Annotated in this window: 49 protein-coding genes, 1 rRNA gene, 2 pseudogenes and 1 riboswitch (1 of these 53 running past the window's edge); of the genes and pseudogenes, 20 read left to right on the top strand and 32 right to left on the bottom strand. The window is 71.3% G+C overall.

Going from position 1 to position 57,671, the window contains the following annotated elements:
- Both H343_RS31810 and H343_RS31805 read left to right on the top strand, forming a co-directional pair.
- Positions 1-366 (top strand): annotated as a pseudogene (locus H343_RS31810) (transposase); it begins 401 nt to the left of the window's first position.
- A 479-nt stretch (positions 367-845) separates the two neighbouring features.
- Complete coding sequence (locus H343_RS31805) at positions 846-1,241, top strand: RNHCP domain-containing protein (protein WP_199778967.1); 396 nt, start codon at positions 846-848, stop codon at positions 1,239-1,241.
- Between the two features lie 290 nt (positions 1,242-1,531).
- Here H343_RS31805 and H343_RS31800 read toward each other — a convergent pair.
- A pseudogene (locus H343_RS31800) lies at positions 1,532-2,135 on the bottom strand (DedA family protein); the annotation flags it as partial.
- Positions 2,136-2,307: 172 nt separating this feature from the next.
- Positions 2,308-2,763 (bottom strand): DUF4442 domain-containing protein, encoded by a 456-nt coding sequence (locus H343_RS0120545; RefSeq protein WP_028432686.1) that lies wholly within the window; start codon positions 2,761-2,763, stop codon positions 2,308-2,310.
- 115 nt (positions 2,764-2,878) lie between these two features.
- Between H343_RS0120545 and H343_RS0120540 the strand changes: the two genes are divergently transcribed.
- Positions 2,879-3,949, top strand: coding sequence for a DUF8017 domain-containing protein (locus H343_RS0120540; protein ID WP_028432685.1), 1,071 nt, complete (start codon positions 2,879-2,881; stop codon positions 3,947-3,949).
- 36 nt (positions 3,950-3,985) lie between these two features.
- Here H343_RS0120540 and H343_RS0120535 read toward each other — a convergent pair whose 3' ends face one another.
- Positions 3,986-4,834, bottom strand: a complete 849-nt coding sequence (locus H343_RS0120535; RefSeq protein WP_028432684.1) for a fused MFS/spermidine synthase — start codon at positions 4,832-4,834, stop codon at positions 3,986-3,988.
- A gap of 368 nt (positions 4,835-5,202) precedes the next feature.
- On the opposite strand from H343_RS0120535, the gene H343_RS0120530 reads away from it, so the two are divergent.
- From H343_RS0120530 to H343_RS31795, 3 genes are all read left to right on the top strand, one after another.
- Positions 5,203-5,913: a TVP38/TMEM64 family protein gene (locus H343_RS0120530; RefSeq protein WP_028432683.1), complete on the top strand. Its 711-nt coding sequence runs from the start codon at positions 5,203-5,205 to the stop codon at positions 5,911-5,913.
- A 214-nt stretch (positions 5,914-6,127) separates the two neighbouring features.
- Complete coding sequence (locus H343_RS0120525; protein ID WP_028432682.1) at positions 6,128-7,030, top strand: undecaprenyl-diphosphate phosphatase; 903 nt, start codon at positions 6,128-6,130, stop codon at positions 7,028-7,030.
- Positions 7,031-7,155: 125 nt separating this feature from the next.
- Positions 7,156-8,190: a DMT family transporter gene (locus H343_RS31795; RefSeq protein ID WP_158679587.1), complete on the top strand. Its 1,035-nt coding sequence runs from the start codon at positions 7,156-7,158 to the stop codon at positions 8,188-8,190.
- A 59-nt stretch (positions 8,191-8,249) separates the two neighbouring features.
- Here the strand turns inward: H343_RS31795 and H343_RS0120515 are convergent, their stop codons facing one another.
- Positions 8,250-8,864: a flavin reductase family protein gene (locus H343_RS0120515; protein WP_028432681.1), complete on the bottom strand. Its 615-nt coding sequence runs from the start codon at positions 8,862-8,864 to the stop codon at positions 8,250-8,252.
- A 1,086-nt stretch (positions 8,865-9,950) separates the two neighbouring features.
- On the opposite strand from H343_RS0120515, the gene H343_RS0120510 reads away from it, so the two are divergent.
- The 4 genes from H343_RS0120510 (at position 9,951) to H343_RS31785 (ending at position 15,204) form a co-directional block, all read left to right on the top strand.
- Positions 9,951-10,151: a hypothetical protein gene (locus H343_RS0120510; RefSeq protein WP_158679586.1), complete on the top strand. Its 201-nt coding sequence runs from the start codon at positions 9,951-9,953 to the stop codon at positions 10,149-10,151.
- Positions 10,148-12,238 carry a bifunctional polysaccharide deacetylase/glycosyltransferase family 2 protein gene (locus H343_RS0120505; RefSeq protein WP_028432679.1) on the top strand — a complete coding sequence of 697 codons (2,091 nt, stop codon included), beginning with the start codon at positions 10,148-10,150 and terminating at the stop codon, positions 12,236-12,238. The genes H343_RS0120510 and H343_RS0120505 overlap by 4 nt, the downstream gene beginning before the upstream one ends.
- Positions 12,239-12,311: 73 nt before the next feature.
- Entirely contained in the window at positions 12,312-13,724 is a 1,413-nt protein-coding gene (locus H343_RS31790; RefSeq protein WP_486586983.1) for an LCP family protein, read from the top strand.
- A gap of 130 nt (positions 13,725-13,854) precedes the next feature.
- The gene (locus H343_RS31785; RefSeq protein WP_051265623.1) at positions 13,855-15,204 is read left to right on the top strand and encodes a hypothetical protein; all 1,350 of its coding nucleotides are present in this window, start codon (positions 13,855-13,857) and stop codon (positions 15,202-15,204) included.
- A gap of 24 nt (positions 15,205-15,228) precedes the next feature.
- Here the strand turns inward: H343_RS31785 and H343_RS0120490 are convergent, their stop codons facing one another.
- Together H343_RS0120490 and H343_RS0120485 are read right to left on the bottom strand one after the other, a co-directional pair.
- Complete coding sequence (locus tag H343_RS0120490; protein WP_028432678.1) at positions 15,229-16,962, bottom strand: IlvD/Edd family dehydratase; 1,734 nt, start codon at positions 16,960-16,962, stop codon at positions 15,229-15,231.
- A gap of 137 nt (positions 16,963-17,099) precedes the next feature.
- A complete protein-coding gene (locus H343_RS0120485; RefSeq protein WP_051265621.1) occupies positions 17,100-19,508 on the bottom strand; it encodes a GH92 family glycosyl hydrolase in 2,409 nt (802 codons plus the stop codon).
- A gap of 200 nt (positions 19,509-19,708) precedes the next feature.
- Here H343_RS0120485 and lnt point away from each other — a divergent pair, with 200 nt between their 5' ends.
- A complete protein-coding gene (gene lnt, locus H343_RS31780) occupies positions 19,709-21,304 on the top strand; it encodes an apolipoprotein N-acyltransferase (RefSeq protein WP_051265619.1) in 1,596 nt (531 codons plus the stop codon).
- Here lnt and H343_RS0120475 read toward each other — a convergent pair.
- Positions 21,276-22,181 carry a Gfo/Idh/MocA family protein gene (locus H343_RS0120475; RefSeq protein ID WP_028432676.1) on the bottom strand — a complete coding sequence of 302 codons (906 nt, stop codon included), beginning with the start codon at positions 22,179-22,181 and terminating at the stop codon, positions 21,276-21,278. The genes lnt and H343_RS0120475 overlap by 29 nt on opposite strands.
- Before the next feature lie 9 nt (positions 22,182-22,190).
- On the bottom strand, positions 22,191-23,411 hold the full coding sequence (locus tag H343_RS0120470) for an FAD-dependent monooxygenase (protein WP_028432675.1): 1,221 nt from the start codon (positions 23,409-23,411) through the stop codon (positions 22,191-22,193).
- A 94-nt stretch (positions 23,412-23,505) separates the two neighbouring features.
- Between H343_RS0120470 and H343_RS0120465 the strand changes: the two genes are divergently transcribed.
- Positions 23,506-24,123: a TetR family transcriptional regulator gene (locus H343_RS0120465; protein WP_028432674.1), complete on the top strand. Its 618-nt coding sequence runs from the start codon at positions 23,506-23,508 to the stop codon at positions 24,121-24,123.
- Positions 24,124-24,185: 62 nt separating this feature from the next.
- Here H343_RS0120465 and H343_RS31775 read toward each other — a convergent pair whose 3' ends face one another.
- The 7 genes from H343_RS31775 to H343_RS0120430 all read right to left on the bottom strand — a co-directional run bounded on the left by H343_RS31775 (position 24,186) and on the right by H343_RS0120430 (position 30,424).
- Positions 24,186-24,662 (bottom strand): hypothetical protein, encoded by a 477-nt coding sequence (locus H343_RS31775; protein ID WP_051265617.1) that lies wholly within the window; start codon positions 24,660-24,662, stop codon positions 24,186-24,188.
- A 177-nt stretch (positions 24,663-24,839) separates the two neighbouring features.
- Positions 24,840-25,526, bottom strand: a complete 687-nt coding sequence (gene ung / locus H343_RS0120455) for a uracil-DNA glycosylase (protein ID WP_028432673.1) — start codon at positions 25,524-25,526, stop codon at positions 24,840-24,842.
- A 105-nt stretch (positions 25,527-25,631) separates the two neighbouring features.
- Positions 25,632-27,224, bottom strand: coding sequence for an ABC transporter substrate-binding protein (locus tag H343_RS0120450; protein WP_028432672.1), 1,593 nt, complete (start codon positions 27,222-27,224; stop codon positions 25,632-25,634).
- Between the two features lie 308 nt (positions 27,225-27,532).
- Entirely contained in the window at positions 27,533-28,306 is a 774-nt protein-coding gene (locus H343_RS0120445; protein WP_028432671.1) for an SDR family oxidoreductase, read from the bottom strand.
- A gap of 17 nt (positions 28,307-28,323) precedes the next feature.
- Positions 28,324-29,085, bottom strand: coding sequence for a 3-oxoacyl-ACP reductase FabG (fabG, locus tag H343_RS0120440; RefSeq protein WP_028432670.1), 762 nt, complete (start codon positions 29,083-29,085; stop codon positions 28,324-28,326).
- 113 nt (positions 29,086-29,198) lie between these two features.
- A complete protein-coding gene (locus H343_RS0120435) occupies positions 29,199-29,597 on the bottom strand; it encodes a DUF3037 domain-containing protein (RefSeq protein ID WP_028432669.1) in 399 nt (132 codons plus the stop codon).
- The gene (locus H343_RS0120430; RefSeq protein ID WP_028432668.1) at positions 29,594-30,424 is read right to left on the bottom strand and encodes a HipA family kinase; all 831 of its coding nucleotides are present in this window, start codon (positions 30,422-30,424) and stop codon (positions 29,594-29,596) included. Before H343_RS0120430 ends, H343_RS0120435 begins: the two co-directional genes overlap by 4 nt.
- Positions 30,425-30,509: 85 nt before the next feature.
- On the opposite strand from H343_RS0120430, the gene H343_RS0120425 reads away from it, so the two are divergent.
- The gene (locus H343_RS0120425) at positions 30,510-32,612 is read left to right on the top strand and encodes a prolyl oligopeptidase family serine peptidase (protein ID WP_028432667.1); all 2,103 of its coding nucleotides are present in this window, start codon (positions 30,510-30,512) and stop codon (positions 32,610-32,612) included.
- A 70-nt stretch (positions 32,613-32,682) separates the two neighbouring features.
- Positions 32,683-33,138, top strand: coding sequence for a Rieske (2Fe-2S) protein (locus H343_RS0120420; RefSeq protein ID WP_028432666.1), 456 nt, complete (start codon positions 32,683-32,685; stop codon positions 33,136-33,138).
- 177 nt (positions 33,139-33,315) lie between these two features.
- On the opposite strand, the gene H343_RS0120415 is transcribed toward H343_RS0120420, so the two are convergent.
- Positions 33,316-34,650 carry an aminotransferase class I/II-fold pyridoxal phosphate-dependent enzyme gene (locus H343_RS0120415; protein ID WP_078505948.1) on the bottom strand — a complete coding sequence of 445 codons (1,335 nt, stop codon included), beginning with the start codon at positions 34,648-34,650 and terminating at the stop codon, positions 33,316-33,318.
- A gap of 48 nt (positions 34,651-34,698) precedes the next feature.
- Between H343_RS0120415 and H343_RS0120410 the strand changes: the two genes are divergently transcribed.
- Positions 34,699-35,382 carry a pyridoxamine 5'-phosphate oxidase family protein gene (locus H343_RS0120410; protein ID WP_028432664.1) on the top strand — a complete coding sequence of 228 codons (684 nt, stop codon included), beginning with the start codon at positions 34,699-34,701 and terminating at the stop codon, positions 35,380-35,382.
- A 70-nt stretch (positions 35,383-35,452) separates the two neighbouring features.
- Here the strand turns inward: H343_RS0120410 and H343_RS31770 are convergent, their stop codons facing one another.
- Positions 35,453-36,472, bottom strand: coding sequence for an EamA family transporter (locus H343_RS31770; protein WP_051265613.1), 1,020 nt, complete (start codon positions 36,470-36,472; stop codon positions 35,453-35,455).
- A 40-nt stretch (positions 36,473-36,512) separates the two neighbouring features.
- Positions 36,513-37,058 (bottom strand): Clp protease N-terminal domain-containing protein, encoded by a 546-nt coding sequence (locus H343_RS34965; protein ID WP_051265611.1) that lies wholly within the window; start codon positions 37,056-37,058, stop codon positions 36,513-36,515.
- A 207-nt stretch (positions 37,059-37,265) separates the two neighbouring features.
- Between H343_RS34965 and H343_RS31760 the strand changes: the two genes are divergently transcribed.
- On the top strand, positions 37,266-37,955 hold the full coding sequence (locus H343_RS31760) for a DUF4232 domain-containing protein (protein ID WP_037904488.1): 690 nt from the start codon (positions 37,266-37,268) through the stop codon (positions 37,953-37,955).
- Between the two features lie 57 nt (positions 37,956-38,012).
- On the opposite strand, the gene H343_RS0120390 is transcribed toward H343_RS31760, so the two are convergent.
- Positions 38,013-38,636 carry a PadR family transcriptional regulator gene (locus tag H343_RS0120390; protein ID WP_486586982.1) on the bottom strand — a complete coding sequence of 208 codons (624 nt, stop codon included), beginning with the start codon at positions 38,634-38,636 and terminating at the stop codon, positions 38,013-38,015.
- Between the two features lie 153 nt (positions 38,637-38,789).
- Between H343_RS0120390 and H343_RS0120385 the strand changes: the two genes are divergently transcribed.
- Positions 38,790-39,623 (top strand): PhzF family phenazine biosynthesis protein, encoded by an 834-nt coding sequence (locus tag H343_RS0120385; protein ID WP_028432662.1) that lies wholly within the window; start codon positions 38,790-38,792, stop codon positions 39,621-39,623.
- Between the two features lie 20 nt (positions 39,624-39,643).
- Here H343_RS0120385 and H343_RS0120380 read toward each other — a convergent pair whose 3' ends face one another.
- Both H343_RS0120380 and H343_RS0120375 read right to left on the bottom strand, forming a co-directional pair.
- Positions 39,644-40,450 carry a CPBP family intramembrane glutamic endopeptidase gene (locus H343_RS0120380; protein WP_051265609.1) on the bottom strand — a complete coding sequence of 269 codons (807 nt, stop codon included), beginning with the start codon at positions 40,448-40,450 and terminating at the stop codon, positions 39,644-39,646.
- 160 nt (positions 40,451-40,610) lie between these two features.
- Positions 40,611-42,107: a glutamate-cysteine ligase family protein gene (locus H343_RS0120375; protein ID WP_028432660.1), complete on the bottom strand. Its 1,497-nt coding sequence runs from the start codon at positions 42,105-42,107 to the stop codon at positions 40,611-40,613.
- Between the two features lie 497 nt (positions 42,108-42,604).
- Between H343_RS0120375 and H343_RS0120370 the strand changes: the two genes are divergently transcribed.
- Both H343_RS0120370 and H343_RS0120365 read left to right on the top strand, forming a co-directional pair.
- Complete coding sequence (locus tag H343_RS0120370) at positions 42,605-43,210, top strand: hypothetical protein (protein WP_028432659.1); 606 nt, start codon at positions 42,605-42,607, stop codon at positions 43,208-43,210.
- A 283-nt stretch (positions 43,211-43,493) separates the two neighbouring features.
- On the top strand, positions 43,494-43,700 hold the full coding sequence (locus H343_RS0120365; RefSeq protein ID WP_028432658.1) for a DUF5999 family protein: 207 nt from the start codon (positions 43,494-43,496) through the stop codon (positions 43,698-43,700).
- A gap of 80 nt (positions 43,701-43,780) precedes the next feature.
- Here the strand turns inward: H343_RS0120365 and gcvP are convergent, their stop codons facing one another.
- Entirely contained in the window at positions 43,781-46,666 is a 2,886-nt protein-coding gene (gene gcvP / locus H343_RS0120360; RefSeq protein WP_028432657.1) for an aminomethyl-transferring glycine dehydrogenase, read from the bottom strand.
- 188 nt (positions 46,667-46,854) lie between these two features.
- Positions 46,855-46,952, bottom strand: a riboswitch (glycine riboswitch).
- Between the two features lie 258 nt (positions 46,953-47,210).
- Between gcvP and H343_RS0120355 the strand changes: the two genes are divergently transcribed.
- Positions 47,211-47,591, top strand: coding sequence for a PRC-barrel domain-containing protein (locus H343_RS0120355; protein WP_028432656.1), 381 nt, complete (start codon positions 47,211-47,213; stop codon positions 47,589-47,591).
- A gap of 10 nt (positions 47,592-47,601) precedes the next feature.
- Here H343_RS0120355 and H343_RS31755 read toward each other — a convergent pair whose 3' ends face one another.
- From H343_RS31755 to rrf, 10 genes are all read right to left on the bottom strand, one after another.
- Positions 47,602-49,029, bottom strand: a complete 1,428-nt coding sequence (locus tag H343_RS31755) for a DNA polymerase IV (protein WP_051265607.1) — start codon at positions 49,027-49,029, stop codon at positions 47,602-47,604.
- Between the two features lie 33 nt (positions 49,030-49,062).
- Positions 49,063-49,638, bottom strand: a complete 576-nt coding sequence (locus H343_RS0120345) for a MerR family transcriptional regulator (RefSeq protein ID WP_486586981.1) — start codon at positions 49,636-49,638, stop codon at positions 49,063-49,065.
- Positions 49,639-49,863: 225 nt separating this feature from the next.
- Positions 49,864-50,337: a bifunctional nuclease family protein gene (locus tag H343_RS0120340; RefSeq protein WP_028432654.1), complete on the bottom strand. Its 474-nt coding sequence runs from the start codon at positions 50,335-50,337 to the stop codon at positions 49,864-49,866.
- A gap of 426 nt (positions 50,338-50,763) precedes the next feature.
- Positions 50,764-51,207 (bottom strand): FHA domain-containing protein, encoded by a 444-nt coding sequence (locus tag H343_RS36060; protein ID WP_486586987.1) that lies wholly within the window; start codon positions 51,205-51,207, stop codon positions 50,764-50,766.
- Positions 51,208-51,722: 515 nt separating this feature from the next.
- Positions 51,723-52,688: a DUF881 domain-containing protein gene (locus H343_RS31750; RefSeq protein ID WP_078505945.1), complete on the bottom strand. Its 966-nt coding sequence runs from the start codon at positions 52,686-52,688 to the stop codon at positions 51,723-51,725.
- Positions 52,689-52,693: 5 nt separating this feature from the next.
- A complete protein-coding gene (locus H343_RS0120325) occupies positions 52,694-53,026 on the bottom strand; it encodes a small basic family protein (protein WP_028432652.1) in 333 nt (110 codons plus the stop codon).
- Complete coding sequence (locus tag H343_RS0120320; protein WP_078505944.1) at positions 53,023-53,922, bottom strand: DUF881 domain-containing protein; 900 nt, start codon at positions 53,920-53,922, stop codon at positions 53,023-53,025. The genes H343_RS0120325 and H343_RS0120320 overlap by 4 nt, the downstream gene beginning before the upstream one ends.
- A gap of 60 nt (positions 53,923-53,982) precedes the next feature.
- Entirely contained in the window at positions 53,983-56,478 is a 2,496-nt protein-coding gene (locus tag H343_RS0120315; RefSeq protein ID WP_028432650.1) for a mannose-1-phosphate guanyltransferase, read from the bottom strand.
- Between the two features lie 110 nt (positions 56,479-56,588).
- Positions 56,589-57,197, bottom strand: a complete 609-nt coding sequence (gene clsA / locus H343_RS0120310; protein ID WP_028432649.1) for a cardiolipin synthase ClsA — start codon at positions 57,195-57,197, stop codon at positions 56,589-56,591.
- Between the two features lie 160 nt (positions 57,198-57,357).
- Positions 57,358-57,474, bottom strand: a 5S ribosomal RNA gene (rrf, locus tag H343_RS0120305).
- Positions 57,475-57,671: the final 197 nt, after the last annotated feature.

Here is a 57,671-nt window from a genome sequence, read left to right as displayed (position 1 = left end):
ATTATCGACGCCGACAGCCGCCTGGTCGTTGTAGTCGGCCGGCCCCTGCCGAGCAACCGCCACGACTCCAAAGGCTGGGAAGAATCCGGAGCCAAGGCCGCCATCGGTGACACCACCACCATCGCCGATGGCGGCTATCAGGGGACCGGCCTGGTCCCGCATCGCCGACAGGCTGGCCAGGGTGAACTCCCGGCCTGGAAAGAGCAACACAACCGCTCGCACAAACGCGTTCGTGCACGCGTGGAGCACGCCTTCGCACGCATGAAGACCTGGAAGATCCTCCGCGACTGCCGCCTCAAAGGCGACGGCGTCCACCACGCCATGCGCGGCATCGCCCGCCTGCACAACCTCGCCCTCACGGAGTGAGCGAACAGTTGCCCTCAAGGGGAACCGCCCGTGGCCGAGAAGGCGAAGCCGCAGGCCAGCAGGCATGCCGCTGCGACAGTGGCCCCGAATTTTGCGTCGAACCTTGGTCAGGCTCCGAATACGATGGAGAAAGTATCTGTGGCCTATACCGACGGGCGACGGAGAACCAGATGATCAAGGAGGTGGCGTGATCACTATGAAGCATGCCGCTGCTGGTGCTGCCTGACGGGGGACGACGCCGACGGCAGTGAGACTGGACGACACCTACCGGCGGCACGTGGAACCCCCGCGTGACAGTGGCCGGGACAAATACACAAACCTGGTCGTGGTCCGGATCCAGGGCTGCACGCGCACTCTGGTGAAGCTGGAGCCGGAAGTAATCGCCCGCTCAGAGCGGCGGTGAACTGCGTCACTCCCCAGTCAAGCCTGCGACCCCTGCTCCGGCAGCGGGAGAGCGAACGGAACCCTGCGCCTCCGAGTTGAAGATCCCCTTCGACTCGCTGAGGAGCAGCACCATCAGCAGAACAACCGAAAACACCGGCTTCACCTGCGGAAGCTGCGGCAAGACGGTCGCAGCACTGGTCAACGGAAGCTACCGCAACCACTGCCCCCACTGCCTGCACTCGCTGCACGTAGACATCTCGCCCGGAGACCGCGCCAACGACTGCCGCGCGCTCATGCGCCCGGTAGCCGTCGAGCACCACTCCGCCAAGGGCTACATGATCGTCCACCGATGCACCGGCTGCGGCACCCGCCGTCGCAACCGCATGGCCAACGACCCGCACCAAGGCGACGACCTTGGCACCGTCCTCGCCCTCATGCGCGTCAGCCATCAAGAAGCCGGACACACCAACCGGCGCCGGACACACGCCTGATGCCCCTGCGGCTCCCGCCCACAACGGCGGGAGCCGCTTGCGCCCACTGCAGTTCAGCCCGTTCTCCCAGCGATTGCGGGACAACCCTTAGTCGGCCCGCTCGGCTGCCGGGGCGGTCTCCCGTCCGTCCCCGGCGGTCGCCGTGCCCCCGCTGCTTCCGTTGCCGCCGCTGCCCTCCCCGTGACCGCCCGCCGCAACCGGTGACTGCCCGGAGGCCGCTCCCGCCGGGGGCCGGGCGCCGTCCGTGCTTCCGGTTCCGGACTCGGCCACGGGGGCCTCGGTCCAGGCAGCCTCCGCCTTCCTCGCGCGGCGCCGGATGATGACCATGGAGCAGAGTCCGCAGAGCACGGCGATCACCAGGCCCAGCCAGGAGAAGCGCTTGAGCCATGCCTCGGCGACGATGCCCACGTAGTAGATGACTGCCGTGGTGCCGCCGGCCCACAGGATGCCGCCCAGCACGTTGGCCGTCAGGAACTTCCAGTACGGCATCCTCAGCACGCCCGACAGCGGCCCGGCGAAGATGCGCAGCAGCGCCACGAAGCGGCCGAAGAAGACCGCCCACATCCCCCAGCGTTCGAAGGACCGCTCGGCGGCGGCGACCTGGCGCGGCCCGAAGTGCCGCGGGAATCTGCGCCCGAGCCAGGCCAGCAGCGGCTGGCCGCCTCTGCGTCCGATCGCGTAGCCGATGGAGTCCCCGACGATGGCGCCCGTGGTGGCGCAGGCACCCAGAACCACGGGGTCGATCTCGCCGTGCTGGGAGGCGAGCAGGGAGGCGCTGACGAGGACGATCTCACCGGGAAGCGGGATGCCCAGGCTCTCCAGCCCGATGATCACCCCCACCAGGACGTAGACACTCACGGCCGGCACGTTCTCGAGCCACTCCTGGACGTGCAACTGCGCTTCCTGCGGCCGGTGGTGGACGCGGGAGCGGTCGGCCGGCCGTCCACCCGCGCGTGCGCCCCGGACTGCGCGGGCGCACGTCCGCGCAGCCTACTCGATACGTGCACAAGGCAGGCTTCGCCGCAGCGTGCCGACCGTCGGCGGCTGTTCGCGTTCGCGGCGCCGGTCAGCCGTTCGGGCGGAGGGTCCACACGATCGTCATCTCGCCCGTGACGCCGCCGTCCTCACGGGTGATGGCCACCTGTACGGGGAACTCGGGCCGTTCACCGGCGTCCAGTTCGGCCACGACCTCCGCGGCGGGCCGTCCGAGTTCGGCGGTCGCGGTCACACGCCCCATGGCCAGCTTCCGGTAGCCGATCTCCGCGCGTACGGCCAGTGGCACAGCGCGCTGCAGGTGGTCCCCGAAGGCGGCCAGGACGACGGCGCCGCTGGCGGACTCGGCGAGGGTGAACATCGCCCCGGCGTGCGGGCCTCCCACATGGTTGTGGAAGGGGCCCTGGTCGGGCAGCGCGACGACCGCGCGCTCGGCGCTGGTCTCGGTGAACTCCAGGTTGAGCGTGCGGACCATCGGGACGGTGGCCGCCATCATCTCGCCTATGTGCGGGAGGGGTTGTGAGGTCATACAGCGAGGTTACCATCGAGTAACCAAGCGTCCGGAACCCCTCCCTTGTACCGGCTCGGTACCGAAGCGAGGGCGGCCGTGGCCGGGCGGGAAGGGTCCGCATACAGTTCTCGCCATGTGGCCAGGACAGCAGCCGCCCGGGGGCGAGCAGAACCCGCAGCAGCCGAATCCGTACCAGCAGCCGGATTCCCAGCAGCCGAACCCGTACCAGCAGCCGGGTTCTCAGCAGCCGAACCCGTACCAGCAGCCCGGGTACGGACAACAGCAGCACGGGCAGGGGCACAACCCCTACCAGCAGCCGGGATACGGGACCCAGCCCGGGTACGGGCAGCAGCAGGGCCAGCAGTGGGGACAGCCCAGCATGCCGGGAGGACCGGCCGGGCCTCCCGGCGGCGGGAAGAAGCCCAGGACAGCTCTGGTCGCCGTCATCTCGGCACTCGCCGTCATCGCCGCCGCCGTGATCACCACTGTGCTGGTCGTCAACGACGACGAGGGGAAGAAGACGGCGGGCCCGGACACCGAGCAGTCCCCCGGCGGCACACCCTCCCCCAGCGGGAGCGAGGAGAAGAAGCCGGGCGGCGGCACCGCCTCCAAGGACCCCTCCGAACCCCTGGTGCCCGGCTGGCAGACCGTCATCAACCCCAAGCACCACTCCGCCTTCGACGTGCCCGAGAAGGACTGGAACCTGGCCAGCCAGGGCACCATCACCGGCTTCGAGGACAAGAAGGGCAAACCACTGGTGGCCATGTCCGCACCCGCCTTCTACAAGGAGAAGTGGTGCCAGGACAGCAACCGTGCCGCCGTGGGCACCAAGGGCGCGCAGGGCTCCAGGAACACCGAGGAGGCGGCGGAGATCGCCGCCTCCAACTTCGTGCTCGCCGGCTACGACCAGGAGCAGAAGGGCACCCTGAAGGAGTCCGGCGCCAAGCCCTTCAAGAACGAGCAGGGCATCAAGGGCCACATCGCGACCGCGAGCGTCACCGGCGCCCCCAAGGAGGACAAGTGCTCCGCCGACGGCAAAGTGGTCGCCGTCTCCTGGCTGAACGTCGATGACGATCTGTCGATCTGGGTCTTCCTGACCGACGCGGGAGTCAAGGACGAGGTACCGGCCGCCACCATCAAGAAGATGGCCGCCAGCCTGCGTTCGTACGGTGAGCCGGGCAACGACGACAATCCGCGGGGCTGAAGGGGCCACTTCGCCGCGTCACCGCCCCGGCATGACTCAGCCGATGGTGAAGGCGCCCTCGGGCGGCTCGGGCGAGGGCGCGGCCTCCCCGTCCCGCACGGGGGACTTCCCCCTGGTGAATCGCTCCAGCGCCGAGCCGTGCTCGACCCGCGCGGGGAAGGCGTCCGCGGCGGCACGGCGGGCGAGTTCGGCCACCGGCAGCGGCTCGCGGGAGGCCACCACCACGGTGTTGCCGAAGCGCCGTCCGCGCAGCACGGAGGGTTCGGCGATCAGGCACAGGTGCGCGAAGACCGCGGCGAGGGTGGCCAGTTGCGAGCCGACGAAGGGGAAGGGCGCGGTGTCGGCGAGGTTGACGACGTAGACACCGTCCGGGCGCAGCACGCGGCAGACCGACCACGCGTAGGAGAGCGTGGTCAGGTGTGCCGGTACGTGCACGCCGCCGTAGACGTCGCCGATCACCACATCGGCACAGCACTCGGGTGACTCCTCCAACAGGCTCCGGGCGTCCCGCGCCTCCAGGACGGTTCCGTCGCCGGACGGCAGCGGCAGGTGCTCCTCGACGAACGCGAGCAGTTCCCCGTCCGTATCGGCGACCCTCTGCCGTGACCCCGGCCGGGTGGCGGTGACATAGCGCGGCAGGGTCAGCGCGCCGCCTCCCAGGTGCAGCACGTCCAGGGGCTTTCCCTCGGGCGCCGCCAGGTCGACCACGTGGGCGACGCGGCGCGCGTACTCGAACTCCAGGTGTGCGGGGTCACGCAGATCGACGTACGACTGCGGCGCTCCGTCGACGGTGAGCAGCCAGCCGCCCTCCTGGTCGACGTCCGGGAGCAGCTTCGCGGTGCCGCCGGACACGGCCCGGGTCACGGGTATCGGTTCGCTCTTCACCGTCCCATTGTGCGGGCCACGGGCCACGGGCCGCGGCCCGCCGGTCGCCGTGCGGTCCCGGCACCGGCGGCGCGTGCGCACTCCCGGACGGCGGGGCCCGGGCCGGCACCGGCGCCCCTCGCGCACTCCGGGGCGCCGAGCGGCGACGCCGACCTCCCAACGGCCCCGCGGCGGGGATTTTCTCCTCAGCCCTCCCCTGACCGCCCCCGCCCCCGCCGCCCGCGGAACTCCCCCCGCAGGCGCCACCGCTCAGCGGGGTGTCCCGCCGGGCGCGGCCCGTCCGGCGGCGGGCCAGCGCACCTCCCCTGCGGTCACGTCGACGCCCGCACGCCGGGCGGGAGGTCCCGCCCGTCGGCTACGCTCACGGCGTGCCCGTCCCCACGACGCAGTCAGACGGAGCCCCCGGCCGGCTGGCTCACACACTCCTCTCCTCCAGGTGCCGCCTCGCACTGCTGGTCGTGCTGATGTGCGCCGCGGGGATATCGGTGCTCGTCTACGAGCCGCAGCGGATGGTCACCCAGGGCCTGCCGCCGTACCTGACGGGCGGAGTCGCCGGTGCCGTCTTCGCCGTCGCGTACGGACTGTGCACAGCCGCCTTCGTCCCGCGCCCCGTGCTCAACGTCGCCGCGGGCGCCCTCTTCGGCATCGAGGCGGGTACGGCCTCGGCCGTCGTCGGAACGGTCATCGGCTCCTCGATCGCCTTCGGACTGGGCCGGATACTCGGCCAGGACGCTCTGCGTCCGCTGCTGCGGGGCCGCTGGGTGAACGCGGCCGACCGCCAGCTCAGCCGCCACGGATTCCGCTCGATGCTCGTGATCCGGCTGCTCCCCGGGATCCCCTTCGCCGCCTCCAACTACGGCGCCGCGGTCACCCGTATGACCTGGAGGGCTTTTCTGACCGCCACCGCCGTGGGGGTGGTGCCCAACACCGCCGCCTACGTCATCGCGGGAAGCCACGCCACGTCACCGACGTCGCCGCTCTTCCTGGCGTCATTCGGCTTCATCACCCTCTCCGGACTCGCCGGCGTCGTCATCGCGTGGCGCAAGCGCGCCACGCTGCGCAGCGCCGCCCGCCGCTGAGGCGGGGCGCGGCGTGTCCCGGACGCCGGGCCGCCGGCTCCCGCCCCCCGCAGCGAGCCCCTCACGGCCGCGCGACGCCCCGTCCGGGAGCCCGGCAGACTCCCCGTCACCCCGCTCGGGGGGCGTCATCTTGCCGCTGTAGTCTGCGGCGTGATCGAAGTCGCAACGCGATCAGGTCACCAGCACGACTGATGACAGGACGGGTCAAAAGCAGATGTCTTGGTTCGAATCGTTCATCCTCGGGCTCGTCCAGGGGCTGACCGAGTTCCTCCCGATCTCCTCCAGCGCACACCTGCGGCTCACCGCGGCCTTCGCGGGCTGGGAGGACCCGGGAGCCGCCTTCACCGCCGTCACGCAGATCGGGACGGAGGCGGCGGTCCTCATCTTCTTCCGCAAGGACATCGCACGCATCGTCTCCGCGTGGACGCGCTCGCTGACCGACCGCGAGATGCGGCGGAACCACGACGCGAAGATGGGCTGGCTGGTGATCGTCGGCTCGATCCCGATCGGCGTGCTGGGCCTGACACTCAAGGACCAGATCGAGGGCCCCTTCCGTGATCTGCGTCTGATCGCCACCACGCTGATCGTCCTGGGCATCGTCCTCGGCGTCGCCGACCGCCTCGCGGCCCGTGACGCGGCCCGTGACGCCGCCGGCGGAGAGCACCGTCCGCGCAGGGCCCGCAAGACACTGGAGCAGCTGACGGTCAGGGACGGACTGCTCTACGGCTTCGCACAGGCCATGGCCCTCATCCCCGGTGTCTCCCGGTCGGGTGCCACGATCAGCGGCGGTCTGTTCATGGGGTACACGCGGGAGGCCGCCGCCCGGTACTCGTTCCTGCTGGCGATCCCGGCAGTGCTGGCCTCCGGCTTCTTCGAGCTGACGGAGATCGGCGAGGGGCACGTCTCGTGGGGGCCGACGATCTTCGCGACCGCGCTGGCCTTCGTGGTGGCCTACGCCGTGATCGCCTGGTTCATGAACTACATCTCCACACGCAGCTTCATGCCGTTCGTGATCTACCGCGTGGTGCTGGGCATCGCCATCTTCGTCCTCATCGGAACGGGCGTACTCAGCCCTGGCGAAGGCTCCGGCATGGAGGGCGGCGTCTCCTCCGAGTGAGCCGGGGTGGACCTCACGGCGCACCTCGGCGTCGGGGTGTACTCCTGGGGCTGTACGGCAGAACGAGCCCGGGGGACGAGGACGGCGCCTCCGTGAAGAGGCATCGTTGAGGGCATGAAACGGATGTGCGCGTTCCGACTGGCCCGGACGTGAACGCCGTCCTCGCGGCGGTGCTCCTCTCACTGGTCTCGGCGCTGTGCTATGCCACCGCGGCCATCGTCCAGGAGCGGATCGCCGCGACCACGGCCCCCAGCCGGTACGGGCTGCTGCGCTCACCGCGCTGGTGGGGCGCCGTCGCCCTCAACAGTCTCGGCGCACTGCTCCACGTCGGCGCCCTGGCCCTGGGGCCGCTGACCGTCGTGCAGCCACTGGGCGTACTCACGCTCGTACTCGCGGCGCCTCTGGCGGCCCTGCTGGTACGCCGGCCCGTGACCGCGGCGGCCTGGCGCGGGATCGTCCTCGTCTCCGCGGGCCTCGCGGCGCTGCTCCTGCTCACCGGCTCGACGCCCTCCCGCGCCCTCGGCGGCGCCGGACAGCTGACGCTCGCGGCGGCCGTGGCCTGCGTCCTCGCCGTACTGCTGCTCGCCGCCGCCACGACCGGCCGGCGCACACGGGTACTGCGGACGGTCTCCCTCGCGACGGCCGCCGGCGTCGCCTACGGTGCCGCCTCGGTCTTCATCAAGACGGTCTCGGACGGCTGGGGCTCGGCCGGCATCCTCGGCGTCGCGCCGCTGCTGGGGCTGATCGCGATCCTGGCCGCGGGCGGGCTCGCCGCGTCACAGGCCTCCTACCGCGGAAGCGGGCTTGCCACGCCGCTGGCCACGACCACTGTCGTCAACCCCGCCTTCGCCGCGGCCGTGGGCATCGTGATGCTCGGCGAGGGGTTCCGCTTCGGGCTGCCGGGCGCGGCGGGCGCGCTTCTCGCCGCTGCGGCGACAGTCTGGGGCCTGGTCGTCCTGGCGGCGGACAGCGCGGGCGGTGCGCCGGGCGGCACACGAGGCACCGTGCCCGCCGCGCTGCGGCTGCGCGTGGTGCGGGAAGGACCCGGGCCGGTGATGATCCGGGCGCCCGGACGCCTCTCCGGGGCGATGCACCGCACGGCGGTACGGGCGCGCGCGACCGCGCACACGGGCGTCAGGGCGCCCGCACCGCGACGCTGACGGACCGGCCGCGCCCAGGCGCGCGAGGGGAGCCTCTCCCGCGGGGCACGGCGGCGCGGCTACCGTCCGGCCTCTGCCTGCCAGTCGCTGTAGGGGACGCGCGCGATCTCCCGGATCTCCCCCAGGGTGGCCCACTCGTTCTTGCCCATCCGGGCCAGGGGGCGCATCCTGCGCGCCTCGGGGTGGCCGTCGGCGAGCACGGCGTCGGCGACGGAGGCGTGCACCACGCGGCCGAGGACCACGGTGGAATCACCCAGCCGTACGGTGCTGTGCAGTACGCACTCCAGCGCCACGGGCGAGGCCGCCACCCGCGGCGGCTTGACCCGCACGCTCGGCTCGCGCTCGATCCCCGCCACATCGAACTCGCTGGTGCCGCGCGGGAAGTCGGTGGCCGTGGCGTTGATCTGCTCCATCTGCCCCTCGGGCGCGAAGGAGACCGTGAACTCGCGGGTGTCCTCGATGTTGCGCAGGGAGTCCTTGCGGCCCACGGAGGTGAACTGCACGATCGGCGGGGCGACGCAGGCGACCGTGAAGAAGGAGTGCGGGGCGAGGTTGTCCGTCCCGTCGGGCGTCGTGCTGGAGACCCAGGCGATCGGGCGGGGAACGACCACCGCGGTCAGAAGCCGGTAGAAGTCGTCACGCGGGAGGGACGCGGGATCGAAGTCGGTACGCATGCGGGCCAGTATCCACGCCGGCTCACGGCACACGAACGGGGCGGGTGCGGGCCGGTGCGTGCCTGTGCGGGGCCGGCCGCCGGAGTCCCGTCCCCGGCCAGCGGCTTCCTCACGGCTTCCCCACGGCCGCATACGAGCGCATACCACCGCCGGAACGCTGCCGGAACGGACGGGAGTTCACACGCGACACAATCTGGGAACGCTCCCATCCGGCATACGCGCGGTACATGCCGGACTTCACGGATCGCGCCGCTGCCCGCCTTTGTCACCGCTCGCCGTAATGGGACGGCAATACCGGGAAACAATGTGTTCTTCTGCGGCTGCTCCCGGCACGGATTCACCGGGGTTCTCTCCCGGGTAATCCCCCGTCGGCCCCACCGCTATACACGGCAGGAGCGACCGGCTGCTCTCCTCCGCCGCAGCGGCCGGCCACCGCGTGGACCTTGACCGTTCGGGCCCCGCGGGCCCCTGCCCTCCGACGCCCCGTCACCGGCACCGGACCTCACCGGGCTCGCACCTCCGGCCTGTCCGCCGTGCGCCCGGAACCGCGGTTCTGCCGCCCGCTCGGGCCCGCTCCGGCTCCACCGGACCGTCTCCCGAATTTCTTCACACTCACCCGGACCCGCCGGTGCCGGTGCAATTTCCCGCCACGTGGCAACACTCGTCCCCGGCCGCACGCAAGCGCTCTTCCCGCGGAACCGGGGGGCGGCGGGCACCGCACAACGGCATGATGTCTGCCACAGGTGTGAGAGGTTCCTGCGGCCAAGAGTGGTGAATCATGCGAATACGGCGCCCGAACGCCGGCCGGGCCAGGCCGATGGCGACACAGTTCACAGCGGGATTACTGAATCTTTCCGGCTCGTCCGCCGACGAGGCTGGCTACACTCACGCCCCATGCGATCCATGAACCACAGCCGTCGGAGGCATGAAGAGAATCACCCGATATTCATTGCCAGTTCAGGTAGGCGCAGGAGACTCGTGCGATACGCGGCAGTGACCATGGGGTGTGCCTGCACCGGGTACTTGGCTCTCTTCGCGGTTGTGGTCGGTGGGCTTGAGCAACCCGTGGGCGACAATCCGCCCCGCATGAACCAGCCGCTGCCGAGCAGTTCCACCGAGGGCGGCTCCGACGTCCCGGCGGGCGCGCGGCTCCCGGCCGAGTCCGATTCGCGCTCCGACCCGCGCTCCGGTTCCCGCTCGGCCTCCCCCGGCGCCGAGCGCAACACCCCCGCCTCCCCCACCGCCCCCGCCACTTCTTCGGCCCGTCCCGGCGGCGCGAGCAGGTGAGCCCCCGGCACGCGCTGCGCCGTGACCCGCGGGGGCACTGGCTGGTACTCCTGCTCTTCCTCCCCGTGGTCATCGCCGCCCTGCTCTTCGAGGGCTGGACGAACCACGAGGTCGACGCCGCGCGCACCAAACCCCCGTGCACCACCCCCATACCGAAGGCCGCGGACAAGGGCGACCCGGTACTCCGGCTCGACGACGGGAAGATCCAGACCGCCTCCATGCCGGCCCGTACGGCCGCTCTCACCTTCAACGGCGGTCCGGACCCCACATGGACGCCGCGCGTACTCGATCTGCTGCGCGAGCACCGCGCGAAGGCCACGTTCTTCGTCTACGGCTCCGAGGCGGCACGCCAGCCGGGGCTGATGAAGCGCATCCGCGCCGAGGGGCACGAGATCGGCTCGTACACCTACACGGGCGGCGACCTGGGCTCGGCCTCGCCCGTACGGGCCCGGATGGAGCTCTCCCTCACGCAGACCGCGCTGGCGGGCACGGCCGGCGTCAACACCGGTCTGCTGCGGCTTCCGCAGACCACTGCCACGGACACGCTGTGCGGCACGGCCTGGACGGCGGCCAAGCGCAGCGCGGAGCAGGGCTACCTCATCGTCTCCTCGGACCGCAGGTCCACCAAGCCCTCGCAGGGCGTGGTGCGGCAGTACAGCCACACCGATCTGGGTTATCACGAAGCTGAGCAACTGCTGCGCAACCGGAACGTGGAGCGGTTCACCACCGTCACAGCGGGGCTGGGGCAGGACTCCCCCACCAAGTCGGTCTCCGGCGGCGAACGGCTGCGCGGCGAGGGGCTGATCTGGGCGAGGACGCTCGGGGAGTTCTTCACCGGCACGATGGCCTGGGGACTGGCCGTCGCGGGCGGACTGGGCGTGCTGCGCCTGATCCTGCTCGTGATGTTCGCCCGGGTGCACATGCGGCGTCTGCAGCGGTACAGGCCGGGTTCACCCTGGCTGAGGGAGGTGAACGAACCGGTGACGGTGCTGGTCCCCGCGCACAACGAGGAGGCGGGCATCGAGTCGACGGTGCGCTCGCTTCTGGCCTCGGTGCACCCGTATCTGCAGGTCATCGTCATCGACGACGGCTCCTCGGACCGCACGGCACAGATAGCGGAGTCCATCCCCGACCCGCGTGTGACGGTGATACGCCAGCCCAACACCGGCAAGCCCGGAGCGCTCAACACCGGTCTGGCGCACGCGCGTTACAACATCGTGGTGATGGTCGACGCCGACACCGTCTTCGAGCCGGAGGCCCTGCACCAGCTCATCCAGCCGCTCGCCCACCCGGCGGTCGGCGCGGTGAGCGGGAACACCAAGGTGGGCAACCGCAAACGCCTGCTGGGGACATGGCAGCACCTGGAGTACGTCTTCGGATTCAACCTCGACCGGCGGATGTTCGAGGTCCTGGAGTGCATGCCGACCGTCCCGGGCGCGATCGGCGCCTTCCGCCGCGACGCGCTGATGGGCATCGGCGGCGTCAGCGACGACACCCTCGCCGAGGACACCGACCTGACGATGGCTCTGTGGCGTGCGGGCTGGCGCGTGGTCTATGAGGAGTCGGCCATCGCCTGGACCGAAGTACCGGAGTCGCTGGGCCAGTTGTGGCGCCAGCGCTACCGCTGGTGCTACGGCACCCTGCAGTCGATGTGGAAGCACCGGCGCGCCCTGCTGGAGCTGGGACCGGCCGGACGGTTCGGCAGGCGCGGGCTGAGCTATCTGACGCTGTTCCAGGTGGTGCTGCCCCTCTTCGCGCCCGTGGTCGACGTGTTCTTCCTCTACGGTGTCTTCTTCCGCGACCCGGCGGAGGCGGCGGGTGTGTGGTTCGGGTTCCTGGCCGTCCAGATGGTCACGGCCGCATACGCGCTGCGGCTGGACAACGAACGGATGCGGGAGCTGTGGGCTCTGCCGCTCCAGCTCTTCGTCTACCGGCAGCTGCTGTATCTGGTGATCATCCAGTCCGTGGTGACCGCGATGCTCGGCAACCGGCTCAAGTGGCAGCGCATGAGCCGTACGGGCACGGCGGACGAGTATCTGCTCAGCGAGCCGGTCCAGCGCCGGAGCCTGACGTCGTCGTCGAAGTAGCTGATCACGCAAGGCAGTTGCGGCATCCGGCCGAGAAGTGACCGAGACGAAGTGAGCGAGGGAGAGTCAGACCATGAGGGACCCACTTGACCAGTGGGCCGAGGGCGGGACGCCACCGGCGTCCCAGGGGGATTCTCCGGGCCGCAACGCCGTGCCGGCCGACGGGTGGAACCACGCGGTACCTCCCGGGGCCCCGGCACCGGCACCGGGCATGCCGGGGCCGCCCCGGCGGGGCTCCGCCCACGACCCGGCGCACGTGCAGGGCCCCCTGTGGCGCGGACAGCCGCAGCAGCCTCCGGTGCGGCAGCCCGCCCCGTGGGAGAGCGGGTCCTACCCTGCCGCCGCTCCCGGCCGTCCGGGGGCTCCCGCGGGGCATCCCGGCGCTCCCGTTCCCTCGGGCGTCCCGGCACCCGGCTCCTCCGCCGCGGGGCCCGGTGGCGTTGGCCCGCTGCCGGGTGAGGAGTTCACCGCGGGCCTCCAGGCGCCGCATCCGCGGCGCCGGCCCAAGCGCCGGCGCCCGCTGCGGCGCGCCGCGGTCGTCCTGCTCGTCACGGTCCTGGCCGGCTCGATCGGCACGTACGCCTGGGCGGAGACGAGGCTCCAGCGCGACGTCGACATGGACCGCTTCGCCTCCCGTCCCCCCGCCGGCGAGGGAACGACCTATCTCATCGTGGGCTCCGACAGCCGTGAAGGACTCTCCCAGCAGCAGCGCGAGAATCTCAACACCGGTGTGTTCGGGGGCCGTCGCACCGACTCGATGATCCTGATGCACAAGGGCCGCAACGGCACGACCATGGTGAGCCTGCCCCGCGACTCCTGGGTGACCATCCCCGGCTACACACGTCCCTCCACCGGCAAGCGCTCGCAGCCGGAGGAGAACAAGCTCAACGCGGCCTTCTCGCTGGGCGGTCCCGAGCTGCTGATCAGCACCATCGAGCAGAACACCGGCGTGCGCATCGACCATTACGCCGAGATCGGCTTCGCCGGTTTCGTCAACATCGTCGACGCCGTCGGCGGCGTGCCCATGTGCATCGAGAGGGACATCAAGGACAGGGACTCAGGCGCCGACCTGCGCAAGGGCTGCCAGAACCTCGACGGCGCCGAGGCCCTGGCGTTCGTACGCCAGCGGAAGCAGGAGGCCGAGGGCGACCTGGGAAGGACGCAGAACCAGCAGAAGTTCCTCTCGGCCCTGGCCAAGAAGGCGGCTGCCGCGGACACCGTGCTCGACCCCTCGGACCTCTACCCCGCCCTGAGTGCCGGGCTGGACACGCTCGTCGTCGACCAGGGCATGAGCATGCAGGCACTCACGGCCATGTTCCGGTCGGTCCAGGGTGTCTCGGGCGGCGGCGGCACACAGGTCAACGTCCCCACGACGGGCAACATCAAGACGCCCAAGGGGGACGCCGTGCGGTGGAACGAGAAGCAGGCGAAGAAGCTCTTCGACCAGATCAGGCAGGACCGTCCGGTGACCGCCCGGGAGAAGTGAACCGCTGCCGGTGCGGCCGGCGGGGGCACGGGAGGCGTGCGGGTGCGGCGCACCCGTACGCGCCGCACCCGCCGGTCACAGCGGTACGCCCGGATGGGGCGCGGCGGCACCTCGGCGGTACGGTGCTGGCATGGGGATCGGGGCACGGGACGGGCGCGGGCGGGACGAAGTCACGCAGCGGGGCTACGGGTTACTGGTGGCGGCCACTCCGCCCGGCAAGCATCCGGCGATCGACGCCGCCGAGGCGCTGCCCGCCCTGGCGGCGGCACCGCCGCCCGTGCTGCTGGGCACCGGGACCGGCAGTGTCGTCCAGCTCGCCGACCCGGGCGATCCCAACGCCGTTCTCTCACACCTGCGTACGGCCGCCGCGCACGACGGTCCGCTGCTGCTCCACCTGTGCGGGCAGCTCATGCTCGACTCCCGTCAGCAGCTGCCGCACCTTGCCCTGACGCGTTCCACACCGCGCTCCGTGCGCTACACGGGCCTGCCCTGGCACTGGCTGGCCGCCGAACTCGCGCACCGGCCGGCGGGTTCGACGGCCGTCTTCGCCGACCTCGTCGCGGACGACGCCATGTGGCAGTGCCGCGCGCAGCGCGATCTGGCGGCCGGACTCGTGCTGTTCGGGACGTTGGCCCCGCCGCCGGTCAAGCGGCAGACAGCCGCGCCCGACTACAGCCGTGCACTCGCGGCGATACTGCGCGCGAGTTCCGTCAGGCCGCCGCTGGACGAGCTGCACCAGCGGGTCCTGCACAGCGGGGAGCTTCCTGACGGGCCGGGAGGCTCCGGGCGGGTGCTGTTCGGCGGGTACGCGCCCGCCCCGCCGGCCCACGCGCCCGCCCCGCCGGCCGTCGCGGCGGTTCCCGCCGGCCCGGTCCCGGCGGGCGTCCCTGCGGGGGTGCCCGCCGGCGTTCCTGCGGGGGGCCCGCCGGGAGCACCGGCCTTCCCCTCCTCTCCTCCCCCTGTGCCGCCCGCCCCGCCCGCGGCACAGGCGGTCCCGCCACCCGCCCGGCACGCGCCCGCGCGGACCGAGGACCCGCACGGCGCGATCTACCAGGCGGCCCGCGAGGGGCGGCACGGCGAGGCCGCGACGATAGCCACCGCCTGGGAGACGGCCGCCCTGCGCGCGTCCGGGCCCCATTCGCAGGAGGCGATCCACTGGGTGGAGGTACGTGCCGACCTCGCCCATCAGGCGGGTGATCCGGCTCGCGCCTGCACGCTGTGGCTGCAGGCCGCCTCCGCCCGGCTGCAGAGCGGCCAGGACCCGGACGCCGAGGACGTCTTCGGCGCCGTCGACCGCGCCCACCACTGCTGGCACCTGATAGCGGACCGCTCGCAGGCGCACCCGCTCGGCCTCCAGCTCGTCCCCCTCAGGGAGCGTGCGCCGGGCCGCCGGGCGGGGGCGGTGCGCGACGTGAGGGAGCGGATGGCCCTGCTGGGCAGCGGCGGGGAGCACCGCGGTGCCTACCCCGCCGCCGGCTGACCCGCCGCCCGGTGCTCCGCCGTCTCAGTGCGAGTGGCGTGGCACTTCGCTGCCGCTCCCTCCGGTCAGGAAGTCCAGGTCGGCGCCCCGGTCCGCCTGCATGACGTGGTCGGTGTAGAGCTTCTGCCAGCCCCGTCGCGCCACGTCCTCCCGGGGCCGTGCGGCCTCCTCCTCGGCGCGGGCCGCCAGTTCGGCCTCCTCCACGCACAGGTCCAGCCGCCGCTCGGGCACGTCCAGTTCGATGACGTCGCCGGTGCGTACGAGCGCGAGCGGGCCGCCGACCGCGGCCTCCGGCGCGACGTGCAGGACGCACGTCCCGTAGCCCGTGCCGCTCATGCGCGCGTCGCTGATGCGGACGACGTCCTCCACTCCCGCCTCCAGCAGGGCCTTCGGCACGGGCACGTTGCCCACCTCGGGGAAGCCGGGATAGCCCTTGGGTCCGGCGTTGCGCACGACGATGACGGTGGAGGGCCCGACCGGCAGGGCGGGGTCGTCCGCCACGGCCGTGTAGTCCTCGACACGGTCGAAGACGAGAGCCTGCCCACGGTGCTTGAGCAGCTTCGGGTCGGCAGCCGAGACCTTGATGACGGCGCCGTCGGGGCACAGGCTGCCGTGCAGGACGGCGGTGCCCGCTCCCGCGGGCATGAACGGCTCGTCCATGGTGCCGATGACCTCGCGGTTGAAGCACTCGGCACCGGCGATCTCCTCGCCGATGGCGCGCCCGGTGACGGTGACGGCCTCGCCGTGGACGAGGCCGCCCAGCTCGCGCATGACCGCGGGCAGCCCGCCGGCGTAGTAGAAGTCCTCCATCAGGAAGCGGCCGGAGGGCATCATGTCGGCCAGGACCGGCACTTCGGCGGTCAGCCGGTCGAAGTCGGCCAGTTCCAGGGGCACTCCGACACGTCCGGCCAGCGCGAGCAGGTGGACGACGGCGTTGGTGGAGCCGCCCAGCGCGGCGTTGACCCGGATCGCGTTCTCGAAGGCCTCCCGGGTCAGCACCTGCGAGGGCTTCAGGTCCTGCTCCACGAGCTGTACGGCCTGCCGGCCGGATGCCTGGGCGAGTGCGAAGCGGCGCGCGTCGACGGCGGGGATGGCCGCACCGCCGGACATCTGCATGCCCAGCCCTTCCGCGAGGCACGCCATCGTCGAGGCGGTGCCCATCGTCATGCAGTGGCCGCGGCTGCGCGACATGCAGCCCTCCGCCTCGCTCAGGTCGGCCGCGGTCAGCTTCCCGGCGCGCATGTCCTCGCTCAGCTTCCACACCGCCGTGCCCGAACCGATGTCGCCGCCGCGGAACTTGCCGTTGAGCATCGGCCCGCCGGTGACCATGATCGAGGGGAGGTCGACGCTGGCCGCGCCCATCAGCATGGCCGGGGTCGTCTTGTCGCAGCCGGAGAGCAGTACGACGCCGTCGAGCGGGTTGGCCCGCAGCGTCTCCTCGACCTCCATGGCCATCAGGTTGCGGAAGAGCATGGTGGTGGGCCGCATCAGCGTCTCGCCGAGCGACATCACCGGGAACTCCAGCGGCAGTCCGCCCGCTTCCCACACACCCCGCTTGACCGCGTCCGCGACCTCACGCAAGTGGGCGTTGCAGGGGGTGAGTTCGGACCAGCTGTTGCCGATGCCGATGACCGGGCGTCCGTCGAAGACCTCCGGCCCGAAGCCCTGGTTGCGCATCCAGGACCGGTGGATGAATCCGTTGCGGCCCTCGGCGGCGAACCATGCGGAACTGCGGCGGACAGCGTTGTCTTTGCTCATGCTCACTCCTGACTCGACCACTTCCCTGCCGGCCCGGCCGTCCCGCCGGGCCCTTCCGGAAGGACCGGCCGGCGCTGTGCCGGCCCGGCCCGCAACCGTGGCCCCGTCCCGATCTTGAGGGCCCCTGCGCCGGCGGGTCAACGGTCCGGCCTGCCCCGGAACAGTGAGGGCGGTGCGTCGTCCTCGCCGGTGCCCCAGCGGGAAGGACGCTCTCCCAGCTGGAATCTCAGCTCCTCGGTGCCGCGTATGTCGCCGGTGGTGATCCACGTACGGCTGTGGTCGGAGCCGCCCAGGGAGGCGGAGCGTATGTAGCGGTCGCTCCCGTGCCGGCCCTCCCCTTCGATGGTGAACCGCCCCCGGGGGTACCAGTCCTCGTCGAGTGTGAGCTCCACGCGGTCGAAGGCGGGGGTGCTCAGGCCCCACACGTCCGTGCCAGGGGAGACCGGGTAGATCCCCATGGAGGACAGGACCATCCACGACGACATGGTGCCCAGGTCGTCGTTGCCGGTGACGCCGTCGGGCTCGTCGGTGAACAGGCACAGCGCGGCATCGACGACGTCCGTGGTCTTCGCCGGTGAGCCGGTGGAGAGGTAGGTGTACGGGGCGATGAGGTCGTGCTCGTTGTGCGGGTTGTAGGTGTCCGAGTCGTAGTACTCGTAGGGGCCGTCGACCCACTCCTCACGTGCCGTGCCCTCCGGGTCCCGCGCCAGCTTCCCGTGGGAGAAGAAGGAGTCGAGACGCTCCTCCGTGGCCTGTCTGCCGCCGAGCAGCGACATCAGCCCGGGGACGTCCTGCGGCACCGTCCACATGTACTGCCAGGACGTGCCCTCCTGGAACCCCTTGCTGCGGGCCGGGTCGGCGGGGCCGGTGAACCTCCCCTCGCTGTCGCGGGCGCGGGGGAAGGAGGTGCCCGGGTCGAAGATGTTGCGGTAGTTGCGGGAGCGCTCGGCGTACCGCTCGGCGTCGGCATCGTGACCGAGATCACGCGCCATCGCGGCGAGCGCACCGTCGGCGGCGGCGTACTCGAGCGTGGCCGACGCGCTGTGCTGCCAGTCCGGACTGCCGGGCTTGTCCCGTGGTTTGTCCGGGATGTGCGGAACGTAACCCTTCTTGATGTACTCCTCGTTCGCCATACGCCCCAGGGACGGGGATTGATCCGGTGGCGTCTCGTCGGCGTTCTTCTTCAGCGCGCGGTACGTCCGCTCCTCCTCGCCCTTCAGCAGCCCCTGCTGGTAGGCGTTGGTGAGGAACGGGGTGACCGGGTCGCCGGTCATGATGTTCGTCTCGGTGGTGGCGTAGCCCCATCTGGGCAGCCAGCCGCCCTGCTCCTCGACGTCCAGCACGGACAGGGCCATGTCGCGGGACTCCTCGGGCGCGACCAGCGTGAGCAGCTGCGCCTGGGTGCGGAAGGTGTCCCACAGGGACCAGTTCTGGTAGTAGGTGTGCCCCTTCGCGCGGTGGATCTCGCCGTCCCAGCCGGTGTAGCGGCGGTCGACGTCCTCGCCCGTGTTGGGGTGCAGCATCGCCCGGTAGAGGGAGGAGTAGAAGACCCTGCGCCGCTCCTCCGTGCCGCCGGTCACCCGGACCCGGCCCAGCCGCTCCTGCCATGCCTCACGTGCGGCGGCACGGGTTCCCTCGAAGGAGGAGCCGCTTTGCGCTTCGAGGTTGCGCAGGGCTCCCTCGGCATCGACGTAGGACAGGGCGGTCACCGCCTCGACGTCCCTGTCGCCGTCGCGTGTGTCGAAACGCGCGTACGCGCCGCGCCGCCCGCTGCCGCTCGTGGAGTCGCTGCCCTCGGTGACCTTGCCGCCGTTCCAGGTGCCGTGGGAGTCGAAGGGGCGGTCGAAGCGGGTGACGGCCCAGACCGTGTAGGGCTCGGTCCCCTGGCAGAAGCCGCTGCCGGTGACGGCGGTGGCCACGGTGCGCTCGTCCAGGACGCGTACCGAGCTGTCGCTGACCTTGTGCAGCGCCTGGCCGGAGTTGAGCAGCACGTTCGCCTTCCCGGTGCGGGGGAAGGTGTAGCGCTGATGGCCGGTGTGCCGGGCGGCGGTCAGTTCGGCGCGCGTGCCGCCGTAGTCGTCGAGCGTGACCTTGTACGAGCCGGGCGAGGCGCTCTCGCTCTCGTGCCGGAAGGAGGAGGCGTACTCGGCGTTGTCGGTGCTCTTGATGTCGCCGGTGGTCGGCATCACGGGAAGGTCGCCGCCCAGGGCGCATCCGACGCCGGAGAGGTGAACGGCGGAGAACCCACGGATGCGGTCGTCGTCCCAGTCGTAGCCGGTGTTGCCGCCGGTGTCGGGCGAGAGCTGCACCTTGCCGAAGGGGACGGCGGCACCGGGAAAGGTGTTGCCCTCGTTGCGGGTGCCGATGAGAGGATCGACCAGGCTGACGGGGTCCTTGGCCTGCTTTCCGTCGGAGCCCGCGCCCACGCTGCAGTGGGTGCCGGGCGGTGAGGCTCCCACCAGCCCGGCGCAGAGGGCGGCCCCGGCCAGACCCACGAGGGTCCGTATGCGTTTCGCTCGTACCACCAGGGCCTCCGGCCGGGACATCGTTGTCGGGCGGCCAGCGTTGTCACTTCGCGGCCCGCTGTCTATGCCGCAGGTCACAGTGCTTGCGCGGACGGGCCGTGCTTCCGGCCCCTGCGGTGCATGCGCTCTTCCCGCCCGGGGAACCTCTCTCTCCGCACAGCCGGTGACCGTCGGCGGGAGCGTCGACGGACGACGGGACGGACGGATACGGAGGGCGAGGCATGGCCGCAGGGCGATTCCGCGGGCGGCGGGCGGGAGCCGGATCCCTCCTGCTGCGCGGTCTGCTCGCCCTGGTGGCGGGCGCACTGCCCGCCCTGGCGTTCCCGGAGCCCGGGCTGTGGTGGCTGGCCTGGGTCGTGCTGGTGCCGTGGCTGCTGCTGATCCGCTCCGCCGGTTCCGGCCGGCGGGCGGCACTGACCGGATGGCTCGGCGGTGTGGGATTCATGCTGGCCGTGCACCACTGGCTGCTGCCGAGCCTGCACGTCTTCCTTCTCGTACTGGCCGCGCTGCTCGGGCTGTTCTGGGCCCCGTGGGGATGGCTGGTGCGGCGCCTGCTGCACGGCACCCCAGGGCCGGGCCGCCTGGCGGCGGCGGTGCTGCTGGTCCCCTCGGGGTGGCTGATGGTGGAACTGGTCCGCTCCTGGGAGTACCTGGGCGGTCCGTGGGGGCTGCTCGGCGCGAGCCAGTGGCAGGTCACGGCGGTGCTGCGGCTGGCTTCGGCGGGCGGGGTGTGGCTCGTCGGCTTCGTACTCGTCGCGGTGAACACGGCGTTGGCGGCGCTCGTCGCGCTGCCGTCCGCACGCGCCGCCGCGGACCGCGTCCTTCCCACCGCCCTCGCCGCAACGGTGGCGCTGGCCGCACTCGCGGGCGGTGTGGCAGCGGCAGGGGCGTGGGCGCCTCTTCCCGACCGTGACGGGGACGTCCGGGTGGCCCTCGTCCAGCCAGGTGTGGTGGTCGGCCAGCGTGAACGGCTGGAGCGCAGCGAGGAGCTGACACGCCGGCTGGCGGGCCGCAAGCTGGATCTGGTGGTGTGGGGCGAGAGCAGTGTCAGCTACGACCTGGGGTCGCATCCCGCGGTGCTGAAGCGTCTGTCCCGGCTCTCCTCCCAGGTCGGCGCGAGAATCCTGGTCAATGTCGACGCCCGGCGCTCCGACCGGCCCGGTATCTACAAGAGTTCCGTACTCGTCGGCCCCCACGGCACCGTCGGCAGGCGCTACGACAAGACGCGCCTGGTGCCTTTCGGGGAGTACGTACCGGCTCGTTCGCTGCTGGGCTGGGCGACGTCGGTGGGCAGAGCGGCGAACGAGGACCGGCTGCGCGGGGACGGCCCGGTGGTGATGGAGGCCTCGGGTGTCACGTTCGGGCCCCTCGTGTGCTTCGAGAGCGCCTTCCCCGACATGACCCGCCAACTGGCGGGCAGGGACGTGCGGCTGATCATCGCTCAGTCGTCGACGTCGACGTTCCAGGAGAGCTGGGCCCCCGCGCAGCACGCCTCCCTCGCCGCCGTGCGCGCCGCCGAGTCGGGACGGCCGGTGATCCACGCGACGCTCACAGGACGCAGCGCCGTCAACGGGCCCCGGGGCGAGGGCGTCGGCGAGTGGCTGGGCACCGACCGCAGCACGGCCCGGATCTACCGGGTGCCGCTGGCCACGGGCGAGACGCTCTACGTACGCCTGGGCGACTGGGTGCTCCAGGCGGCGGTGACCGGGCTGGCGCTCTTCGCGGCGAGGGAGACCCTACGGGTACTGCGTGAACGGCGCCGCCGCGCAGACCGGCCGCCGGGCGCGGCTACAGGGCCCGCTCCCCCGCGGCCGTGACGACCCGTTCGCACAACTCGTGCGTACGCAGGGCGTCTTCGGCGCCGAGAACCTCTCCCGCCCGTACGGCGTCCAGGAAGCGCAGCACGATCTGCTCCAGCCCGCGCTGCCGTGCGACGGGCACCCAGTCACCCCTCCGGCGCACGGTGGGCTGACCCTTGTGGTCGATGACCCCGGCGATGTCGCGGACCTCTCGCTTGGTGTCCTGGCCCGAGACCTCCAGGATCTCCTCGGCCGAGCCGGAGAGCCGGTTCATCACACCGATCGCGGTGAATCCGTCGCCGGAGAGCTGGAGCACCACGTGGTGGAGCAGTCCGTCCCGTACCCGCACGCGCACGTCGACGTGGTCGGCCGTGCCGGGCAGGAGGAAGCGCAGGGTGTCGACGACGTGGACGAAGTCGTCGAGGACCATGCGGCGGGGCTCCTCGGGCAGGCCGACCCGGTGCTTCTGCAGCAGGATCAGCTCACGCGGATGTTCCAGGCACTGGGCGTAGGCCGGTGCGTACCGGCGGTTGAATCCGACGACGAGGCTGGTGCGCCGCTCCTCCGCGAGGCGCACCAGGCGCTGCGCGTCGGCGAGTTCGTAGGCGAGGGGCTTGTCGACGTAGGTGGGCACTCCCGCTTCCAGGAGGCGGGTGACGATCCCCGGGTGTGAGGCCGTCGGGGCGTGCACGAAGGCGGCGTCGGGGCGCGCCGCGAGCAACTCCTCCAGGCCGGCGTGCCGGTGCTCCTCCGGGATGCGGTGGGCGGCGCCGACCCGTTCGAGTGTGGCGGGGCTGCGGGTGACCAGATGCGGTTCCAGACCCGGCTGGGCGGCGAGCACCGGCAGGTACGCCTTCTGCGCGATGTCGCCGAGCCCGATCACGCCGATCTTCACGCAGGCTCCTCAGTTCGGTGCGGACCGCTGTGCCGTGCCGTCGCGGTGTGCAGGGGAAGCATACGTGTGGCCGGGCGGGCTCCAGTCGGCGATTCCGTCGAGGGCCCGCAGCGCGAGGTGCGGCGCGAGGCGGTTCACCGTGGTCATGGCGGCGTCGCGCAGCATGCATGCCGGGGCCGAGGTCAGCGTGATCAGACGGTCCACCCGGATCGCCCGCCGCACCACTTCCGACGTGCGCGGCAGCCGGTCGGCGGTGTAGCCGGCCAGGGCCCCGCAGATGTCCGCGGAAGACTCGGCGTGGTGGGCGAGGACGATCCCGTCCTCGATGGCCTGGTTGCCGCCCTGGCCGAGGGTCGGCGGCATCGCGTGCGCCGCGTCGCCGAGCAGGGCGACGCGCCCGCGGTGGTGGGCGGGCAGGGGTACGGCGGCCTCGTGGATGTCGTTGCGCAGGATCTGCCCGGGCGAGGCGGCCTCCAGCACGGCGGGCACCGGATCGTGCCAGGTGCCGAACCGGCGCAGGAGTTCGGCCCGTTCGTCGTCGGGTGCGCGCTCTCCCGCGGGGACGGCCGCCGCGGCGTAGGCGTAGACCCGTCCGTCGTGGAGCGGCTGGGTCCCCCACAGCATGCCGCGGCCCCAGGTCTCGTGCGGCGGGCAGGACATGCCGGGCTCGGGCACGACCATGCGCCAGGCGGTGAAACCCGCGTAGCGGGGCGCCGGGCTGCCGGGGAAGAGAACGCCGCGCGCCGGGGAGTGGATGCCGTCGGCGGCGACGACGAGTTCGGCGTCCAGCTCCCGCTCGCCGGCGCGTACGCGTGCCGCACGGTGCGGCCCGCCGGGCTCGGTGATGACGGCCGTCGTCCCGGTGCGTACGGAACCTTCGGGGAGCAGGGAAAGCAGCAGGGAGATCAGCGTGGACCGGTGCACCGGGACGAGCGGCCCGCCGAAGCGCCGGGCAGCGGCGTCGTGGCTCGTTCGGGCGATCCAGCGGCCGGAGGGGGCACGGAGTCCGGCCTCGTCGCGCCAGGTGCGCATGGAGCGGACGGTGTCACCCAGACCGATCACGTCCAGCGCCCGCAGCGAGTTCGGCGTGAGGCCCATGCCCGCGCCGACGGCCTCGATGCGGGAGGCGCGTTCGAGCACGGTCACCTTCCAGCCCCGCTGGTGCAGGGCGACGGCAGCCGTGAGGCCGCCGACGCCGGCGCCGATGACGAGAGCTTCGGACTGGGACATGGCGGTCTCCTCACTGCCCGACGGGCACTACATTCGTAGTGTACTACGGATGTAGTGATCTTCGGTACGCAGATCCCGGCGTACATTTGCTGCCATGAGCGCGACCCCGTCCCATTCCCCCTCCGCCCGCTCGGAGTTGATCGCCGACACCGCCATCGAACTTCTGGCCGGGCACGGACTGCGCGGCCTCACCCACCGGGCGGTGGATTCGGCCGCCGGTCTCCCGCAGGGGTCCACCTCGAACCACGCACGCACACGGGCCGCCCTGCTGGAGGCGACAGTACGTCGGCTGGCCGTGAGGGAGTCACAGGTGATCTCCCTTGAGGAGATGCCCTCAGGACAGGGGGCCGAGGCCCTGGCCGGCGGGTTGGCCCTGGCCGTGCACCGCTACCTGACCCTCCACCCCTCACTGCTCGTCGCCCGCTACGAGCTCGCGCTGGAGATCTCCCGCAGCCCCGGGCTGCGGGAGATGTACGTGCGGACGGGGACGAGCGCCTTCCGGGAACCCCTGACGGCGATGCTGAGACGAGCCGGGTCCGCGGAGCCGGAGCGGCACACGCTCTCGCTGGTGGCGTGGTGCGACGGGATGCTCTTCTCGTGCACCGCGGGCTCCTACTCCGCACAGGTGCCTGATCTGGAGGAACTGCGCGCGGGGCTGCTGGAGTTGCTGCACGGCATGCTCGGCCCGACAGCCGAACGGACAGACGGCTGAGCGGGCAGGCGGGTCAGAGCGGGCGGGCCGCGTAGTGCGGAAGGGCTGCGCGGTGCCCCGTCTCAGCCGGCCCCCAGCCTGCTCTCCAGCCGGTCCACCGCGGCCCTGATCCCCGCGCCGTACTCGTCGTCGGCCAGCGACCCCAGCACCCCCCGCGCCCGGCTCAGCTCCCGGCGGGCGGCGCCGCGCTCCCCGAGCTTGGCGTGGTCCGCGGCGAGGTTGAGATAGAGGGAGGGATACAGGCAGCGGACCGCCGGCGAGTGCTCGCCCCACTCCACCTCGTCCTCGGTCAGGGCGTCCGCGGCGGCCAGCGCGCGGCGGTCCCACTCCAGTTCGGCACCGGGGTCGTCCTGGGTGTCGGCCATGTAGTGGGCGATCGTGCAGCGGTGGAAGAGGTCGCCCTTCCCCGTCGTCTCGGACCACAGCAGCGCGAAGCGGTTGCGGGCCTCCTCCCGGTCACCGGCACGGTGAAGCATGATCGCCTGGCCGATCCGGACCATGACCGCGTCCGGAGACGTCTCCTGCTGTGGCTCCGACACGGGACTCCTCCTGCTCACGGGCGCGTCAGGTGCTGCCTGCTGTCACGAGACGCTAGCCGCCCGCACTGACAATCGGGCTCAGGCGCTCGCGCCACGCGCCCGTCCGTACCCGGACAGAAGGCGCCGGGGGCGGGACGGGCGCACGAACGGACCACTCCCGGCGGCCGGGAGCGGGCCTCAGACCCCTGTGCCCGTGTCCGGGATGCGCCAGTCGACCGGGGTGCGGCCCAGCGCCGCGAGCGACGCGTCGATCTCGCTGAACGGCCGCGAGCCGAGGAACCTCTTCGCGGAGAGCGGGGAGGGATGCGCCCCCTGGACCACGGCGTGCCGTCCGGTGTCGATCAGCGGCAGCTTCTTCTTCGCGTGGTTGCCCCACAGCACGAAGACAGCGGGGTCGGCACGGCCGGAGACGGCACGGATCACCGCGTCCGTGAAGGTCTCCCAGCCCTTGCCCTTGTGCGAGTTGGCCTCACCGGACCGGACCGTGAGCACCGTGTTCAGCAGCAGGACGCCCTGCCGGGCCCAGGGCGTCAGGCAGCCGTTGTCCGGGACGGGGTGGCCGAGGTCGTCGCGCAGCTCCTTGTAGATGTTGCGCAGCGAGGGCGGCGTGCGCACACCCGGGCGCACCGAGAAGCACAGCCCGTGCCCCTGGCCCTCGCCGTGGTACGGGTCCTGGCCGAGGACGAGCACCTTCACCCGGTCGAGGGGCGTGGCGTGCAGAGCGGCGAAGACCTCCTCACGCGGCGGGTGGACGGGGCCGCGCTCCCGCTCCCGCTCGACGAACTCGGCGAGCTCCTTGAAGTAGGGCTTGTGGGTCTCCTCGCCGAGGGCGTCCTGCCAGGAGACGGGCAGGGTGCCCAGCATGTCGTTCAACTCGCATACCTCCGCGGTGCGTACGCTCGATGTTCCGGGAGCGAACGTACCGGCGGGCACCGACACCCGCCCGCCGACCGGCGGTCAAGTCCCCTGCTACCAGCTGGCCTTCTTCGTCAGCTCCCACAGACGGGGCAGCGTCGAGGGATCGAGCACCCACTCGACCCCGGCCACGTCCTTGAGGGATGCCACATAGACCCTGCCCTGCCACAGCGGCAGCAGCCGTGCGTCCTTCGCGATGATCTTCTGGGCGCTGGTGAACTTGCGGCTGGCCGTGGCCCGGTTGCTCTCCTTGCGCGAGGTGGGCAGCAGCTCCTCGGTGATCTCGGCGTTCTCGTAGGGCGTGCCGAGCGCGTTGTTCTTGCCGACGAAGGGCGCGACGTAGTTGTCGGCGTCCGGGAAGTCGGGGAACCAGCCGCGCCCGAAGACCGCGTACTTGCCCTTGCTGTAGCCCTTGACGAACTCGGACCACGGGGCTCCCTTGACGGAGACGTCGAAGAGCCCCGACTTGTTCAGCTGCCGCTTGAGTTCCTCGAAGGTCTCGCCCGTGGTGGAGCCGTAGCGGTCCGTGGTGTACCAGAGCGTCAGCGGCACCTTCTCGGTGATGCCGGCCTCGGTGAGGGTCTTCTTCGCCTCGCTGGTGCTCGGCTCGCCGTAGGCGTCGTAGAAGGCGCTGGTGTGGCCCGTGATGCCGCCGGGGACCATGGAGTACAGCGGGTCGGCCGTACGGTGGTAGACGTTGCGCACGAGCGCCTTGCGGTCGATCAGCTCGGCGACCGCCTTGCGGACGGCGGCGTTCCCCGCCATCGGGTCCTTGGGATTGAAGACGAGATAGCTGATCTCCGAGCCGAGGATCTCGGTGAGTTCGAAGTCCTGCTCCCCCTTGGCCTTCGCCTTCTCGAAATCCAGGATCTGATCGGGCGTCAGTCCGCGATAGGCCACGTCGAGCTTCTCGGCCTTCAGCGCCTTGACCATGCGGGCGGAGTCCTTGAAGTAATTGACGGTGACTTCGTCGTTCTTGACCTTCGCGGGACCGCGGTAGTCGTCGTACTTGGTCAGTACGGCCTTCTTGCCCTTCTTGTAGGACTTCAGCGAGTAAGGGCCCGAGCCCACAAGCTTGTTGCCCTTGCGCAGCTTCTCCGCCGGATAGCTCTCCGGGTCGACGATGGCTGCCGCCGGCGTGGAGAGGATGAAGGGGAAGGTGGCGTCGGACTTCTTCAGGTGGAAGACGACGGTGCGCTTGTCCGGTGTCTCGACGCGGTCGAGGCTTCCCATCAGCGCGAGCGGCCCCGACTCGGAGTCGATGGCCGCGACCCGGTCGACGGAGTGCTTCACGGCGGCGGAATCGAGCGGGTTCCCGTTGGTGAACTTCAGGCCCTCGCGCAGCGTGCAGCGGTAGACGCGGCTGGCGGAGTCGGTGAACCCGCAGCGCTGGGCGGCGTCGGCCTCCGGGCGGGAACTGCTGCTGGGGAAGGAGAGCAGCGTCTGGAAGACGTTCTTGTACAGCTCCCACGAACCGTCCCAGGCCGCGGCCGGGTCGAGCGTGCTGGGCGCGCTGGTGGTCCCCGTGACGATCTTGCGGCGCTGGTCCTCGTCGTCGCCTCCCGACAGCGAACTGCACCCGGCGACCAGGGAAGTCGATATGAAGACGGTCGCTGTGATCCTCAGAGGTCCGTTGCGGTCGAACACCTACGCGCTCCTCGTTCGGCGGGGCCACCACTGACGCTGCGGTTGCTGAAGGGAATGCCGGTCGGCCGGTCGAAGCGTTGTTTGCGTTTCTCGACGTCGCCGTGGCGTGTACGCCGACGCCATACGCGGACCCGCTGGCCGAGGGGCGAGGAAGACCCTACCTCAGCACCCCACCTCAGAACATGCGGTGGTCAAGCATTCGTCGGTCGCGGCACGGGCGCCGAAACCCACCGATGACAGCGGGTGCCGGTCCGGCGACGGACCGGCACCCGAATTGCCCGCGGTGCCGCGGCGGGAGCGGAGAATACCTACTCCACGCCCGCGTTGAGTGACAGGCCGCCGTCGACGACCAGAGTCTGGCCGGTGATCCACGCGGATTCTGCGGAGGTGAGGAAGGCGGCGGCACCTCCGATGTCCTGGGGAACCCCCAGCCGCTGCATCGGATAACGCGCGAGGGCGTCCTGCTCGCGCCCCTCGAACAGCGCGGCGGCGAACTTCGTCTTCACCACGGCGGGCGCGACGGCGTTGACCCGCACCGACGGAGCGAACTCGTGAGCCAGCTGCTGGGTGAGGTTGATCATCGCGGCCTTGCTCATGCCGTAGGCGCCGATGAAGGGGGAGGCGGACATCCCGGCGATGGAGGCGATGTTGACGACGGTGCCGCCGTTGTCCCGCTGCCAGGCCGCCCAGGTGGACTGCGCGAAGCCCAGCGCGGAGACCACGTTGGTCTCGAAGACCTTGCGGGCCACGCCCGGGTCCAGCTCCGCGATGGGACCGAAAACCGGGTTCGTACCGGCGTTGTTGACGAGGTGGTCGATGCGCCCGTAGGTCTCCATGACCCGCTCGACGGCGGTGCGCCGGTGCTCGTCGTCGTGGGCCTTGCCCGCGACGTACATGGCCCGCTGCGGGCCGAGACGCTCCACCGCCTCCTTCAGCGCGTCCTCGTTGCGTCCGGTGATGCACACGCGGTTGCCGCGTGCGATCAGCGCCTCGGCGACGCCGTAGCCGATGCCGCGGCTGCCGCCGGTGACGAGGGCGACCTGGTCGCCGTCCTGCTGTGCTGCTGCGCTCTGCTCTGCCATGTTCCGTGCCTCTCCGGTCAGTTGAGCGGGCCGCCGGCCACGTACAGCACCTGGCCGGAGACGAAGCCGGCCTGCTCGCCGCTGAAGAAGGCGATGGCGTTGGCGATGTCCTCGGGCCTGCCCACGCGCTGCACGGGGATCTGCGAGGCGGCGGCCGCCTGGAAGTCCTCGAATCCCATGCCGACGCGCTCCGCGGTGGAGGCCGTCATGTCGGTCACGACGAAGCCGGGTGCGACGGCGTTGGCGGTGATGCCGAACTTGCCCAGCTCCTTGGCGAGGGTCTTGGTGAGTCCCTGCATTCCGGCCTTGGCCGCGGCGTAGTTGACCTGGCCGCGGTTGCCGAGGGCCGAGGAGGAGGAGAGGTTCACGATCCGTCCGAAGCCCGCGTCGACCATGTGGCCCTGGCAGGCACGGGACATCAGGAACGCGCCGCGCAGATGCACGTTCATGACGGTGTCCCAGTCGGAGTCGCTCATCTTGAACAGCAGGTTGTCGCGGAGCACGCCGGCGTTGTTCACGAGCACGGTGGGCGGCCCGAGTTCGTCGACGACACGCGCCACCGCGGTGGCGACCTGCTCGGAGTCGGAGACGTCACAGCCCACCGCGACCGCTTTGCCGCCCCCGGCTGTGATCTTCTCCACGGTCTCCTGGCAGGCCTCCTCGTCGAGGTCGAGCACGGCGACGGCGCGGCCCTCGGCCGCGAGCCGCTGCGCGGCGGCCGCGCCGATTCCCCGGGCCGCACCGGTGACGATCGCGACGCGCTGGTCGGTGGTGGACATGCTGGTATCTCCTCGCCCTGAACATCTGGTGAGCAACCGCTTAGTACCTTGTGGCAGTCGTGACGCTATGAGTCCCGCCACCTGCTGTCAACGCCTCCCCCCTGAGGGGTGAGTCACCGCACGAGCAGTTCCAGCAGACGCTCCGCCTCGGCTTCCGGATCGCACGTCAGGCCCGTGTGCACCGGCCCGGGCTGCACCACGGTGCTGCGCGGTGCGACAAGCCAGCGGAAACGCCGGCCCGGCGCGTCAACCGCGGCCTGCCCCGCCCCGTCCCCGCCTTCGCACAGGCTCTCGGCCGCGTGCAGCGCCGCCCGTACACCCTCGACGTCCACCTGCGGGTCCAGGGCCCGCAGCCGCTCCTCGTCCAGATGGGTGCGGGCGACGACCAGGGACCTGGCCCTGCAGTGCAGGACCACCCCCGCGTTGATCGACTCGCCGCGCTCCACCCGGGGCACGACGCGCAGCAGCGCGTACTCGAACACCTCGCGCCCGCCGCGTACTTCCTCGCTCACTTCTTCACGCCTCGCTTCGTGTGCGGCCATTCGGTCAGCCAGCCCGGCGGCTGCGCCGTGCCGCCGCTGCTGGGCTCGCCGAGGGTGATACGTCCGCCGACCGTACGGGCGCGCTCGGCGAGCACCCGCACGTAGGCGCCGCGCACGTCGTCCGGGCCGCCGAAGCCCGGCTCGTCCTCCAGCCACTCGCCCGGCACGTCGGCCGCGCACTCGGCGAGCAGCTCCGCGGTCACCAGCGGCGCCAACTCGGCCGCGGCGGCGGCCACATCGGGCGTGAACGGGGCGAGGGCGTGGTCGGAGGCGTCGTAGGGCCTGTCCGCCGCCGCGCCGGCGGCGGGCCAGTTGTGATGCCAGATCAGGGCGGCCCCGTGGTCGATCAGCCACAGCCGGCCGTGCCACACCAGCAGGTTGGGGTTGCGCCAGGACCGGTCGACGTTGCCCACCAGCGCGTCGAACCACACGATGCGCCCCGCCTCCTGCGCGCTCACGCTGTAGGCGAGGGGGTCGAAGCCCAGCGATCCCGGCAGGAAGTCCATGCCCAGGTTGAGGCCCCCACTGGCCTTCAGCAGCGCCTGCACCTCCTCGTCCGGTTCGCCCAGGCCGATGACGGGGTCGAGCTGCATGCTCACCAGTTCGGGCACGCGCAGCCCCAGACGCCCGGCCAGCCGGCCGCACAGGACCTCCGCCACGAGCGTCTTGCGGCCCTGGCCCGCGCCGGTGAACTTCATGACGTACGTGCCCAGGTCGTCGGCCTCGACGAGCCCCGGCAGCGAACCGCCCTCCCGCAGCGGGGTGACATAGCGGGTCGCGGTGGTTTCGGGAAGCATCGCCACAGGCTAGCGCTGTGACCGCCCCCACCTGCACCGTTTTTATCCGGCTGCTTCCGGGGCGGCCGGGTGCCATGGTTCCGGCATGACTTCCGCAGAGGAACATCCCAGGATTCCCGGATTCCCCCGGCAGTTTGCCCGCACGCGGCGGTTCTCGCTGGGGGCGGTGCGGCACGTGACGCTCGCTCCGGACGGCTCCCGCGCGCTCTTCCTCCGTACGGGCGGCGGCAGCGACCCCGTCAGCCGCCTGTGGGTGCAGGAGCGCGGCGGCGAGCGGCTGCTGGCGGACCCGCGCACTGTCCGGACTCCTTCCAGCTCGCAGACCCCGGAGGAGGAGACACGCAGGGAGCGTGCCCGCGAGTTCGCCACCGGAGTGACCGCCTACGCGGTGGACGACCGGGCCGAACTGGCAGTCTTCACCCTCGGCGGGGACCTGTGGGCGGTACGCACGGCGGAGGGCGAGCCCTTCGCCGTGCCGGCGGCGGGAGGGGTCACCGACCCCCGTCCCTCACCGGACGGACGGTGGATCGCCTACGTCACCGACGGCGCCCTGCATGTGGTGGGAACCGACGGCAGCGGCGGGCGGCGGCTCTCCGCACCCGGCACACCGGAGGTGACCCACGGGCTCACCGACCACGTCTCCGCCGAGTCGATGGGACGCATGCGGGGCCACTGGTGGGCGCCCGACGGGACCGCCCTGCTGGTGGCCCGGGTGGACACGGCCGCCGTACGGCGCAGGTACCTGTCCGACCCGGCCCGTCCGCAGAGCCCGCCACGGATCCAGCGGTATCCGGAAGCGGGAACAGCGAACGCCGACGTCTCGCTGCACATCCTCCGCCTCGACGGACGGCCCGGCACGGAAGTCCGCTGGGACCGGGCGGAGTTCGAGTACGTCGTCGACGCCGGCTGGGACGGGCACGGCCCGCTTGCCACCGTCCAGAGCCGCGACCAGCGCACTCTCCGAACGCTCGCGGCCGATCCCGTGGACGGCACGACACGCGTCCTGGCGCAGCAGCAGGACGAGCACTGGGTGGAGATCATGCCGGGCGCCTACTGCCGCACCGCCTCCGGCGCCCTGGTGACGCCGCACGAGAGCGCCGGGACTCGTGGGCTCGCGGTGGGCGGCGATGTGGTGACCCCTCCGGGCCTGCAGGTCTCGGAGGTACTGGGCACCGACGGGGAACGCGTCCTCTTCGCAGGCTGCGAGGACCCCGCCGAGCAGCATGTGTGGACCTGGTCGCCCGGCTCGGGCTGTGTGCGCGTGACCGTGAGGTCGGGTGTACACACTGCGGTCGCACGGGGCGGCACCACCGTGGTCACCGGCGTCACGGAGGAGGGGGAGCGGGTACGCGTCCTCGGCGAGCGCGCGCCTGCGGAGACGATCGCCTCACTCAGGGAGGAGCCGTCGGTACGCCCGCGCCCCGAGCTGCTGACTTCCGGTGAACGGCGGCTGCGCAGCGCGCTGTTCCTGCCCTCCTGGTACGTGCCCGGAGACCGGGACGCCGCCCCGCTGCCGGTACTGCTCGACCCCTACGGCGGGCCGGGCATACGCCTGGTGGTGCGGGCACGCACCTGGAACGCCTGTGTGGCCCAGTGGTTCGCGGAGCAGGGGTACGCCGTACTGGTGACCGACGGGCGGGGCACCCCGGGACGCGGGCCGGCGTGGGAGAAGAGCATCTGGGGCGACCAGTTCACACCGGTCCTCGAGGACCAGATCGACGCGCTGCACGCCGCCGCCGCGGACCGCCCCTTCATGGACCTGGGCAGGGTGGGCATCCGCGGCTGGTCCTTCGGCGGCGCCCTCGCGGCGGCGGCGGTGCTGCGCCGTCCGGACGTCTTCCACGCCGCCGTGGCGGGGGCGCCCTCGATCGACCCGCGGCTCTACGACACGCACTGGAAGGAGCGCTTCCTGGGCCACCCCGACCGGTACCCGGGACACTACGACCGCTGCACGCTGACCCGCGACGCCCACCTTCTGAAGCGTCCGCTGCTGCTGATCCACGGGACGGCCGACGACAACGTGGCTTTCGCGCACACACTGCGCATGTCGGCGGCTCTGCTGGCCGCGGGGCGCGAGCACGCCGTACTGCCGCTGTCCGGCCAGTCGCACATCGTAAGTGCCGAGGTGGTCGCCGAGAGGCAGCTCACCACCCAATTGACCTTTCTTGACAAAGCCCTTCGCCTTTGACCACGGCCTCGGCAGGATGCAGAGGGCAGTCGCAAGCGCGCAGAACCCGACAGAACAGGGAGTTCTCCCCATGACAGCATCGACCACACGCAGGTCCGTGCTCGCCGCCGCGGGTGCCGCCTCGGCCGCCGCCACACTCGCCGCCTGCGGCTCCGAGGACGGCGGCTCCGGCACCGACGGCGGCGACAACAGCGCCGGCGAGGGCGGCGGGGACGACGGAGGCGGCGGCGCAGGCGGCGGGGAGCTCGGCCAGGCGGCCGACATCCCGGAGGGTGGCGGGAAGATCTTCAAGGAGCAGAAGGTCGTCGTCACCCGTCCCAGCGGCTCGGAGTACAAGGCGTTCTCCGCGGAGTGCACGCACAAGGGCTGCGTCGTGAGCGAGGTCGCGGACGGCAACATCGTCTGCGCCTGCCACAACAGCAAGTTCGACATCAACGACGGCAGCGTCACCGATGGACCCGCCCAAAGTCCCCTGCCGGCGGCGAAGATCTCCGTCAAGGGCGGCAGCATCAAGCTGGCCGAGTAGGACGCTCCCTGGCGGCACGGACCGCGCCGGCGTCCGCCGGACCAGGGTCACGATCCCGGTCCGGCGGACGCCGGCGACGCGGCCGTCGGACTCCGGCCGTCGGACTCCGGACGGCGGGCGGCGGGCGGCGGGCGGCGGGCGGCGGGGCTCACCGAAGCCCGGGGCGCGGACGCCGCGTCAGTCGTAGCGCCGGGCCTCGGCGGGTCCCAGGGCCGCCGCGACAGCGGAGGCCAGCTCCTCGACCCCCTCCGGGGTCAGCGGCGAGACGGTCAGGCGCACGCCGGGCGGTGAGTCCACGCGGAACCGGGCCCCGGGGGCGGCGGCCCAGCCGGACTGCAGCAGCCGTGCCACCGCTCCCGTCTCGTCCGGCACCGGCACCCATACGTTCATGCCGCTGCGTCCGCGGGCCGCGATGCCGCGCGCCTCCAGTGCCCGCACCAGCGCGTCACGGCGCCGCCCGTAGGAGCGGGCGACCGCGCGGACGTCGACGGCGCCGGTGGTCCACAGATGCAGCACGGCGTCCTGGAGCAGGTGGCTGACCCAGCCGGGGCCCAGCAGCTGACGCCCCTGCACCAGGTCGACGGTCTCGGCGTCGCCGGTGAGCACGGCAAGCCGCAGCTCCGGCCCGTACGCCTTCGCGGTCGACCGCACCAGAACCCAGCGCCCTACGGCGCCGGCGAGCGGGTGCAGCGGTTCGTCGACGATCCCGTGGCCGTGGTCGTCCTCGATGAGCAGCGTGTGCGGGTGACCCTCCAGCACCTGGCGCAGTTCACCGGCGCGGGCGGAGGTGACGGCCGCCCCCGTCGGATTCTGCGCGCGGCAGGTGACCACAAGGGCGCGGGCGCCCTCACGCAGCGCGCGCGCCGCCTCGCGGGGAAGCGGCCCCTCGTCGTCCACGGCCACGGGCGCCACGTGCAGCCCCAGCGCGGGGACGAGGTCCAGCAGGCTGCCCCATCCGGGGTCCTCGACGGCGACCGTGTCGCCGGGGCGCAGATGCGCGCGGAGCACCCGCTCGACGGCGTCGAGCGCACCGGAGGTCAGGGCGACGGGGCCGTCGGGCACACCGTCCTCGTCGAAGCCCGCGCGGGCTCTGCGGGCGAGGCGTTCGCCGACCGCGGGGGTGCCGTAGAACAGGCTCCGGCGTGAGACGTTGTCCGCCGCGTGCGCCAACGCCTCGCGCAGCGGCGGAAGAAGCGCCGCGTCGGGGTTGCCCGTGGAGACGTCGGTGCCGCCCGCGGGCGCTTCGACGCGGATGGCCTCCCGGGGCGTCCGTGCGGCCGGACGCTCGCGCACGCGGGTGCCGCGGCGGCCGGCCGTCTCGATCACTCCGCGCTCGCGCAGGCCGCGGTAGGCGGCCGCGACGGTGTTCGCGTTGACCCCGAGCTGCGCGGCCAACTCCCGCATGGGCGGGAGGGGATGACCGGGCGCCAGTTCTCCCGTGCGCACACCCCGCTCGACGCTTCCGGCAATCTCTGCTGCGCCACGGCCCTCGATCCGATATTCTCCTAGCACAAAAACAATAATGCACTAGTACAAAACTCGACGCAAGGGAGACCCGCAGTGCCGGCCAACCCTCCCCCCGGACCCTCCGACGGCAGTTACACCCCGACCAGGCGCAGCACGCCGACACGCCACCGTGAACGCGCCGGATACGACCGCGAGTCGGTTCACGCGATCCTCGACGACGACTACCTGTGCCATCTCGGCTTCGTGCACGAAGGCGCGCCCGTGGTCCTTCCCACGCTCTACGTCAGGGTGGGCGAGCGCCTCTACCTGCACGGCTCCACCGGCTCACGCCCGCTGCGGGAAGCGGGCAGGCAGGGGCAGGGGCTGCCGGTGTGCGTCACGGTCACCCGCCTCGACGGCCTTGTCCTGGCCCGCTCCGCCTTCCACCACTCCATGAACTACCGCTCCGTCGTCGCGCACGGTCTCGCGCACCGGGTCACCGTCGAGGACGAACTCACCGCCGCCCTCGACGCCTTGGTGGACAACGTGGTTCCCGGCCGGTCGGCCGACTCCCGCCCCGCCGACGCCAGGGAGCTTGCCGCCACAGCCGTGCTGCGGCTCGACCTGGAGGAGGTCTCCGCCAAGGTGCGCCGGGGCGGACCGAGCGACGATCCCGAGGACATGGATCTGCCGCACTGGAGCGGCGTCGTCCCCGTACGGCGGACGTACGGCGACCCGCTGGCCTCCGGGGATCTCGCTCCGGGCATCGGCCTGCCCGCCTACCTCACGGACCGCTGAGCCCCCGCCCGGCAGGACCCTGAGACGGCGGCGCCGCGCGGCCCCCTCCGCCGGCACGCGCCGGCCTTTCTCACACGTGGGCGCCGTCGTCCGTCCGGGTGTCCCCGGCGACGGCGGAGGTTCCCCCGGAGGCGACCGGCGCCCCGTCGGCGCCCTTCGGTGTGGAACTCTGCGCGATGAAGGCGCCCAGCAGCACCACCGCGCCGCCCACCAGCTGTACGGCCGCCAGATGTTCACCGAGCAGCACCCAGGCGAGGACGGTCGCGATGACGGCCTCGAGACAGGCCACCACTCCGGCCACCTGCGGGGAGAGCCTGCGCACTGAGACGACGCCCGTGAGGTAGGCGGCGACCGTCGCCACAAGCACGATCCAGCCGAGGAGCAGCGCGGCGGGCACCTGCGTGCCGCCCATCGGCGCATCCCCCGCCAGGACGGTCCAGTTCATGCTCCACGGGCGCGCGAGCACGGTGAGCACGAGTGTGCCCGTCAGCAGCCCGTAGGCGATCACGCCCAGCGGGTCCGGCTGCCGCCGGCCGTCACTGCCGTCACTGCCGTGATCGGACAGGACGAAGTAGCCGACCTGACAGCAGGCCGCACCCAGCGCCAGCAGCAGGCCCAACGCGTCGAGCGTCAGACCGGACCACACGCGCACCACGCAGGCCAGACCGCCGACAGCGAGGACCACGCCCACGCCCGCCGCCCGTGTCACCGGCCGCCGCTGCACGAACCGCACCCACCCCAGCACCAGCGCGGGAGCCAGATACTCGATGAGCAGGGCCACGCCGACAGGGATGCGGGAGATCGCCGCGAAGTAGCACGCCTGCACCCCGGCGACGGCCAGCAGCCCGAACCCCACAAGCAGGCCCGGGCGTTCCCGTACGAGGCCGCGGTGCCGCCAGGCCAGCGGCAGCAGGACCAGGGCGGCGCCCGCCGCCCGCAGCCAGGTGACGTGCAGCGGCTGGAGGCCGGCCTCGATCAGCGGTTTGGCCGCGGGTCCCGAACCGCCGAAGGCGAAGGCGGAGACGAGCGCGAGCGTCAGGCCGAGACTGCGGGCCCGGGGAGGCGGAAGCGGTCGGCTGGTGGCGTGCATCCGCTCATCATCGCAACCTTCGACAGGAGTGTCACCCCTTTCACCCCTGACGGCCCGCGCCCCCGACAGCGAGCAGCGCGGAGAGCTCCTCCATGCCGGCGCCCGCGTTGCGCAGCACCTCCGCCGCCCTGCACCCGCTGTCGGCCACCAGCCCGGCGAGCAGGTCGACACCCTCCACGCGGAGGGCACCGCGGGCCTCCGCCCGCTCCATCGCCACCCCCACCGCCCCGGCGGCAGCGGGCGACCATCCGGGCAGCAGCATGCCGGTCCGCGCCCTTCCGCCTCGCGGAAGAGGGCGGACCTCCACGGCGTCCCGCCAGCGCAGCCCGTAGCCGATCCAGCGCTGCGCGAGATACGCCAGCAGCTTCGCCGTCCGCGGACCGCCGCCGCCCAGATACGCCCGTACCTGCGGGTCCGACTCCAGCAGGCTGTGCAGCAGGTGCGCGGTGTCCACGGCCCGGTCGCCACCGCGTGCGGCCCGCCTGCGCGCCGTGGCGGCCACGGCCGCCAGCTCCTCACTGAAGCGGCCCTCGGCCTGAGCGCCTTCAGGCCGGCGTACGGATACGGGGTGCGCACTGCTGTCCACCGCACCACCACATCACAGACATCCGCCGGTGACATCCTCGCCGTGAGGCATGTGCGCGTCCCACCGTGGGAGGTGAGCCAGGCGCTCTCCTCCTCCTTGAGGAGGAGTACGGACACGGCCGCTCACATCACGTCAGGGAACCAATCGTCCCGGAAACGGCGTCTTGAGGTACAACAAGCCCCTGCACGGCAGCAGTTGGAGACTTCCATGGCCTCACACCATGCACGCTCCGTCCTCGCCGCCCTCGCCGCCGGCGCCGTACTGACCAGCGCGGGTTGCGCTTCCACCCCGGCCTCCACCACGCCCGCGTCCGCGAAGAGCGGCGGAGCCGGGGACACGAAGGAACCGGAGCCCTCCGCGGTCTCCGGTTCCACGTCCGCATCCGGGTCCGCATCCGGCTCCGGGTCCGGACCCGCCACGCGGCCCACCACGAAGCACTCCGGCTCCGGCGACGCGGAGGGACGTCCGCCCTGGTGCACGGCCGAAGCGCTGTCGGTCTCGCTCAGCCCCGGCCGACCGGCGGCGGGCAACCGTTACGCCGCTCTCGCTCTCACCAACTCCTCCGGCACCGCCTGCCGTACGCAGGGATGGCCCGGACTCCAGCTCACCGGCACGGACGGCGAGCCCGTCCCGACCGACGTCGTGCGCGACCGCTCCCGACCCTCGCGCCCGCTCACCCTCGCACCCGGTGCGGCGGCGTCCGCCCGGCTGCACTGGACGGTCGTACCGGGCGAAGGCGATCCCGCGGACGGCGACTGCCCCGAACCCGCGGGACTGCGCGTCATCCCGCCGGACGAGCGCACCTCGAAGCGCGCCGCCTGGGAGCTGGGCACGGTGTGCGGCGCCGGCGAGATCGACGTGACTGCGCTGGCCGGGAACAGAGGCGCGGAAAACTGAGCCCGGGTCACCGGGCACCGCAGGCCCGAGCCCGGCCGAGCGCGGGCGGGGCCGCGCTCAGTCCTCCTCCGCGAGGATCAGGTAGAGCTTCTTGCGGGCGTCGTTGACGACCCCCAGGGCCTTCTCCCGCTGGTCGGGCGTACCGGTCGCCCAGACCTGCTGGAAGGCGCTGACCAGACCGCCGCCGGCCTTGCGCACCTCGTTCATGGCCTCCCAGTCGACGCCGCGCCCGGCCTCCTCCCAGGGCGCCTGCGGGCCTGCCTCGGCCTCGGTGCGGCCGGCCTCGGTAAGGGAGAACAGCTTCTTTCCGCCCTCGCTGGCGCTGCTGATCAGGCCCTCGTCCTCGAGGAGCTGCAGCGTGGGGTAGACCGAGCCGGGGCTGGGCTTCCAGGCGCCGCCGCTGCGTTCGGCGATCTCCTGGATCATCTCGTAGCCGTGCATGGGACGGTCCTTGAGCAGGGCCAGGATCGACGCCCGCACGTCACCGCGGCGGGCCCGCCCGCGCGGACCTCCCCTGCCGCGCCGCCCGCCGAAGGGCGGCCCGTCGCCGAACGGGGGGCCGAAGGCTCCGAACGCCCTGCGCTCCCAGGGACCGTGCCCGCCGGGACCGCAGCCTTCAGGTCCGTGACCGCGCCCGCGGCCGCCGTGCCCATGTCCGTGTCCTGTGTCTTCCTTGTGCATCGCCATCATCCTTCGTGATTGCTCTACGATCATGCTTTGACGCGTCGTGATGGGTCAACGATATATCGGCGATACGATGCTGGCAAGCTTCCCGATCCACCTCCGCGGAATTGGCCGTGGCCCCCTCACCGAGCCCCGGTTACCGTCCCCGCCATGAGGATCCGCACCGTTGACGCCTTCACCGACCGCCCCTGGACGGGCAACCCGGCCGCCGTCGTACTCCTGGACGAAGACCGCTTCCGCTCCGGCTTCCCGGCGGACGACCGCCTCCAGCGCCTCGCGGCCGAGATGAACCTCTCGGAGACCGCCTACGCGCGCCCCCTCACCGGCGACACCGGTGCCGACTGGGCGCTGCGCTGGTTCACACCCGCCGCCGAGGTCGACCTGTGCGGTCACGCGACCCTGGCCACCGCGCACCTGCTGCACAGCGACGGCGCCACGTCCGGCACCGTCCGCTTCCGCACCCGCAGCGGCGTGCTCACCGCGCGCACCGGGCCCGGCGGCGAGATCACCCTGGATTTCCCCACCGCCCCGCTCACCCCCGCGGACACTCCCCCCGCCCGGATCGCGGCCGCGCTGGGCGCGGACGTCGTCACCGCGCACGACACCGGCCCGCTCGGCGACCTCCTCGTGGAAGTCGCCGACGAGCACACCGTGCGCGGCCTGTGCCCCGACGACACGGCCCTGCGCCGCCTTCCCCACCGCGGCGTCATCGTCACCGCCGGCGCGGACGCGGAAAGCAGCGGGTACGACTACGTCTCGCGGATGTTCGCACCCGCCGTCGGCATCCCCGAGGACCCCGTCACGGGCAGCGCACACACGGCACTGGCCCCGCTGTGGTCCGGCCGGCTGGGCCGCGGCTCGCTGACGGGGCTGCAGTGCTCCGCCCGTACGGGGTCGGTGCGCACGACGCTCCGCGGCGACCGTACGGAGCTGACCGGCACGGCGGTCACCGTGATGGACGCACGGCTGCTCGCACAACTGTGAGGACGGGGCTGCCCCTGCCCTCAGGGCGTGGGCAGCCAGTCCACCTTCCCCGCGAGCAGCGCGTACCCGGTGAAGGCCACGATGTCGATCAGCGCATGGGCCGCGACCAGCGGGCCGACGCGCCCCCAACGGCGGTAGAGCAGCACGAAGATGACGCCCATGACCATGTTCCCGATCATGCCGCCGATGCCCTGGTAGAGGTGGTACGTGCCCCGCAGCAGAGAACTCGCGGCGAGGGCGGCCCAGGGCGACCAGCCGGCCTGGCCGAGTCTGCGCAGCAGATAGCCGACCACGATCACCTCTTCCACCACCGCGTTCTGCAGTGCGGAGGCGATCAGCACCGGAATCCGCCACCACACGTGCGGCAGCGACTCCGGCACCACCGTGAGGTTGAACCCCGCCTGCAGCGCCACCAGATACAGGGCCAGCCCGCTGCCCCCGATGGCCGCCGCGAGCAGCGCGCCCCGGCCGAGGTCGAAGCCCGGCCTGAGCCGGTCGAATCCGACGGCGCGCAGGCCGCCCGCCCCCTCGCGCATGAGCAGATGCGCCACGAGCGCGACCGGCACCAGAGCAGTGGCGACGCCGAACAGCTGCCAGGCCAGGTCGAGCCAGGGCCGGTCGGGCGCACGGGAGGTGTTGAGATTCGCGGCCTGGTCGGCGAGGGCACCCGGCGCGGTCACCGACCCGACGAAACTGATCAGCGCCGAGACCGCGCTCGCTCCGAGCGAGAGCGCCAGTACGAGCAGCGTCTCGTGCCGCAGGGTGCGCGGCGAGAGGTCTTCCCCGGGCGCCGGGGAGAACCCGGGGCCCCTCGCTTGCGAGTGCACACACGCCTCCACTTCAGCCGGACGGCCGCCTCGTCCTCCGCCTCTTGCGCGGGGCCGGGGCGGCTCCCGGTGGCGCGGGCAGCGGCCCGCGGGAGACCGGAACGGCACCCCGGACCGTCACAGCTTGCCCGACGAGCGAGGCTCCGGCCCAGCCGGGGCGCTACGGCCCGGGCGGCCAGGTGTGCACGGGCTCCCCTGTGCGGGCCAGTTCGCAGTAGCGCCTGGTGACCGCCGCGAGCGACTTCTCCCGGTCCAGACCGGAGTCGACGGCACGGTGATAGGCGGCGGCCTGCCAGGACGCACCGTTGACGCGGCGGCGGCACCGCTCCTCGATGACCCGCAGACAGCGTTCCCGATCCGCGCTCTCCACCCCCCAGGCATCCAGCCCGGACGCGGCCAGCGGCAGCAGCTCCTCCTGCACGAGCTGCACCGCGGGGATCCTGGTCAGGCCGCCGGGCCGGCCGGAGCGAGGCCAGGTCAGCTCGGCGTCGATGCCGTAGCGGCAGGCCGCGTCGAAGTTCTCCGCCGCCGCGGCGAAGGGCAGCCGTGACCACACGGGGCGCGGTTCGTCGGCGAGGCTGCGCACCAGGCCGTAGTAGAGGGCGGTGTTGGCCAGCACGTCGGCGATGGTGGGCCCGGCGGGCAGTACGCGGTTCTCCACCCGCAGGTGCGGTACGCCGCCGCTGACGGCGTAGACCGGCCTGTTCCACCGGTAGACGGTGCCGTTGTGCAGCACCAGTTCGGGCAGCCCGGGGATTCCGCCCCGCGCCAGCACGCTGCCGGGGTCCTCCTCGTCGCAGATGGGCAGCAGCGAGGGAAAGTAGCGCAGGTTCTCCTCGAAGAGGTCGTAGGCGGAGCTGATCCAGCGCTCCCCGAACCAGGTGCGCGGCCGCACGCCCTGCGCCTTGAGCTCCGCGGGCCTGGTGTCGGTCGCCTGCTGGAAGAGCGGGATGCGCGACTCGCGCCACAGCTCCCGGCCGAAGAGGAAGGGGGAGTTGGCGCCGGTGGCGATCTGGACGGCGGAGACGGCCTGCGAGGCGTTCCACACGTCAGCGAAGCGCTCCGGCGTCACCTGCAGGTGCAGCTGCACCGAGGTGCAGGCCGCCTCGGGAGCGATGGAGGGAGAGGTGCGGGTCAGTCGCTCGACACCGTCGATGTCGAGGACGACCTCCTCGCCGCGCGCGGCCATGATCTGGTCGTTGAGCAGGGTGTAGCGGTCCACGTCGGTGAGGTTCGCGGAGACGAGGTCCTCGTCGGTGAGCGTGGGGAGGATGCCGATCATCACGATTCCGGCGCCCTCTTCGCGTGCCTGCCTGTCCGCGTATCCCAGCCCGGTGCGCAGCTCCTCCGCCAACTGGTCCAGGACCCGTCCGGAAAGGCGGTGCGGAACGATATTGACTTCCAGATTGAACTGACCGAGCTCGGTCTGGAAATCCTCACTCCCGATACGCCGCAGCACTTCGGCGTTCATCATGCGCGGCAGCCCGTCCGCGTCGGCCAGATTCAGCTCGATCTCCAGCCCCATGAGATTCCGGGGACGCTCGAACCGGCTCTCGTCCAGCAGCACTTTCAGCGCGTCGAGGCACTCACGCAGCTTGCGCCGGTACCGATGCCGGTCGGACAGGGCGAACCCGTCTGACACGACCTTCTCACCCATCGGGGCGTCCCTCCTCGATACGGCCGCGTGGTGTCGGCCATGATGCCCGGCGAGGACTCCGGTAACGCCTCGCCGCTGACCCGGTACCCAGCTGCGGGTACGCTGGCACCTGATTCCCCGCGGCACGTTCCACGGGCATGCGGCGGACGTTCCGCACCATTCGCACAGGCCGCTGCAACGGGCCGGTGAAATCAGGCCGACCACACCGCCGGCGTTCCTCCAGGCGGCATGCGCGACAGGTCCGGCAAAAGCACTGAAATGCCGCGAAAAGCTGACCGGCCGACCGCTTGCTCCCGGATCGGGAAGGCGTTAGCCGAAATTCCCGGGAAACACCCTTCGTATAAACTCCGGGCAAGGCCCAGACGCGGTACCGCCGGGACGGCCCGGCGCCCCGCAGCCGAAGCCTCCCGCCGCCCTCCCGGCGGCCTTTCCATGCAGACAGTGCTGTCCGCGCGCCATCCCTGTACCACCCGTGTCTCAGTGAAGGGCGACCCATCATGTCTCTGCAGGTTCCCCCGGCCCCGCCCGCCGCATCCCACAGTGTCCTCGCGGCGCTGCGCTCCCCCGGCGCGACGCACCGCGGCCGCACACCTCTCGCACCGGGCGGCGCCCCCTGCTCGCTCCAGCCCGAACTGCCGCTCCCGCTGCACGAGATGGCCTCCTTCGACCCGCCCCGCGGAGGTTCCCTCACCCGGCTCGCCGGCTGGAGGTTCCTGCTGCGGGAGAGCGGCGCACCGGCAGGCGCCCCCGCCGCCGGCGCGGCGGAGACCGTACTGACCGCCGACGGCTGGGCGTTCGCCTGCTTCAGCGAGGGCCCGTACGTCACCTCGACGCAACGCGCCCTGAGACAGGCGGAGTCGATGCCCGGGTCCTACCAGCCCCGGCTGCTGTCCGTACCCCAGCTGTACATGCTGACCCTGTGGCTGCACACGGACGCGGACGCCGACGCCTCCGGGGGCACCCCGCTGCCCGCGGACGTGCTGATACCGCTGGCGCCCGCCCCGCCCGGCATCACCCCCCACCTGCCCCGCCGGGTGGATGCGCTGCTGCCGCTGCTGACCCGTCGCGTGGCGACAACTCCCCTGCTGCGGACGCCTGTTTGAGATCAGTGCGGTACGGTACCGCCTACCGCGTCCGGTGATCCCCCGTGACGTCGGCCCGGGTGCCTGCCCGAGAACGGCAAATCATCCCGAAGCGCAACCCAGTTGAAGGCAACCACCCGCACGGGTGATGCGTCTGTCCTGGTCGAGGAGTGGTGACGCGAAATCCCTGCGGATTCGTCTCCGCGGGGGAACACTGGGGACAGACCGATGAACGGGGGCGGCCATGGACACCACGGCCAGTCGCAGTACACACACCACGACACAACGGAAGACGACAGCGAAAATGTGCCAGCACCAGCCACCCTGCCCGACAGCCGAATCCGCCGACCGGGAAGCCGCCCACCCTGTGGCCCACTTCCCGGAACAGGGCTGGAGCCTGCTGTGCAACGGAGTACTCCTCTTCGAGGACACCGGTGAGCTGTTGCCGGACGGCAAGATCATCGATCCGCACCGCCCGCTCGACAGCCGTAACGTCGCCACCGCTGCCTGATCCCACCGCGCTGGCGGACCAGGGCCGGCCCGGCACTCTGCCGCACCGGCCCTGACCTGTGCTCCAGGCCGAACGTTCCGTCAGCTGTCGTACTCCTCCACCGGCGGGCAGGAGCAGACCAGGTTGCGGTCCCCGAAGGCCCCGTCGATCCGCCGCACCGGAGGCCAGTACTTGTCCGAGGCGCTCACTCCGGCCGGGAAGACGGCCTCCGCCTTCTCGTAGGGGTGTTCCCAGGAGCGGGTGAGCTGCCGCGCCGTGTGCGGTGCGTTGCGCAGCGGGTTGTCCTCCGCAGGCCATTCCCCCGAACCGACCTTGTCGATCTCGGAGCGGATCTCGATCATGGCCTCGCAGAAGCGGTCGAGTTCGGCGAGGTCCTCGCTCTCGGTCGGCTCGATCATCAGCGTCCCCGGCACGGGGAACGACATCGTCGGCGCGTGGAAGCCGTAGTCGATCAGCCGCTTGGCCACGTCGTCGATGCTCACCCCCGTCTGCTTGGTCAGCGGCCGCACATCGACGATGCATTCGTGCGCGACGAGTCCGCGCGGTCCCGTGTAGAGCACCGGATAGTGCGGCTCCAGGCGCTTGGCGATGTAGTTCGCCCCGAGCACGGCCGTCTGGGTCGCGCGGCGCAGCCCCTGGGCACCCATCAGCCGTACGTACGCCCAGGAGATCGGCAGGATTCCGGCCGAGCCCCAGGGCGAGCCCGAGACCGGGCCGATGCCGCCGGCGGGCCCCGCGGCCGGCTGCAGCGGGTGGTTGGGCAGGTGCGGCGCGAGGTGCTCGCGCACACCGATCGGGCCGACGCCCGGGCCGCCGCCGCCGTGCGGGATGCAGAAGGTCTTGTGCAGATTCAGGTGGGAGACGTCCGCACCGAACTTGCCCGGCCTGGCCAGTCCCATCAGGGCGTTGAGGTTCGCGCCGTCCACGTAGACCTGTCCGCCCGCGTCGTGCACGGCCCCGCAGATGTCGGTGATGTGCTCCTCGAAGACCCCGTGCGTGGAGGGGTAGGTGACCATGAGCACGGCGAGTTCGTCGCCGTACTGCTCGATCTTCGCGCGCAGGTCGCCGGTGTCGACGTCGCCGTCGTCGCTGGTCCTGACCACCACGACGCGCATCCCGGCCATGACGGCGCTCGCCGCGTTCGTACCGTGCGCCGAGGACGGGATGAGGCAGACGGTGCGCCGGTCCTCGCCGCGTGAGCGGTGGTAGGCGCGTACGGCCAGCAGTCCGGCCAGTTCACCCTGCGAGCCGGCGTTGGGCTGCAGGGACACCCGGTCGTAGCCGGTGATCTCCGCGAGCTGCTCCTCGAGCTGGCGGATGAGTGCGACGTAGCCCTCGGCCTGGTCCAGGGGCGCGAAGGGGTGCAGCGCACCGAACTCGGGCCAGGTGACGGCCTCCATCTCGGCCGTGGCGTTGAGCTTCATCGTGCACGACCCGAGCGGGATCATGCCGCGGTCCAGGGCGTAGTCCCGGTCGGCGAGCCGGCGCAGGTAGCGCAGCAGCGCGGTCTCCGAGCGGTACTCGTGGAAGACGGGGTGCGTGAGGTAGTCGTCGGTGCGCAGCAGGCCCTCGGAGAGGGCGTCGGCGGCCCGGGAGTCCAGCTCCTCGATGTCCGCCTCGACGCCGAACGCGGCCCACACGGCCGAGAGCTGGGCGCGTCCCGTGGTCTCGTCGCAGGCCATGCCGACGTGGTCGGCGTCCACCTGCCGCAGGTTCACCCCCGCCTCACGTGCCCGGGTGACGACCTCGGCGGCGCGGCCGGGGACGCGTGCGGTGACGGTGTCGAAGTAGCTGCCGTGCACGATCTCGACGCCGCCCGCGCGAAGACCGCCGGCGAGGATCGTGGCGAGGCGGTGGGTGCGCCGGGCGATGCCCGCCAGCCCTTCCGGACCATGGTGCACGGCGTACATGCCGGACATCACCGCGAGCAGCACCTGCGCGGTGCAGATGTTGCTGGTGGCCTTCTCACGGCGGATGTGCTGCTCACGCGTCTGCAGGGCGAGCCGGTAGGCCTGGTCGCCGTCCGCGTCCTTGGAGACGCCGACGAGACGCCCGGGCAGGCTGCGGGCGTGCTTCTCCCGCACCGCCATGTAGCCGGCGTGCGGGCCGCCGAAGCCCATGGGGACGCCGAAGCGCTGGCTGGAGCCGACGGCGATGTCCGCGCCGAGCGTGCCGGGCGAGGTGAGCAGGGTGAGCGCCAGCAGGTCGGCCGCGACCGTGACGATCGCACCGAGTCCGTGCGCCTGCTCGATGACGGCCCGCGGGTCGCGTACGGCGCCGGAGGCTCCCGGGTACTGCAGCAGCATCCCGAAGACACCGCGATCGGCCACGTCCGCCGGGATGCCCTCGTCGAGGTCGGCCACGACGACCTCGACGCCGGCGGGTTCGGCACGGGTGCGCAGGACGGCGACGGTCTGCGGCAGGCAGTCCGCGTCGACGAGGAAGACGCCTTGCTTGACCTTGCCGACACGGCGGGAGAGCGCCATGGCCTCGGCCGCGGCGGTCGGCTCGTCCAGCAGGGACGCTCCCGAAGTGGGCAGGCCCGTCAGATCGGCGACCATGGTCTGGAAGTTGAGCAGCGCCTCCAGGCGGCCTTGCGAGATCTCCGGCTGGTAGGGCGTGTACGCGGTGTACCAGGCGGGGTTCTCCATGATGTTGCGTACGATCACCGGCGGCGTGAAGGTGCCGTAGTAACCGAGGCCGATCATGGTGGGCAGAACCTCGTTGCGCCCGGCGAGGTCACGCAGTTCCGCCAGCACCTCCGCCTCGGTCCGGGCGGGGGCCAGTTCCAGGGCCTCACCGCTCTTGATCGCCTCGGGGACTGCGGCTGCCGTGAGTTCGTCGAGTGAACCGTATCCGACCTGCGCGAGCATCTTGGCCCGTGCTCCGGCGTCAGGGCCGATGTGCCGCCGTTCGAAAGGAGTGCCGCGTTCCAGGTCGTTGAGGGGGATGCGGTTGGCAGTCATCTGCGGGGGCCTCCTGGTCACTGTGACCTACGAGGGACACCACGGCACGGGTGCCCGGACGGCCTCCCCCTCTGTCATCGCAACCTGAGAGCTTCACCGGCCCGGCCCGCTGTGCGGGCAGCCCGGCTTTCACCGTCGGTGAGGGAGAGCCCAGGCACTGCATGGCCCGCCCTGCTTTCCAGAGTGACCTCACCCGCGCGGTACGTGAGCCTGAGAGATTCCGGGGAGGAGTTGCTCCTTCGGCGCCCCCGGCGCTGACGCCGGAGGACTCTCCCGCTCGGGGTCGTCAGCCACTTTCGAGACTACCAGCGCTTCCCGTCACGGGAACCGGAGGTGCACTCGAGTGGCCAACAGCTCGGATATGCCTTTGGGTGGTAATACGGCTTGTACGTCCGGCTTCCGGCGTCCTCGACGCCCCCGGCGCCGCGTCTGCGCGGCGGCGGGAAACGGGGCCGAGGGAGGGGTTCGTCAGACCGTCGGACCCAGGACCGGCCACGGCTCGAACCGCGCCCGGCACCCCAGTCGCGACCAGTTGGAGGGACCGGTGCAGACCGACATCGACCCGAGGAGCCTCATCGGGCGCAGAGCGCTCGACGCGAGCGGCTGCAAGATCGGAACGGTCGGCGAGGTGTACCTCGACGACGCCACGGGCGCCCCCGAGTGGGCCGCCGTCCGCACGGGTCTCTTCAGACGCGAGGCCCTGATCCCTCTCGAACCGAGCGAACTGGTCGGCGACGTACTCCGGGTGCCCTTCGACCGGGCGCTGATCAGGAACACCCCGGTGCTCGGTGTGGGCCGGCACCTCTCCCCCCGGCAGGAGCTGCAGCTCTACCTGCACTACGGGCTGGACGTTCCCGCAGCCGCGGAGGGCCCCTCTCCCGGCCCCGACCGGGACTTCGGGCGCATAGCGGGGTCGGAGAGCTGAACGCCGGTGATCAGTACGGCCGGGCGTCGCCGGTCCGGCCCGTGGGCTCCTGCCGCTGCGGCTTTCCGGGGCCCGCCATGGCGGCCAGCGGAGGCGGTTCGCTGCTGTGCAGGTCCGGATCGTCGACGGCGAAGGTGCGCACCCTGCCGGGCGGCGATCCGGGTGTCTCGAACCGTACGGTGACGCGGCCCACGCCGCTGCCCTGCACCCATCCGCAGCCGTGTTCGGCGTGCCGTACGTCGCGGCCAGGAAGCCAGCGGCGCTCGGCGGGCGGTCCGGCGGCCCCGGACGCCGCCACCCGCCCCCCGGCCGCCTCATCCTCCGAAACGCTCCCCCCGGGTGTCTCCGCGTCGGCAGTCGCCTGTGCCTGGGCGAAGAGGTCCTCCTGGGTGAAGTCCGCGAGCCCGGTGACACCCACACCGAGCAGCCGCACCCCGGCCGTGGTGTCCACGGTGTCGATCAGTCTGGCCGCAGCCTCGCGCACCACACCCGCGTCGTCGGTGGGACCTCGCAGCGTCTCGGAACGGGTCAGCGTGGAGAAGTCGTAGCTGCGCACCTTGATCACCACGGTGCGCCCCGACCTCCCCGCCGCCCGCAGCCGCTCCACGCAGCGGGAGGCGAGCCTCGCCACGTGCGCCCGGACGAGGATCCGCTCCGTGAGGTCCACGTCGAAGGTGTCCTCCACCGACACGGATTTCGCGTCCCGCTCAGCGATGACCGGGCGGTCGTCCCAGCCGTTCGCCATCGCGTACAGGGATGTGCCGTGCGCCCTGCCGAGCAGCCGCAGCAGCTCCGCCTCACCCGCTTCCGCCGTCTCCCCCACCGTGGTGATCCCGGAGCGGCGCAGCACCTCAGCCGTGGCGGGTCCGACGCCCGGCAAGGTGCGTACGGGCATCGGGGCGAGCAGGTCCCGTTCCGTTCCAGGCTCGATGACCCGCAGTCCGTCGGGCTTGGCCTCCTCCGAAGCGATCTTGGCCAGCATCTTGGACCCGGCCAGTCCGACGGAGCCACTCAGACCTGTGGCCTCCCGGATCATGCCGCGCAGGCGCTCGCCGACCGCCTGTGCGGCCGCGGAGTCGGCGGAGGCGAGCACCTCCCCCGCTTCCAGGTCGACAAAGGCCTCGTCGAGGCTGAGCGGCTCCACGAGGGGGGAGTGTCCGGCGAGGATCTCCATCACCGCTTCGCTGACCTGCCGGTAGAGGCCGAAGCGCGGGATGAGGTACGCGGCGTTGGGGCACAGCCGACGGGCCTGAGCCATGGGCATGGCGGAATGGACGCCGAAGACCCGGGCTTCGTAGGAGGCGGTGGAGACCACTCCGCGCGGCCCGAGACCGCCCACGACGACCGGCTTCCCACGGAGGCTGGGCTTGGACGCCTGTTCCGCGGCGGCGTAGAAGGCATCCATGTCCAGATGCAGGATCGTCGGTGCGCTTCTCACATTCCTCGATGCTGCCGCATGCCTCTGACAGTCTCAGCCGGCGCGGTTGCGCCGCCGTGCCAGTTCGTCCCCCGGATGGTCGCCGGCGACGGTCTCGCCGGTCGCGACGGACTCTCCGTGGAGCTGCGACAACGCGCCCTCGACGTCCTTCCAGACCACGCCGACAGCGATACCGAAGACACCCTGGCCGCCCTGCAGCAGGTCGACGACCTCGTCGGGCGAGGCGCACTCGTAGACGGTGGCGCCGTCACTCATCAGCGTCATCTGTGCCAGGTCCGTCATGCCACCGGAGCGCAGATGCTGCACGGCGGTGCGGATGTTCTGCAGCGACACCCCCGTGTCGAGCAGCCGCTTGACGATCTTGAGGACGACGACGTCGCGGAAGCTGTAGAGCCGCTGGCTGCCCGAGCCGTAGGCGGGCCTGATACTCGGCTCCACCAGGCCGGTGCGCGCCCAGTAGTCGAGCTGGCGGTAGGTGATGCCGGCCGCCGAGCAGGCGGTGGGCCCTCGGTAGCCGATCGAGTCGTGGACGTGACCCTCGCATCCGGATTCCGCCGGGGCGGTCCGCGCCGCGGAACCCGCGGGCGGAGGGGGGTCTTCCGCTGCCATACCGTCGCCGGTACTTCTCACGCCGACCTCCGTCCTCCGCATCCCGGGGTAGACCCCCGGGATCTGCTCACCGAAGGTAGGCAGTCACCAGGGGTGCGTCAACGATCGCCACACTAGGCACGCCGAGTGACAATCACCCAAGGAGTGGTTTCCCGTAACCGCGCACGGGGAACTGCTGGCCCTTCACGACCGCAGGACGCAGGCGGAAACGCGCCGGCACGGGGGTCACTGGCTGCTGGTCCCGAAATCCTCGGGCGAGATCTGGTCGAGGAACTCGCGGAACTTCTCCACCTCGTCCTCCTGCTCGTCAGGGATGGCGATCCCCGCGTCCTCCAGCACAGCGTCACTGCCGTAGATCGGTGTCCCGGTACGCAGCGCGAGCGCTATGGCGTCGGAGGGACGCGCACTGACCTCGACCCCGCTGGCGAAGACGAGCTCGGCGTAGAAGACACCTTCCCTCAGATCCGTGATCCGGACAGCCGTCAGCTCCTGCCCCACCGCTTCCAGAACGTCCTTGAACAGATCGTGGGTCAGTGGGCGCGCAGGAGTCATGCCCTGCTGCGCGAAGGCGATTGCAGTGGCCTCCCCGGGGCCGATCCAGATGGGGAGGTACCGGTCGCCACCCGCTTCCCGCAGCAGCACGATCGGTTGATTGGAGGGCATTTCGACCCGCACACCCACAACGTCGAGCTCGTTCACACAGCAACCCTAGGCCGTGCCCCGCCTGTTTGGGTAGTCGGGACCCGCCCTGAGCTGTCGTATGAACCGACTCGGCCGGGAAAGATCGGTCACAGCCCCGAAGGCAGGAGCAAATCCGCAGGGCAGGGGGCACATGGGCCTCGGAAGACCGGCCCGGTGGACGCACCCGGGTGGCGCGGCCGTCCCGGCGTCCGCTGAGCGCCCCGCGGCCCGCGCAGGCGGGTCATGGCCCGTCGTGCAGGGCCCCGCAGGCACCCGGCGCGGGCACGGACAGGCCGGTGAACGGGTGAGGGTGACATCGCACACGTCCGAAACCCTCAGCGACGTCGGGCTCTGCGTGCCCGTCGGCGGGAGTCCTCACCGTCCGGCGGTGCCTTCAGGGCGCCGCCGGACGGTGAGGATGTTGCGGCGTGGACCGGGAAGAGGTCAGACGGCGCGCTGACTGGCGAAGAAGACCAGCCTGTACTTGCCGATCTGCACCTCGTGGCCGTTGGACAGCGGGACGCCGGCCTCGATGCGCTCACGGTTGACGTAGGTGCCGTTGAGGCTTCCGACATCCGAAACGGTGAAGACGCCGTCCGGCCCGCGCCGGAACTCCACGTGCCGTCGGGAGACGGTCACATCGTCCAGGAAGATGTCACTCTCCGGATGACGGCCGGCGGTGGTCAGCTCACCGTCCAGCAGGAAGCGGCTTCCCGAGTTCGGTCCACGGCGCACCACCAGCAGTGCGGAGCCCAGAGGGAGTGCGTCGACCGCGGCCTGCGCCTCGGGAGACAACGGCGGCGACTTCTGGCCTGTCGCCTCCGCCTCGTACGCCTCCAGACCGGAGATCGAGATCGTGGAAGTCGTCTCGGAGGACCCTTCGGCCACGGGCGACCCGCCCCGAAGCGGTGCCCCGCAGTTCGAACAGAACCGGCTCGCCTCGGCGACCTGCGTCCCGCACCTGCTACACACCGGCACGGCGTTCCCTCCGCCCGTCGAGTTCGATGGTGATCCGGAACTTATGCGGCCCGACGCTCCGGGGTCAACCGAAGCCCTGTCGCCGCCACCAGCACCGTCGCCGCCCTGAGCACCGACCTCGTCACGGAACAGCGGCCGCTCGGCGCTCTCCGCGTCAGGACCCGCCCCGGGCCCCTGCTGCCGCGAGGAGCCGTGCCGCGCGGCTTCGCCGCCATCGTTCTGGCGGCCCTTGCCGAACAACCTTGCAAAAAAACTCACGGGCGATTCCCCTCGCACGAAACAGACCCGCCCGTGGGGCAGGACAGACCCTCGATGCTCTCACTCGGCCGATCGTGACGCCCAGACAACGTCCCTGACCTTCGGACAGTTTCCCTCACGCGATGGTCACCGGGTCCGTCGGCCCCCCGCAAGCCTTCCCGACCCTCTCACCGCGATGATGACCGAGCGTAATCAGGACGCTTCGCAGAGCGCAAGGCGTCCACGACGATCTCCTTGGAGGCCGTCACGGACGCCTCCGCCTGCTCCTTGCGGAGCGTCTGGACGACGCCGCCGGGAATGTTCAGCGCCGGCTCGAGGTCCTGGGGCTTGCCGATCACCTGAAAGCGGTACGGCTGGCTGACCTTCTTGCCGTCCACGCGCACCCCGCCCGGGGTGTCCGAGAAGTAGGTGCTGGCCACCACCCGGACGTTGTTGATCTCTATCGCCTCGGCGCCCGCCGCCCGCAGCTCCTGGACGGCGTCAAGGAGCATGTCCGCCTCCACAGCGCCGCGGGTGTCGGTCACGGTCAGTTCGATCCCCGGTCCCCGGGCACCGACCGTACCGGCCAGAACGCCCAGCTGGCGGGCCTTCTGCCGGGTCTGCTTCCGGGCCTCCTCGGCCTGGTCCGAGCTGTTCTCCAACTCGGTGCGCTGGTTCTCGAGGCTTTGCTTCTCGTCCTCAAGGCGCTCGGTGCGGTCGTCCAGCTCGTCGAGGATGCGCACGAGGTCTTCCTGCCGGGCTCCGCGGAGCGAGCTGTTCTCGCTGGTGGAGCGCACCTGGATGGCAAGGCCCAGGCCCAGCACGAAAAGCAGCAGCGCGACGATGAGCTGCGCCCGTGTCACACGCGGCGGCCACACCGCCTGGGCCAGGCGCTGACGCCCCGTGCGTTTGTCCTTACGCCCTTCTGCCGAGGGTCCGGACGGCTCCTGCTCCCCGCCCTGCGGGTCTGAGTCTCCCTCCGCTCCCCCGGCCTCGGACGTCTCCTCCGGGGCCGGTGGCTTCCCGGCGTCCCCCGCGCCGTCTCCCTCTGCGCCCCTGCGGCTCTCGGGGCGGTCGTCACCACCGGGAGTGCCAGCGGACGCCGGTTGCTCCGACGGCAGCTCGCCGGGGTGCTTGTTGTCGTCGTCGCTCATCGGCCTCACGCCCGGAAGACGTGCCGGCGGATGGCCGCCGCGTTGGAGAAGATGCGGATGCCGAGCACGACGACGACGCCCGTCGAGAGCTGCGCCCCCACGCCCAGCTTGTCGCCGAGGAAGACGATCAGCGCGGCGACCACGACGTTCGACAGGAACGAGACGACGAACACCTTGTCGTCGAAGATCCCGTCGAGCATGGCGCGCAGCCCGCCGAAGACCGCGTCCAGCGCCGCCACGACGGCGATCGGGAGATAGGGCTCGACCAGCGTCGGGACGACGGGCCGGACGACGAGTCCGGCCACGACTCCCACGATGAGGCCCAGTACGGCGATCACGATCTGCTGCCCTCTCCTGTCTGCACGGGCTCTGCCGTTCTTACGATCAGGCTCGGCGCGGCAGGAAGCCGCACGTCGTCCTGGGTGCTCAAGCTGGAACGCACACCGTAGTTCTCCTGCAGCACCTGCAAGTACTGGCCGTCGGCGCTGTCCTGGAAGGTGCTGCTGAGCTTCTGCCCCGGCCCCAGCGCGAGCAGAGTGTACGGCGGCACGAGCGGTTTGTTGTCCACGAGTATCGCGTCACCGGCGGCGCGGATCGCCGAAAGAGCCGTCAGACGCTGGCCGTTGACCGACACCGCCTCCGCACCCGACTCCCACAGGCCGTTCACCACACGCTGCAGGTCCCGGTCCCGCACCCGCCCGTTGTCGGAGAAGCCGCTGCCCTGCCGCGGGCCGCCCGTGTCACTGTCCCGGGTGTCCTTGGCGTCGTCGACGAGGAGTTTGACGCCGGGGCCGTGGACCGGGAGGGCACCGGACAGCAGCCCGACGGTCTCCGCCTCTTCGCCACCGTGCTTCTCCAGCGCCTTTCGCTGCTTCTCCTCGACGTCACGGCGCAGCCTGTCGACGTTCCCCTGCAGCGCGTCGGTGCGCCGGTCGCCCTCGTCGATGCGGGAGATCAGCTCCTGGCGCTCCTTGGCGAGTTCGGGTGCGGAGACCCTGGCCTCGGCCGCGCCGACGGTGACCACCAGCGCCGCGAGGATCAGTCCGGCGGCGAGCCACAGCTTGGCCCGCACGGTACGCGGCATGCCCGAGCGGCCCTCTTCAGCACGCCGGGCAGCCGCCTGCGCGTACCCGTCGTCCAGGCTGTGGTCCATCGCGTTGGTCAGCAGCGACATGGAGGCATCGGGTCGCGCAGGCCGCGATGCGGTACTCCGTTCAGGGTGCTGCTGCGACATGACGCACATCGTCGCACGGCAGGGGTGCCGCCGCCGAATGGGCCCACCTGCTTGGGGGCGTCAGCGTCCGGCGCTGTCCACCACCGCCGACCACTCGTCCAACAGGGCCTGTGCGGAGGCCTCGTCGGGGCCTTCCGCCCACAGATGGGTGACCGCTTCCGCGGGGTCGGGGAGCACCATCACCCAGCGTCCGTCGGACTCCACGACGCGGACGCCGTCGGTCGTGTCCACGGACCGGTCCGCCGCGGCCTCCACGACGGTCCGCATCACGAGCCCCTTCACGGCCCACGGCGTGGCCAGATCACGCTTGAGCACGTGCGCACGCGGAATTCGCGCGTCGATCTGGCTGAGCGTGAGCTGCGCACGTGCCACGAGGCCGGTGAGGCGTACGAAGGCTGCCGAGCCGTCGAAGACGGAGCTGAACTCCGGCGTGATGTAGCCGCCCCTGCCGTCGCCGCCGAAGACGGTGGTCTCTTCGCGGCCCACCCTCGTCAGGTCGTCGGGTGAGGTCGTCGTCCACTCCACCTGCGTGCCGTGGTAGGCCGCGACCTGTTCGGCGATGCGGGTCGTGGTGACCGGCAGTGCGACGGTACCGCTGCGCCGCTCCGCGGCGATCAGATCGAGCATCACCAGCAGGGCGCGGTCGTCCTCGACGATCCGGCCGCGCTCGTCGACGAGGGAAAGTCTTTCCCCGACAGGGTCGAAGCGGATACCGAAAGCGGCGCGCGCCGAGGCGACGATCTCCCCGAGCCGTGCGAGGCCGGCGCGGCGCTCGTCGGCGGTCTCGGTGGGACGTGACTCGTCGAGACCGGGGTTGACGGTCAGCGACTCGACGCCCAGCCGGCCCAGCAGACTCGGCAGGACGAGGCCGGCACTGCCGTTGGCGGCGTCCACGACGATCTTGAGCCCCGCCTCCGCGACGCCCGAGGTGTCCACGGCTCGCAGCAGCGCGCCCGTGTAGGAGTCGTAGAGGCTGGAGGGGAAGCGCAGGTCACCGATCTCGCCGGGGAACGCGCGCCGGTACTCCTGCCGCGCGAAGATCCGGTCGAGTTTGCGCTGCCCGGCCTGGGAGAGGTCGGCGCCGCGCTCGTCGAGGAACATGATGTCGACGTTGTCCTGGACACCCGGCGTCGTACGGATCATGATGCCGCCGGCGCTGCCGCGTGCGGTCTGCTGCCGTGCCACGGGGAGCGGTACGTTCTCCAGGTCCCGCACGTCGATGGCGCTGGTCTGCAGGGCGGAAATCATGGCCCGCTTCAGTGCCCGGGCCCCCCTGGAGTGGTCACGGGCCGTCGTGACGGTCGACCCCTTCTTCAGAGTGGTGGCGTAGGCACCGGCCAGCCGGACGGCCAGCTCGGGGGTGATCTCGACGTTCAGGATGCCGGAGACTCCCCGCGCGCCGAACAGGCGTGCCTGTCCCCTGGACTCCCAGATGACGGAGGTGTTGACGAACGCGCCGGCCTCGATGGTCTTGAAGGGATAGACGCGCACGTTGCCCTGCACGATCGATTCCTCGCCGACCAGGCACTCGTCGCCGATCACGGCGCCGTCCTCGATCCTTGCGGCCCGCATGATGTCCGTGTTCTTACCGACGACGCAGCCTCTGAGATTGGTCTGCTGACCGATGTAGACGTTGTCGTGCACAACGGCACGGTGGAGGAACGCACCACTCTTGACGACGACGTTGGAGCCGACCACGGAATGCTCACGGATCTCCGTGTCCGCCTCGACCTTCGCGTAGTCGCCGATGTAGAGCGGTCCGCGCAGCACCGCGTCCGGATGGACCTCGGCCCCTTCCGCGACCCACACCCCGGGAGAGATCTCGAAGCCGTCGATCTCGACGTCGACCTTGCCCTCCAGCACGTCGGCCTGTGCCTTCACATAGCTCTCGTGCGTGCCGACGTCCTCCCAGTAGCCCTCGGCGATGAAGCCGTAGATGGGCTTGCCTTCCTTCATCAGCCGGGGGAAGACGTCACCGGACCAGTCGACGGAGACGTCCGGCTCGACGTAGTCGAAGACCTCCGGCTCCATGACGTAGATGCCGGTGTTCACCGTGTCGGAGAAGACCTGGCCCCAGGTGGGCTTCTCCAGGAAGCGCTCGACCCTTCCTTCGTCGTCGACGATCGTGATCCCGAACTCCAGCGGGTTCGGGACGCGCGTGAGGCAGACGGTGACGAGGGCACCCTGCTGCCTGTGGTAATTGATGAGTTCGGTCAGGTCGAAGTCGGTGAGCGCGTCGCCGGAGATGACGAGGAACGAGTCGTCCTTGAGGGCCTCTTCGGCGTTCTTCACACTGCCGGCCGTACCGAGGGGCTTCTCTTCGTTGGCGTAGTCGAGCTCCATTCCGAGCTCTTCGCCGTCCCCGAAGTAATTCCTCACGAGCGAGGCGAGGAACTGCACCGTCACCACGGTCTCGCTCAGTCCGTGCCGCTTCAGCAGCCGCAGTACGTGTTCCATGATGGGGCGGTTGGCCACGGGCAGAAGCGGCTTGGGCATGCTCGCGGTCATGGGGCGAAGGCGGGTACCTTCGCCGCCGGCCATAACGACGGCCTTCATGTCGGAAGCGTCCTCCTCGGTAACGACGGTCGTACCGACTTCCCGATTCAGGACGGCCCACACATTCGGGTGGGGTCCGCCCCGGCCTCTACGACGCTGGAAAGGCAAGCTCAGTCGGTTGAGGTTCCCGTTCTGATCAGTCGGCGGACCTGGACCACGTAGAGGATCCCTGCCCACCAGTACAACGTCGTACCCCAGCCGGCGAACGCCCACCCGAGGATTGCAGCGAGTGACGCAATCCAGCCGGTTCCGTCACTGAGAAGCAGTAGGGGAAACGCGTACATCAGGTTGAACGTGGCAGCTTTGCCGAGGAAGTTCACCTGCGGCGGCGCATAGCCGTGGCGGTCCAGGACCCACACCATCACAAGCAGCAGCAGTTCCCTGGCCAGCAGAGCGAGTGTCAGCCAGAGCGGAAGGATCTCGCGCCAGGTGAGCCCGAGAAGGGTCGAGAGGATGTAGAGACGGTCGGCGGCAGGGTCCAGGATCCGGCCCAGATTGCTCACCTGGTTCCAACGCCGGGCCAGCTTCCCGTCCAGATAGTCACTGATGCCGCTCAGCGCGAGGATGAGCAACGCCCAGCCGTCACAGTTGGGTCCGCCGAAGACAGGCCAGAGGATCAGCCAGAGGAAGACCGGCACGCCTACCAGCCGGGCCATGCTGAGGATGTTCGGGATGGTGAAGACCCGGCCCCTGACGGCCTGCCTGTCCTGGACCTCCACCCGGGGCCTCCTGTGAGCAACCGAACCGACGACGCTCCTGACCCTACCGGCAGGGCGCTCGTCCCCGTCCACCGGGTCCGATTCCACCGCTTCCTCCGGATATGGGAGAAGCCCTGTCGGGTGTGGCGTGGCCACCCCGACAGGGCTTCTCTCACGTGTTGTTCGGCGGTGTCCTACTCTCCCACACGCTCCCGCATGCAGTACCATCGGCGCTGTCAGGCTTAGCTTCCGGGTTCGGAAAGTAACCGGGCGTTTCCCCGACGCTATGACCACCGAAACTCACACCCCCCACTTCTCCTGGGCCTGCCACACGTGGCGGCACGCCCCGGCAAGGGGGGGAAGTCTCAGCAAACACACACTGTTCACATGTCACGTGGTGCTGGATTGCGGGTTGCTGTCTCAGAAACCGCACAGTGGACGCGAGCAGAAGTACCTGTGGTCAAGCCCTCGGCTTATTAGTACCAGTCAACTCCA

Source organism: Streptomyces sp. TAA204, from assembly GCF_000424965.1.
This window is presented reverse-complemented; position numbering and strand designations above follow the sequence as displayed.

Coding starts and splice junctions, on each gene's coding strand:
- H343_RS0120545 (WP_028432686.1), bottom strand. CDS start 2,763: ATGACCTCACAACCCCTCCCGCACATAGGCGAGATGATGGCGGCCACC.
- H343_RS0120540 (WP_028432685.1), top strand. CDS start 2,879: ATGTGGCCAGGACAGCAGCCGCCCGGGGGCGAGCAGAACCCGCAGCAG.
- H343_RS0120525 (WP_028432682.1), top strand. CDS start 6,128: ATGTCTTGGTTCGAATCGTTCATCCTCGGGCTCGTCCAGGGGCTGACC.
- H343_RS0120515 (WP_028432681.1), bottom strand. CDS start 8,864: ATGCGTACCGACTTCGATCCCGCGTCCCTCCCGCGTGACGACTTCTAC.
- H343_RS0120510 (WP_158679586.1), top strand. CDS start 9,951: ATGAACCAGCCGCTGCCGAGCAGTTCCACCGAGGGCGGCTCCGACGTC.
- H343_RS31790 (WP_486586983.1), top strand. CDS start 12,312: ATGAGGGACCCACTTGACCAGTGGGCCGAGGGCGGGACGCCACCGGCG.
- H343_RS31785 (WP_051265623.1), top strand. CDS start 13,855: ATGGGGATCGGGGCACGGGACGGGCGCGGGCGGGACGAAGTCACGCAG.
- H343_RS0120490 (WP_028432678.1), bottom strand. CDS start 16,962: ATGAGCAAAGACAACGCTGTCCGCCGCAGTTCCGCATGGTTCGCCGCC.
- H343_RS0120485 (WP_051265621.1), bottom strand. CDS start 19,508: ATGTCCCGGCCGGAGGCCCTGGTGGTACGAGCGAAACGCATACGGACC.
- lnt (WP_051265619.1), top strand. CDS start 19,709: ATGGCCGCAGGGCGATTCCGCGGGCGGCGGGCGGGAGCCGGATCCCTC.
- H343_RS0120470 (WP_028432675.1), bottom strand. CDS start 23,411: ATGTCCCAGTCCGAAGCTCTCGTCATCGGCGCCGGCGTCGGCGGCCTC.
- H343_RS0120465 (WP_028432674.1), top strand. CDS start 23,506: ATGAGCGCGACCCCGTCCCATTCCCCCTCCGCCCGCTCGGAGTTGATC.
- ung (WP_028432673.1), bottom strand. CDS start 25,526: ATGCTGGGCACCCTGCCCGTCTCCTGGCAGGACGCCCTCGGCGAGGAG.
- H343_RS0120445 (WP_028432671.1), bottom strand. CDS start 28,306: ATGGCAGAGCAGAGCGCAGCAGCACAGCAGGACGGCGACCAGGTCGCC.
- fabG (WP_028432670.1), bottom strand. CDS start 29,085: ATGTCCACCACCGACCAGCGCGTCGCGATCGTCACCGGTGCGGCCCGG.
- H343_RS0120430 (WP_028432668.1), bottom strand. CDS start 30,424: ATGCTTCCCGAAACCACCGCGACCCGCTATGTCACCCCGCTGCGGGAG.
- H343_RS0120425 (WP_028432667.1), top strand. CDS start 30,510: ATGACTTCCGCAGAGGAACATCCCAGGATTCCCGGATTCCCCCGGCAG.
- H343_RS0120420 (WP_028432666.1), top strand. CDS start 32,683: ATGACAGCATCGACCACACGCAGGTCCGTGCTCGCCGCCGCGGGTGCC.
- H343_RS31770 (WP_051265613.1), bottom strand. CDS start 36,472: ATGCACGCCACCAGCCGACCGCTTCCGCCTCCCCGGGCCCGCAGTCTC.
- H343_RS31760 (WP_037904488.1), top strand. CDS start 37,266: ATGGCCTCACACCATGCACGCTCCGTCCTCGCCGCCCTCGCCGCCGGC.
- H343_RS0120390 (WP_486586982.1), bottom strand. CDS start 38,636: ATGCACAAGGAAGACACAGGACACGGACATGGGCACGGCGGCCGCGGG.
- H343_RS0120385 (WP_028432662.1), top strand. CDS start 38,790: ATGAGGATCCGCACCGTTGACGCCTTCACCGACCGCCCCTGGACGGGC.
- H343_RS0120375 (WP_028432660.1), bottom strand. CDS start 42,107: ATGGGTGAGAAGGTCGTGTCAGACGGGTTCGCCCTGTCCGACCGGCAT.
- H343_RS0120370 (WP_028432659.1), top strand. CDS start 42,605: ATGTCTCTGCAGGTTCCCCCGGCCCCGCCCGCCGCATCCCACAGTGTC.
- H343_RS0120365 (WP_028432658.1), top strand. CDS start 43,494: ATGTGCCAGCACCAGCCACCCTGCCCGACAGCCGAATCCGCCGACCGG.
- gcvP (WP_028432657.1), bottom strand. CDS start 46,666: ATGACTGCCAACCGCATCCCCCTCAACGACCTGGAACGCGGCACTCCT.
- H343_RS0120345 (WP_486586981.1), bottom strand. CDS start 49,638: ATGGCAGCGGAAGACCCCCCTCCGCCCGCGGGTTCCGCGGCGCGGACC.
- H343_RS31750 (WP_078505945.1), bottom strand. CDS start 52,688: ATGAGCGACGACGACAACAAGCACCCCGGCGAGCTGCCGTCGGAGCAA.
- H343_RS0120320 (WP_078505944.1), bottom strand. CDS start 53,922: ATGTCGCAGCAGCACCCTGAACGGAGTACCGCATCGCGGCCTGCGCGA.
- H343_RS0120315 (WP_028432650.1), bottom strand. CDS start 56,478: ATGAAGGCCGTCGTTATGGCCGGCGGCGAAGGTACCCGCCTTCGCCCC.